Origin of the sequence: Oxalicibacterium sp. (assembly GCF_035565035.1) — a bacterium.
Taxonomy (GTDB): Bacteria; Pseudomonadota; Gammaproteobacteria; order Burkholderiales; family Burkholderiaceae_D; genus Oxalicibacterium.
This window is the reverse complement of sequence record NZ_DATMTD010000103.1, coordinates 1-57671: the sequence shown is the minus strand read 5'-3', so window position 1 is coordinate 57671 and position 57671 is coordinate 1. Positions and strand designations below refer to the sequence as shown.

At 57.5% G+C, this 57671-nt stretch carries 52 protein-coding genes (1 of these 52 running past the window's edge); 29 read left to right on the top strand and 23 right to left on the bottom strand.

What is annotated here, in order from left to right:
- A protein-coding gene (locus VN114_RS10120; RefSeq protein ID WP_325514481.1) for an anhydro-N-acetylmuramic acid kinase crosses the window boundary here: on the bottom strand, nt 1-412 show its start. It extends 737 nt beyond the left edge of the window; the window shows 412 of its 1149 coding nt (coding positions 1-412); the start codon lies at nt 410-412; the stop codon falls past the left edge of the window.
- Between the two features lie 98 nt (nt 413-510).
- On the bottom strand, nt 511-1875 hold the full coding sequence (locus VN114_RS10115; RefSeq protein ID WP_325514479.1) for a M23 family metallopeptidase: 1365 nt from the start codon (nt 1873-1875) through the stop codon (nt 511-513).
- A 167-nt stretch (nt 1876-2042) separates the two neighbouring features.
- Here VN114_RS10115 and tyrS point away from each other — a divergent pair, with 167 nt between their 5' ends.
- From tyrS to VN114_RS10055, 12 genes are all read left to right on the top strand, one after another.
- Complete coding sequence (tyrS, locus tag VN114_RS10110) at nt 2043-3290, top strand: tyrosine--tRNA ligase (protein WP_325514477.1); 1248 nt, start codon at nt 2043-2045, stop codon at nt 3288-3290.
- A 67-nt stretch (nt 3291-3357) separates the two neighbouring features.
- Nucleotides 3358-3819: a D-aminoacyl-tRNA deacylase gene (gene dtd, locus VN114_RS10105; RefSeq protein WP_325514475.1), complete on the top strand. Its 462-nt coding sequence runs from the start codon at nt 3358-3360 to the stop codon at nt 3817-3819.
- A gap of 66 nt (nt 3820-3885) precedes the next feature.
- Entirely contained in the window at nt 3886-4539 is a 654-nt protein-coding gene (locus VN114_RS10100; RefSeq protein WP_325514473.1) for a YbhB/YbcL family Raf kinase inhibitor-like protein, read from the top strand.
- Nucleotides 4536-5186, top strand: coding sequence for a histidine phosphatase family protein (locus VN114_RS10095; RefSeq protein WP_325514471.1), 651 nt, complete (start codon nt 4536-4538; stop codon nt 5184-5186). The genes VN114_RS10100 and VN114_RS10095 overlap by 4 nt, the downstream gene beginning before the upstream one ends.
- 124 nt (nt 5187-5310) lie before the next feature.
- Complete coding sequence (gene dusB / locus VN114_RS10090) at nt 5311-6327, top strand: tRNA dihydrouridine synthase DusB (RefSeq protein ID WP_325514469.1); 1017 nt, start codon at nt 5311-5313, stop codon at nt 6325-6327.
- A gap of 83 nt (nt 6328-6410) precedes the next feature.
- Nucleotides 6411-6644 carry a helix-turn-helix domain-containing protein gene (locus VN114_RS10085; RefSeq protein WP_325514467.1) on the top strand — a complete coding sequence of 78 codons (234 nt, stop codon included), beginning with the start codon at nt 6411-6413 and terminating at the stop codon, nt 6642-6644.
- 144 nt (nt 6645-6788) lie between these two features.
- Nucleotides 6789-8366 carry a bifunctional phosphoribosylaminoimidazolecarboxamide formyltransferase/IMP cyclohydrolase gene (gene purH, locus VN114_RS10080; protein ID WP_325514466.1) on the top strand — a complete coding sequence of 526 codons (1578 nt, stop codon included), beginning with the start codon at nt 6789-6791 and terminating at the stop codon, nt 8364-8366.
- Between the two features lie 72 nt (nt 8367-8438).
- Entirely contained in the window at nt 8439-8981 is a 543-nt protein-coding gene (ruvC, locus tag VN114_RS10075; protein ID WP_325514464.1) for a crossover junction endodeoxyribonuclease RuvC, read from the top strand.
- A gap of 66 nt (nt 8982-9047) precedes the next feature.
- On the top strand, nt 9048-9623 hold the full coding sequence (gene ruvA / locus VN114_RS10070) for a Holliday junction branch migration protein RuvA (RefSeq protein ID WP_325514462.1): 576 nt from the start codon (nt 9048-9050) through the stop codon (nt 9621-9623).
- A gap of 55 nt (nt 9624-9678) precedes the next feature.
- A complete protein-coding gene (gene ruvB / locus VN114_RS10065; protein ID WP_325514460.1) occupies nt 9679-10737 on the top strand; it encodes a Holliday junction branch migration DNA helicase RuvB in 1059 nt (352 codons plus the stop codon).
- Between the two features lie 37 nt (nt 10738-10774).
- Entirely contained in the window at nt 10775-11227 is a 453-nt protein-coding gene (locus tag VN114_RS10060) for a YaiI/YqxD family protein (RefSeq protein WP_325514458.1), read from the top strand.
- 178 nt (nt 11228-11405) lie between these two features.
- Nucleotides 11406-12248, top strand: a complete 843-nt coding sequence (locus tag VN114_RS10055) for a 4-oxalocrotonate decarboxylase (protein WP_325514456.1) — start codon at nt 11406-11408, stop codon at nt 12246-12248.
- Between the two features lie 99 nt (nt 12249-12347).
- Here the strand turns inward: VN114_RS10055 and VN114_RS10050 are convergent, their stop codons facing one another.
- Nucleotides 12348-13982 carry a methyl-accepting chemotaxis protein gene (locus VN114_RS10050; RefSeq protein ID WP_325514455.1) on the bottom strand — a complete coding sequence of 545 codons (1635 nt, stop codon included), beginning with the start codon at nt 13980-13982 and terminating at the stop codon, nt 12348-12350.
- A gap of 294 nt (nt 13983-14276) precedes the next feature.
- Here VN114_RS10050 and VN114_RS10045 point away from each other — a divergent pair, with 294 nt between their 5' ends.
- Nucleotides 14277-15020, top strand: coding sequence for an endonuclease/exonuclease/phosphatase family protein (locus VN114_RS10045; protein ID WP_325514453.1), 744 nt, complete (start codon nt 14277-14279; stop codon nt 15018-15020).
- 76 nt (nt 15021-15096) lie between these two features.
- On the opposite strand, the gene VN114_RS10040 is transcribed toward VN114_RS10045, so the two are convergent.
- The gene (locus VN114_RS10040; RefSeq protein WP_325514451.1) at nt 15097-17997 is read right to left on the bottom strand and encodes a valine--tRNA ligase; all 2901 of its coding nucleotides are present in this window, start codon (nt 17995-17997) and stop codon (nt 15097-15099) included.
- A gap of 156 nt (nt 17998-18153) precedes the next feature.
- On the opposite strand from VN114_RS10040, the gene VN114_RS10035 reads away from it, so the two are divergent.
- Nucleotides 18154-20436: a UvrD-helicase domain-containing protein gene (locus VN114_RS10035; protein WP_325514449.1), complete on the top strand. Its 2283-nt coding sequence runs from the start codon at nt 18154-18156 to the stop codon at nt 20434-20436.
- A gap of 52 nt (nt 20437-20488) precedes the next feature.
- Here the strand turns inward: VN114_RS10035 and VN114_RS10030 are convergent, their stop codons facing one another.
- The 3 genes from VN114_RS10030 to VN114_RS10020 form a co-directional block, all read right to left on the bottom strand.
- The gene (locus tag VN114_RS10030) at nt 20489-21262 is read right to left on the bottom strand and encodes a BPSS1780 family membrane protein (RefSeq protein ID WP_325514447.1); all 774 of its coding nucleotides are present in this window, start codon (nt 21260-21262) and stop codon (nt 20489-20491) included.
- On the bottom strand, nt 21262-22230 hold the full coding sequence (locus VN114_RS10025; RefSeq protein WP_325514445.1) for a homoserine kinase: 969 nt from the start codon (nt 22228-22230) through the stop codon (nt 21262-21264). The genes VN114_RS10030 and VN114_RS10025 overlap by 1 nt, the downstream gene beginning before the upstream one ends.
- A 79-nt stretch (nt 22231-22309) precedes the next feature.
- Nucleotides 22310-22726 carry a DUF2782 domain-containing protein gene (locus VN114_RS10020; protein WP_325514443.1) on the bottom strand — a complete coding sequence of 139 codons (417 nt, stop codon included), beginning with the start codon at nt 22724-22726 and terminating at the stop codon, nt 22310-22312.
- A 276-nt stretch (nt 22727-23002) separates the two neighbouring features.
- Between VN114_RS10020 and polA the strand changes: the two genes are divergently transcribed.
- From polA to VN114_RS10005, 3 genes are all read left to right on the top strand, one after another.
- The gene (gene polA / locus VN114_RS10015; protein WP_325514441.1) at nt 23003-25765 is read left to right on the top strand and encodes a DNA polymerase I; all 2763 of its coding nucleotides are present in this window, start codon (nt 23003-23005) and stop codon (nt 25763-25765) included.
- Between the two features lie 157 nt (nt 25766-25922).
- Complete coding sequence (locus tag VN114_RS10010) at nt 25923-26807, top strand: dienelactone hydrolase family protein (RefSeq protein WP_325514439.1); 885 nt, start codon at nt 25923-25925, stop codon at nt 26805-26807.
- Between the two features lie 201 nt (nt 26808-27008).
- Complete coding sequence (locus tag VN114_RS10005) at nt 27009-27737, top strand: ZIP family metal transporter (protein WP_414694214.1); 729 nt, start codon at nt 27009-27011, stop codon at nt 27735-27737.
- A 13-nt stretch (nt 27738-27750) separates the two neighbouring features.
- Here VN114_RS10005 and VN114_RS10000 read toward each other — a convergent pair whose 3' ends face one another.
- The 3 genes from VN114_RS10000 to VN114_RS09990 all read right to left on the bottom strand — a co-directional run bounded on the left by VN114_RS10000 (nt 27751) and on the right by VN114_RS09990 (nt 30764).
- On the bottom strand, nt 27751-28602 hold the full coding sequence (locus tag VN114_RS10000) for a sulfurtransferase (RefSeq protein WP_325514438.1): 852 nt from the start codon (nt 28600-28602) through the stop codon (nt 27751-27753).
- A gap of 21 nt (nt 28603-28623) precedes the next feature.
- The gene (locus VN114_RS09995) at nt 28624-29553 is read right to left on the bottom strand and encodes a DMT family transporter (RefSeq protein WP_325514436.1); all 930 of its coding nucleotides are present in this window, start codon (nt 29551-29553) and stop codon (nt 28624-28626) included.
- A 110-nt stretch (nt 29554-29663) separates the two neighbouring features.
- Nucleotides 29664-30764 carry an aromatic ring-hydroxylating dioxygenase subunit alpha gene (locus tag VN114_RS09990; protein ID WP_325514435.1) on the bottom strand — a complete coding sequence of 367 codons (1101 nt, stop codon included), beginning with the start codon at nt 30762-30764 and terminating at the stop codon, nt 29664-29666.
- A 364-nt stretch (nt 30765-31128) separates the two neighbouring features.
- On the opposite strand from VN114_RS09990, the gene VN114_RS09985 reads away from it, so the two are divergent.
- Genes VN114_RS09985 through folE2 form a run of 4 tightly spaced genes read left to right on the top strand, consistent with a single transcriptional unit; the run spans nt 31129 to nt 35010 of the window.
- Nucleotides 31129-31383: an exodeoxyribonuclease VII small subunit gene (locus VN114_RS09985; protein ID WP_325514434.1), complete on the top strand. Its 255-nt coding sequence runs from the start codon at nt 31129-31131 to the stop codon at nt 31381-31383.
- Nucleotides 31384-31388: 5 nt separating this feature from the next.
- Entirely contained in the window at nt 31389-32273 is an 885-nt protein-coding gene (locus tag VN114_RS09980; protein WP_325514500.1) for a farnesyl diphosphate synthase, read from the top strand.
- A 2-nt stretch (nt 32274-32275) separates the two neighbouring features.
- The gene (gene dxs, locus VN114_RS09975) at nt 32276-34147 is read left to right on the top strand and encodes a 1-deoxy-D-xylulose-5-phosphate synthase (RefSeq protein WP_325514432.1); all 1872 of its coding nucleotides are present in this window, start codon (nt 32276-32278) and stop codon (nt 34145-34147) included.
- 56 nt (nt 34148-34203) lie between these two features.
- Nucleotides 34204-35010: a GTP cyclohydrolase FolE2 gene (folE2, locus tag VN114_RS09970; RefSeq protein ID WP_325514430.1), complete on the top strand. Its 807-nt coding sequence runs from the start codon at nt 34204-34206 to the stop codon at nt 35008-35010.
- Between the two features lie 82 nt (nt 35011-35092).
- Here the strand turns inward: folE2 and glcF are convergent, their stop codons facing one another.
- From glcF to VN114_RS09950, 4 genes are all read right to left on the bottom strand, one after another.
- Nucleotides 35093-36322: a glycolate oxidase subunit GlcF gene (gene glcF, locus VN114_RS09965; protein WP_325514428.1), complete on the bottom strand. Its 1230-nt coding sequence runs from the start codon at nt 36320-36322 to the stop codon at nt 35093-35095.
- A 4-nt stretch (nt 36323-36326) separates the two neighbouring features.
- Nucleotides 36327-37412: a glycolate oxidase subunit GlcE gene (glcE, locus tag VN114_RS09960; protein ID WP_325514426.1), complete on the bottom strand. Its 1086-nt coding sequence runs from the start codon at nt 37410-37412 to the stop codon at nt 36327-36329.
- Between the two features lie 21 nt (nt 37413-37433).
- Nucleotides 37434-38921, bottom strand: a complete 1488-nt coding sequence (locus VN114_RS09955; protein WP_325514425.1) for an FAD-linked oxidase C-terminal domain-containing protein — start codon at nt 38919-38921, stop codon at nt 37434-37436.
- Between the two features lie 196 nt (nt 38922-39117).
- On the bottom strand, nt 39118-40014 hold the full coding sequence (locus VN114_RS09950) for a LysR substrate-binding domain-containing protein (RefSeq protein WP_325514423.1): 897 nt from the start codon (nt 40012-40014) through the stop codon (nt 39118-39120).
- A 227-nt stretch (nt 40015-40241) separates the two neighbouring features.
- On the opposite strand from VN114_RS09950, the gene VN114_RS09945 reads away from it, so the two are divergent.
- Complete coding sequence (locus VN114_RS09945; protein ID WP_325514421.1) at nt 40242-40808, top strand: cob(I)yrinic acid a,c-diamide adenosyltransferase; 567 nt, start codon at nt 40242-40244, stop codon at nt 40806-40808.
- 18 nt (nt 40809-40826) lie between these two features.
- Here VN114_RS09945 and VN114_RS09940 read toward each other — a convergent pair whose 3' ends face one another.
- The 3 genes from VN114_RS09940 to VN114_RS09930 form a co-directional block, all read right to left on the bottom strand.
- Complete coding sequence (locus VN114_RS09940) at nt 40827-41324, bottom strand: glutathione peroxidase (protein WP_325514419.1); 498 nt, start codon at nt 41322-41324, stop codon at nt 40827-40829.
- An 8-nt stretch (nt 41325-41332) separates the two neighbouring features.
- Nucleotides 41333-42469, bottom strand: a complete 1137-nt coding sequence (locus VN114_RS09935) for a PilT/PilU family type 4a pilus ATPase (RefSeq protein WP_325514418.1) — start codon at nt 42467-42469, stop codon at nt 41333-41335.
- A gap of 155 nt (nt 42470-42624) precedes the next feature.
- Nucleotides 42625-43668, bottom strand: coding sequence for a type IV pilus twitching motility protein PilT (locus VN114_RS09930; protein WP_325514416.1), 1044 nt, complete (start codon nt 43666-43668; stop codon nt 42625-42627).
- 99 nt (nt 43669-43767) lie between these two features.
- On the opposite strand from VN114_RS09930, the gene VN114_RS09925 reads away from it, so the two are divergent.
- Both VN114_RS09925 and proC read left to right on the top strand, forming a co-directional pair.
- Nucleotides 43768-44475 (top strand): YggS family pyridoxal phosphate-dependent enzyme, encoded by a 708-nt coding sequence (locus VN114_RS09925; RefSeq protein WP_325514414.1) that lies wholly within the window; start codon nt 43768-43770, stop codon nt 44473-44475.
- Nucleotides 44462-45289, top strand: a complete 828-nt coding sequence (gene proC / locus VN114_RS09920; protein ID WP_325514412.1) for a pyrroline-5-carboxylate reductase — start codon at nt 44462-44464, stop codon at nt 45287-45289. The genes VN114_RS09925 and proC overlap by 14 nt, the downstream gene beginning before the upstream one ends.
- Before the next feature lie 73 nt (nt 45290-45362).
- Here proC and VN114_RS09915 read toward each other — a convergent pair whose 3' ends face one another.
- The 6 genes from VN114_RS09915 to recG form a co-directional block, all read right to left on the bottom strand.
- Nucleotides 45363-45755 carry an RcnB family protein gene (locus VN114_RS09915; protein ID WP_325514410.1) on the bottom strand — a complete coding sequence of 131 codons (393 nt, stop codon included), beginning with the start codon at nt 45753-45755 and terminating at the stop codon, nt 45363-45365.
- 138 nt (nt 45756-45893) lie between these two features.
- A complete protein-coding gene (locus VN114_RS09910) occupies nt 45894-47315 on the bottom strand; it encodes a DHA2 family efflux MFS transporter permease subunit (protein ID WP_325514408.1) in 1422 nt (473 codons plus the stop codon).
- A gap of 5 nt (nt 47316-47320) precedes the next feature.
- Complete coding sequence (locus VN114_RS09905) at nt 47321-47734, bottom strand: VOC family protein (protein ID WP_325514406.1); 414 nt, start codon at nt 47732-47734, stop codon at nt 47321-47323.
- 108 nt (nt 47735-47842) lie between these two features.
- Nucleotides 47843-48697 (bottom strand): 4-hydroxybenzoate octaprenyltransferase, encoded by an 855-nt coding sequence (gene ubiA, locus VN114_RS09900; protein ID WP_325514404.1) that lies wholly within the window; start codon nt 48695-48697, stop codon nt 47843-47845.
- 5 nt (nt 48698-48702) lie between these two features.
- Nucleotides 48703-49650, bottom strand: a complete 948-nt coding sequence (locus VN114_RS09895) for a hydrogen peroxide-inducible genes activator (RefSeq protein ID WP_325514401.1) — start codon at nt 49648-49650, stop codon at nt 48703-48705.
- Between the two features lie 33 nt (nt 49651-49683).
- Complete coding sequence (gene recG / locus VN114_RS09890) at nt 49684-51789, bottom strand: ATP-dependent DNA helicase RecG (protein ID WP_325514399.1); 2106 nt, start codon at nt 51787-51789, stop codon at nt 49684-49686.
- 180 nt (nt 51790-51969) lie between these two features.
- Here recG and queA point away from each other — a divergent pair, with 180 nt between their 5' ends.
- The 5 genes from queA (at nt 51970) to secF (ending at nt 57549) form a co-directional block, all read left to right on the top strand.
- A complete protein-coding gene (queA, locus tag VN114_RS09885; protein ID WP_325514397.1) occupies nt 51970-52995 on the top strand; it encodes a tRNA preQ1(34) S-adenosylmethionine ribosyltransferase-isomerase QueA in 1026 nt (341 codons plus the stop codon).
- A complete protein-coding gene (gene tgt, locus VN114_RS09880) occupies nt 52989-54119 on the top strand; it encodes a tRNA guanosine(34) transglycosylase Tgt (protein ID WP_325514395.1) in 1131 nt (376 codons plus the stop codon). Before queA ends, tgt begins: the two co-directional genes overlap by 7 nt.
- 90 nt (nt 54120-54209) lie before the next feature.
- Nucleotides 54210-54539, top strand: a complete 330-nt coding sequence (yajC, locus tag VN114_RS09875; RefSeq protein WP_325514393.1) for a preprotein translocase subunit YajC — start codon at nt 54210-54212, stop codon at nt 54537-54539.
- Nucleotides 54540-54624: 85 nt separating this feature from the next.
- Nucleotides 54625-56487, top strand: a complete 1863-nt coding sequence (secD, locus tag VN114_RS09870) for a protein translocase subunit SecD (RefSeq protein WP_325514391.1) — start codon at nt 54625-54627, stop codon at nt 56485-56487.
- A gap of 117 nt (nt 56488-56604) precedes the next feature.
- Nucleotides 56605-57549, top strand: a complete 945-nt coding sequence (secF, locus tag VN114_RS09865) for a protein translocase subunit SecF (protein WP_325514389.1) — start codon at nt 56605-56607, stop codon at nt 57547-57549.
- Nucleotides 57550-57671: the final 122 nt, after the last annotated feature.

The following is a 57671-nucleotide window of genomic DNA, read 5'->3' as shown; positions in this document are numbered from 1 at the left end:
TCACGTCGATGCCGGTACGTTCTGCCAGCAATGCCGGATTATTGGTCTGGCGTGTGTAGCCGGCTTCCGGTCGATGACGAATCGTCTGGCCGTGCACGCCGATTGCTTCGATCTGTTCGACAGGAACGCCGGATTGTTGCAGTAACGCAGCGACGCACTCCGCGTAATGTTCCGCCAGTTGGTTGGCGGCTTGCGCTTCGCGGTGGATTTCATCCGGACCGCTGGTTTGCAGTGCCATCAGTTCAGCGCGTAACGCAGCAGGAAAAGGGACATAGGCTGCCGCCAGTGTTTCACGCAGTACGCCTTCTTCGTTGGTGAACGATGCCAGTACGCCGTCGACGCCGTCGAGGCTGGTGCCGGACATCAGGCCGATATAGAGGGAAGTTGCCGTATCAGTTGGATTGGAAGCCATAAAAAAACCGTTCGTCAGAGTTGAATGGATTGTAAGCCATCAATCATGAACGAACGGTTTTCATCGTCCGAATGTCTTCGGCCGTTAAGAACTCTTTGTTATTTTGCAGCCATGCGAATGGCCGAATTTTCCGGAGCCAGCAGCGCAAACCGATGCGACATGTCCGATGCAACAGCGCGGAAATTCTGCATCTGTGCAGCAGCCAGCGGCTGCGCATTCGGGATGTTGATCTTCAGCGGATCGCGCGGCACGTTATCGACACGGAACTCATAATGCAGATGCGGACCGGTTGCCCAGCCGGTGCTGCCGACGTACCCGATCAACTGTCCCTGGCTGACTTTCGCGCCTTGACGCAAGTTCGATGCGAAACGACTCATGTGTCCGTACACGGTCGAATAATTTGCCCAATGCTTGATCATGATCACGTTGCCGTAACCGCGTTGCTGGCCGACGAAGGTCACCGTGCCATCACCTGCTGCGCGGATCGGCGTGCCGGTTGCCGCCGCAAAGTCCACGCCCTTGTGCGCCTTCCACAAGCCGGAAATCGGATGTCGGCGCATCGAGAAACCGGACGAAATACGGGTAAATTCGAGCGGCGATTTCAGGAATGCTTTTTTCAGCGATTTGCCGTCGAAGCTGTAATAGCCACCGTTTTTTCCCGATTCGTTGAACCACACCGCCTGGTACGTCGCCGGGCCATTCATGAATTCGCCGGCCAGTACGCGGCCGGAATAGACGTATTCGCCATTCATCCAGAAGGTTTCATAGACGACGTTGAAGCGATCGCCGCGACGCAGGTCCGAACCGAAATCGATATCGGTGGAGAACATGTCGACAATCTGCATGGCGACATTGTCCGGAATCTGCGCGACGTCGGTGGCGGCAAACAAGGAAGAGCGGATCACGCCGGTGCGCATTTCGACACGACGCTCCAGCATGCCCGGCGTTTCGGTTGCCTTGAACTTGTCACCGTCACGGGAGATGACGATGTTCTTGACCGATTCATTGCGGCCTTCGACGACCATGCTGCTCAGTTGCGTCAGTTCGCCGTTTTCGTTCGTCTGTGCCTGCACGCGTTTGCCGGCTTTCAACTGCATGATGTTGCGTGCAATCGGGTCCGACTTGATGAAGGTCGCTGCGGCATCATCCTCCACGCCGAGGCGGTCGAGCAAGGTGCCCAGCGTATCGCCGGAGCGCACGCGTTCTTCGTGGATGAAATGCTGATTGGCGGTATCGAGTGCGGCGATCTGTTCGGACAGATGGGGCAACGCCAATTCTGCGGTGATGGAACGGATCGGCAGATCGTCTGCGTCGGGCGCCATCGGCGCGACGCCGGCTGCGCCGAAAGCACAGAGAGCCAGTAGTAATGCGGAAGCGGAAACAATGCGGGTTTTACGCGAAGTACCGAGGAGAAGCTTTTTACCAACTGAGCCTGCGCTCAGGAATCTATTTAATGTGAACATGCAATAAGTTAAAATCAGCCGCTTGTTCGGTTTCTCTATCTTGTTGCTTTTATCAGTTTCGGAACGGCAAGGTTAAATAAAAAAAGCGCTGCAAAATCAAGCGGGTATTGTACCGACTTCTGCTTTTCCGACACGCCATTTTTCCCTTTTCTTACAATTTTCTCGACATGGACGTTTCCTCTCAAACAACGGCAGTACCTTCGCTGCCTCTTTCCGATGCTGTACAGGAGGCTATGTCGGTCGCGAAACGCGGCGCGGAAGAGTTGCTGATCGAATCAGAATTTGCCCAAAAGCTGGCGCGTGCCGAAAAGAACGGCAAGCCGCTGCGCATCAAGCTCGGACTGGACCCGACCGCGCCCGATCTGCATCTTGGCCACACCGTCGTGCTGAACAAGATGCGTCAGTTGCAGGATCTCGGTCACAACGTGATTTTCCTGATCGGCGATTTCACGTCGATGATCGGCGATCCGTCTGGACGCAATGCAACACGCCCGCCATTGACGAAAGAACAAATCGAGGAAAACGCGAAGACCTATTTCGCGCAGGCCAGTCTTGTGCTGGATCCGCAACGGACCGAAATTCGTTACAACTCGGAATGGTGCGATCCGCTCGGCGCGCGCGGCATGATCGAGTTGTCGGCGAAATATACGGTGGCACGCATTCTGGAGCGCGAGGATTTCACCAAGCGTTTCAAATCCAACACGCCGATTTCGTTGCATGAATTCCTGTACCCGTTGATGCAGGGTTACGATTCGGTTGCACTGAAATCGGATCTGGAACTCGGCGGCACCGACCAGAAATTCAACCTGCTGGTCGGACGTGAATTGCAGAAAAGCTACGGCCAGGAACAGCAGTGCATTTTGACGATGCCATTGCTGGAAGGCCTGGATGGTGTCGAGAAGATGTCGAAGTCGAAGAACAACTATATCGGCATCACCGAGCCGGCCAATACGATGTTTGCCAAGGTGATGAGCATCTCCGACGTGATGATGTGGCGCTACTACGAGCTGTTGTCGTTCCGTTCGCTGAACGAGATTGCGCAGTTCAGGAAGGATGTCGAAGGCGGCCGCAATCCGCGCGACATCAAGGTGCTCCTTGCGCAGGAAATCGTTGCGCGATTCCATTCGGTGCAGGCGGGCGAGGATGCGCTGGCTGATTTCGTCAATCGCTCGAAGGGCGGCATTCCGGACGATATTCCCGATGTCGCATTGAGCGGCGCGCCGCTCGGTATCGGCCAGTTGCTGAAGCAGGCGAACCTGTGCGCGTCGACATCGGAAGCATTGCGCATGGTTGAGCAGGGCGGCGTGCGCATCGACGGCACCGCGATCAGCGACAAGTCATTGAAGGTCGACGCCGGCACCATCGTCGTGCAGGTCGGCAAGCGCAAGTTCGCGCGTGTAACGTTGTCGGCATAACCTTGTCTCGATTGTTGCTTCGACCAGTGTTGCGATTCGCTGTTTCGATTCCGATCGGACGAATGCAATGATCGCGTTGCTGCAGCGGGTATCGCACGCGAGCGTCGCGGTCGACGGCGCAGTCGTCGGCGCGATTGATACCGGTTTGATGGTACTGGTATGCGCGGAGCGAGATGACTCCGCCAAGGAATCCGACGCGTTGTTGACGAAGTTGTTGTCGTATCGCGTGTTCGCGGACGATGCGGGAAAGATGAACCGCAGTGTGACCGATATTGCCGGCGGCTTGCTGCTGGTGCCGCAGTTTACACTGGCGGCCGATACGCGTTCAGGAACGCGACCTTCCTTCACGCCGGCCGCAGCGCCGGATGTCGCACGCACACTGTTCGATCATTTTGCCGCACAGGCGAGAAGCAGGCACACGCAGGTTGCGACGGGCCTGTTTGGCGCGGACATGAAGGTATCATTGACCAACGACGGGCCGGTGACTTTCTGGCTGCAGATCAAACCGGCGCAAGCCGATCGAGCATGACCTCGGAAGATGCGTCCGGCCCAATCCCGCTAAAATGCAGCATCAACGAATGAACGCGAGGGCACGATGAAATTGTGGAGCGACTCCTTCAAGGACGGCGAGGCGATCCCCGACGAATTCGCTTTTTGCGTGGCCGATTCGGCAGCGCATGTTGCCATGTCGAGCAACCGGAATCCGCATCTGGCGTGGAGCGATGTGCCGCCCGGTACGCAATCGCTGGCGCTGGTCGTTCACGATCCCGATGTGCCGTCGCGCGGCGACGATGTCAATCAGGAAGGACGTATTGTCCCGGTCGATCTGCCGCGCGTGGACTTCTATCACTGGACGCTGGTGGATATTCCTGCGACGGTTAATCAGATTGCTGCAGCATCGTTTTCCGACGGCATCACGCCACGCGGAAAATCTGGTCCCGCCATTGCGAATGCACCGATTGCCGGCGCACGTCATGGCGTCAATGATTACACCGGCTGGTTTTCGCAGGACAAGGATATGTCGGGCGATTATTTCGGCTACGACGGCCCGTGTCCACCGTGGAACGACGCCATCGCGCATCGCTATATTTTCACGTTGTATGCGCTCGATATTGCCGGCGTCCCGGTGCACGGGCGATTCACTGGCGCGCAGGTCCGCGCGGCAATCGCCGGTCATGTTCTGGCCGAGGCGTCGCTGAGCGGCGGTTATTCACTCAATCCTGCCGTTCCGGCCGTGGGGAAAGCGTGATCGAACTCTTGCTGATTCGCCATGGCGAAACCGAATGGAATGTCGAGAAGCGTCTGCAGGGGCATCGCGATATCAAGCTCAATCGCGAAGGCCTGCGCCAATCGCTGGCGCTCGGTCGGCGTTTGATTGACGAACCGCTGGATGCTATTTATTCAAGTGACTTGCTGCGTGCCCTGCACACGGCGCAGGCGATTGCCACCCCGCGCGGCATGAATGTGCAACTGGAAAAGGGTTTGCGTGAGCGTTGCTTCGGCGCGTTCGAAGGAATGATTCACCCGGAAATCGATGCGCGCTATCCGGAGGATTACGCGGCCTGGCAGCGTCGCGATATCGATGCGCGCTATCCGAGCGGCGAGTTTCATGCGGAAACGCTGCGAGAATTTGCCGCCCGTACGCTGGAATGCGTCGAGCGCCTCGCAAACCACGCCGGGCATCGGCGTATTGCCCTCGTCACGCATGGCGGAGTACTCGATACCGTTTATCGTCGCGCGACCGGCATGGGTTTTGAGTTGCCGCGCAATTTCGATGTGCTGAATGCGAGTATCAATCGTGTGACATGGGATGGTAGTAATTTTGCTATCGTCAAATGGGCCGATGTGTCGCATCTTGCTCACGCCTCTCTCGACGAAATCGACCATCTTCAGTAAATCCGAATAAACCTTCCACAATAGTTGTAGACGAGGCAACGTTTGCCTGTTTTTTATGCAGATGCTTCATCGGTAACAGGCGGATACGGATAAAATACCGCTTTTCCTTCAAGCCGCCTGCACCGTGAAGATCGGTCCCTATTCCCTTGTGAATAATGTCTTTGTCGCCCCGATGGCCGGGGTGACCGATCGGCCTTTCCGTCAATTGTGCAAACAACTCGGCGCCGGTTATGCAGTGTCTGAAATGGCGGCGTCCAATTCGCGCCTGTGGACCTCCGAGAAATCGTCGCGCCGCACGAATCACGAAGGCGAGATGGAGCCGAAGGCAGTGCAAATCGCCGGCGCGGATCCGGTGATGCTGGCGGAATGTGCCAAATACAACGTCGATCGTGGTGCGCAGATCATCGACATCAACATGGGTTGTCCGGTCAAGAAAGTCTGCAATGCCTGGTGCGGTTCCGCACTGCTGCAGCATGAGACATTGGTGGCACAGATTCTGGAAGCGGTCGTCGCCGCTGTCGATGTGCCGGTCACGCTGAAATTCCGCACCGGATGGGATCGCAATCACAAGAATGCATTGAACATCGCGCGCATTGCCGAGCAAAGCGGCATCGCGATGCTCACCCTGCATGGACGCACGCGTGCCGACGGTTACAGCGGTGATGCCGAATACGAAACGATTGCTGCGGTGAAGTCCGCGGTCTCGATTCCGCTGGTCGCCAATGGCGATATCGCGACGCCGGAGAAAGCAAAACACGTGTTGCAGGTCACTGGTGCCGACGCGATCATGATTGGTCGTGCGGCGCAGGGGCGGCCATGGATATTCCGCGAGATCGACCATTACCTACGTACCGGCACCTATCTGCCGTCACCGATGATTGCCGAAGTCAGCGCATTGATGAACGAGCATCTGCGCGCGCATTACGCGTTCTACGGCGAGTATCTCGGCGTACGCACCGCACGCAAGCACATCGGCTGGTATGTGCGCGACCTCGCGGGGGGCGAGGCGTTTCGCCGGCAGATGAACCGGATCGAGGATTGCGATGAACAGCTTGCTGCTGTCGACGCATTTTTTGAGTTGCAGTTGGCACATGGCGAGCGGTTACAATATCGTCCCGCCGAAGAAAGGCTGGCTGCCTGATTGCAGGGTTCAAATGCAGGGCCTGACCGTTGTACAGATTCCGGCCCTTCGGGCATCAATAAAAAGCGCGAGCAACCGATCACATGAGCAAAGACAATATCCAGGACGTCGTCAAGAAAAGCCTTGAAAAGTATTTCAAGGATCTCGGTGAGCAAACACCGTCGAACGTCTATGAAATGGTGGTGTTCACCGTCGAGCGTCCGATTCTTGAGGCCGTGATGGCACGAGCCGAAGGCAACCAGTCGCACGCTGCCGACATGCTGGGCATCAATCGCAACACCTTGCGCAAAAAACTGCAGCAGCACGACATGCTGTGATGCGCGCGCATTTGCTGAATCCGTTTTTTCTTCGATCCTCTGCGGGAAGCGAATAACGCCAGGATCTCGGCACGCGGCGACTGTCGCACCGTTTGACCTGGGCATTTATTTTTCCCCGCATTTTCATTACTCGATATCTTCATCATGATCAAACAAGCGCTAATTTCCGTATCCGATAAAACCGGCGTGCTCGACTTTGCGCGTGCGTTGTCCGACATGAGCGTCAATATTCTGTCGACCGGCGGCACCGCCAAACTGCTGTCAGACAACGGCATCAAGGTGACCGAAGTTGCCGACTACACCGGCTTTCCCGAAATGCTCGACGGCCGCGTCAAGACGCTGCATCCGAAAGTGCACGGCGGCATTCTGGCGCGCCGTGATTTTCCGGAGCACGTTGCCGCCTTGCAGACGCATGGCATCCCGACCATCGACATGGTCGTCGTGAATCTGTATCCATTCCAGCAGACGATCGCGCGCGAACATTGTTCGCTGGAAGATGCGATCGAAAACATCGACATCGGCGGCCCGGCCATGCTGCGTTCGTCCGCGAAGAATCACAAGGATGTAACCGTCATCTGTGATCCGAGCGATTACGCACAGGTTCTGTCCGAGATGAAGGCGCACAACGGCGACGTCACGTTCGAAACCAAGTTCACGCTGGCCAAAAAAGTGTTCGCGCACACCGCGCAATATGATGGCGCGATCACCAACTATTTCACGTCGCTCGGAGCGGACAAGCAGCATGCGACGCGCAGTTCGTATCCGGCCACATTGAATCTGCACTTCGACAAGGTGCAGGAAATGCGCTACGGCGAAAACCCGCATCAGTCTGCTGCATTCTACCGCGAGGTCAATCCGCAAGCCGGCGCATTGGCCAACTACACGCAATTGCAGGGCAAGGAACTGTCGTACAACAACATCGCTGATGCTGACGCGGCATGGGAGTGCGTAAAGACCTTCGACGAGGCCGCTTGCGTGATCATCAAGCATGCCAATCCGTGCGGCGTTGCCGTCGGCATCACGCCGTTCGAGGCTTACAGCAAGGCATTGCAGACCGACCCGACCTCGGCCTTCGGCGGCATCATCGCGTTCAACCGCGAGCTCGACGGCAATGCGGCGGAAGCAGTCGTCAAGCAATTCGTCGAAGTCTTGATCGCACCGTCGTTCAGCGAACAGGCGAAAAAAGTTTTCTCGACCAAACAGAATGTGCGCCTGCTCGAAATTCCGCTCGCGAGTGCGGGTAATGCGGCGGTCAACAACCACGACTTCAAGCGTGTCGGCGGCGGCTTGCTGGTGCAATCACCTGACGCGAAGAACGTTGCGTTGGCGGAATTGAAAGTCGTCAGCAAGAAGCAACCGACACCGCAGCAGTTGCAGGATCTGATGTTCGCCTGGCGCGTCGCCAAGTTCGTCAAGTCGAATGCGATCGTGTTCTGTGCTAATGGCATGACCATGGGTGTCGGCGCCGGTCAGATGAGTCGCATCGATTCCGCCCGCATCGCATCGATCAAGGCGTTGAATGCCGGTTTGTCGCTGGTTGGTACTGCGGTTGCGTCGGATGCGTTCTTCCCGTTCCGCGACGGCCTCGACGTCGTGGTCGATGCAGGTGCGACCTCGGTCATCCATCCGGGCGGTTCGATGCGCGATCAGGAGGTCATTGATGCTGCCGACGAACACGGCATCGTGATGATGCTGACCGGCACGCGTCATTTCCGTCACTAATTACGCCGAAAGCGAGAACGTGGCTATGATGGGAACGTTCTCCTTTTTGCGTCATCCGACGCGCGTTTCTTCATGAAAATTCTCGGCATCGATCCCGGCTTGCGTACGACCGGTTTCGGCGTGATTCACAAGCAGGGCAACAAGCTCACCTACATCGCGTCGGGCACGATCAAGACGCCGGATGCCGACTTGCCGCAGCGCCTGAAAACGATTCTCGGCAGCGTGTCCGAAATCATCGCGACCTATCGACCTGATTGCGCGGCGATCGAAAAAGTCTTCGTCAACGTCAATCCGCAATCGACACTGTTGCTGGGTCAGGCGCGCGGTGCCGCCATTTGTGCGCTGGTCGGCGCGGATTTGCTGGTGTCTGAATACACGGCATTGCAAGTCAAGCAGGCCGTTGTCGGTCATGGCAAGGCGCAGAAGACACAAGTGCAGGACATGGTGCAACGTTTGCTGCACTTATCCGGCATGCCGGGTACCGATGCCGCCGATGCGCTCGGCGTGGCGATCTGTCATGCACATAGCGGCGAAGCGCTGGCCGCACTGGGTGCACTGGCACCCGAACTGGTCAAGAAAGGCATGCGCGTGCGCGGTGGTCGTCTGATCGGGTGAATGCGTGATCGTTCAGCATCGTCATTGCAGTCTTTTCATTTCAACATTCACTTTTGGATCATCACGATGATTGGTCGTCTTTCCGGAATTCTGCTCGAAAAAAATCCGCCGCAATTGCTGGTCGATTGCAACGGCGTCGGTTATGAAGTCAATGTGCCGATGAGCACCTTCTACAACCTGCCGGGCCTGAATGAAAAAGTGACGCTGCTGACGCACCTTACCGTGCGCGAAGATGCACACATCCTGTTCGGCTTCGGAACGAACGAAGAGCGCAACACGTTCAAGGAACTGGTCAAGATCAGCGGCATCGGCGCGCGCACGGCGCTGTCGATCCTGTCCGGCATGTCGGTGCACGATCTGGCGCAGGCGATCACGATGCAGGAAGCCGGACGCCTGACCAAGGTGCCGGGTATCGGCAAGAAAACCGCCGAACGCCTGCTGCTGGAATTGAAGGGCAAGCTCGGTGCCGATATCGGTGCCGGCGCGACCGCAGTCGGCGACGTATCGTCCGATGTGCTGAACGCATTGCTGGCGCTCGGCTATTCCGACAAGGAGGCGATGCTGGCGATGAAGCAGGTGCCGGCCGGCAGTACCGTGTCGGACGGCATCAAGCTTGCGCTGAAGGCGCTGTCAAAGGCGTAATCGCAACCAGACCAGACACTGATTCGATCCCGAGCCATCAGGCTACAATGCAGCCATGACCATCCAAACCGACGATTTCAGCGAACAACGCATCATTGCCGCCACGCCAGCCTCCGCCAACGAGGAGGCAATCGAGCGCGCACTGCGTCCCAAACAACTGGACGAATATGTCGGCCAGGAAAAAATCCGCGGTCAGCTGGAAATCTTCATCACCGCCGCACGACAACGGCGTGAAGCGCTCGATCACACCTTATTGTTCGGTCCTCCGGGTCTGGGCAAGACCACGCTGGCGCACATCATCGCGCGCGAAATGGGCGTCAATCTGCGTCAGACTTCCGGCCCGGTGCTGGAACGCGCCGGCGATCTGGCCGCGCTGCTGACCAATCTCGAAGCGAACGACGTGTTGTTCATCGACGAAATCCATCGCCTGTCGCCAGTGGTTGAAGAAATCCTGTATCCGGCGCTGGAGGACTACCAGATCGACATCATGATCGGAGAAGGTCCGGCGGCACGTTCGGTGCGTCTCGACCTGCAACCTTTCACGCTGGTCGGTGCCACCACGCGTGCCGGCATGCTGACCAATCCGCTGCGCGACCGCTTCGGTATCGTTGCGCGTCTGGAGTTCTATACACCGACCGAACTGGCAAAAATCGTCACGCGCAGTTCTTCATTGCTGAACGCACCGATCGACGACGAAGGCGCATTCGAAATCGCCAAGCGCAGTCGCGGCACGCCGCGTATTGCCAATCGCCTGTTGCGCCGCGTACGCGATTACGCGGAAGTCAAAGGCAATGGCAAGATCACCAAGGCGATGGCCGACGCAGCGCTGGTGATGCTGGATGTCGATCCGGTCGGGTTCGACCTGATGGATCGCAAGCTGCTGGAAGCGGTGCTCTTCAAATTCAACGGCGGCCCTGTCGGTCTCGACAATCTGGCTGCAGCCATCGGCGAAGAACGCGACACGATCGAAGACGTGCTGGAGCCTTACTTGATCCAGCAAGGTTTTCTGCAGCGCACGCCGCGCGGACGCGTCGCAACACCGGTCGCCTATCAACACTTCGGCATTACTGCGCCGCAGACCAACCCAAGCGGCGAACTGTGGAACGGGCAATGACCGTTTCGGTGGCACCTCGCTGCTTCTTCAATTGATCATGCAAATCTGGGTCGATGCCGACGCCTGTCCTTCCGTGATCAAGGACATCCTGTTTCGTGTCGCCGACCGTCTGCAGATTCAGGTCACGCTGGTCGCCAACAAGCTATTGCGTACGCCGCCATCGCGGTTCATCAAGGCGATCCAGGTTCCGGCCGGGTTTGATGTGGCCGACAATGAAATCGTGCGATTGGTGCAGGAAGGCGATCTGGTCGTGACCGGCGACATTCCGCTGGCGTCCGACGTCCTGGACAAAAATGCATTTGCGTTGAATCCGCGTGGCGAGTTTTACACCAGGGACAACATCCAGCAGTTTCTGACCATGCGCAGCTTCATGGACGAACTGCGTAGCAGCGGTGTGGAAACCGGCGGTCCCGCGCCATTCAGTCAGGCCGACACACGCAACTTTGCGAATCAGTTGGATCGTCACCTGGCGAAGAATTTCAATCGATAGCAGTCTGTTGGTAACAAAACAACTGTGCCGGACGTCATAGCCAGTTGCCACATTGAATTTATTTCATCTGCTAGCCTGATTTTTGCGAACGTTGCGTCTTTGCAGCATTCAAACCTTGTGCAAAAATGTTGCGTCGAAGACAATCAAATTCCATCTTTATCCTCCTTGCGAGCCAACCATGCTGATGTCCACCCAAGCCAATCGATATGCGCATCAGTTGTTGACTGCGCGAGCGAATGCGCAGCAGATCCCTTGTCTGACAAAGGATGCAGAACTGTCGATCGCCGATGGCTATGACATCGCCAAGCGGATCGCCGACATCCGGATCGCGCAGGGAGAAATGCCGGTCGGCCGAAAAATCGCCTTTGCCAATCGCACGACGTCGGCCAATTATGGTGCGCGCGAACCGATCAATGCGCCGGTCTGGGCCTACATTTATGACGACACCGTGCGTTACGCCGACAACAATCACGGCCTGCAAAGTTTGAAAGGTGCCGTGCAACCGCGCATCGCACCGGAAATTGTCTTCAAGCTCGGCAGCGCGCCGAAAGCGAATGCCACCGTGGAAGATATTGCGGAGTGCATTGAATGGATGACACATGGCTTCGAGCTGGCCGTTTGTCCTTTTCCCGGCTGGAAGTTCGAGGCTGCCGATGCGGTCGCCGCATTCGGCCTGCACGGTTCGCTGGTGCTGGGCGAGCCGCACGTGCTGTCGGAAGGAACGCGCCGCCATCTCGGCGATATCCTGACCAACGTCAGCGTGTCGCTTTCGTACAGCGAAGGGACGGAATACACATTGCATAGTGCAGGTTTTGGAAGCAACGTGCTGGACAGTCCGGTGCACGCAGTCTGGCATCTGCATCAAATGCTGAAGGAACAGCCGCAGTTTGCGCCACTCGCTGCCGGCGAGCTGATTGCAACCGGCACGCTGACCGATGCCTATCCGATCAAGGCAGGGCAGACATGGTCGACGGCGTTCTCCGGCGTTGCGCTGCCGGGTTTGACGCTGTCTTTCGTGTGATGACGCAAACAAGGCTCGGCATACCGTGCCGGCAATGAAAAAAGGGCGACTGATCAGTCGCCCTTTTTTATCGGTGCAATGCACCGTTTCTCTAAAGTATCAGGCGGCCTTGTAATTGATCGCAGGATGCGATGCGGAATGATCGGACAGCGCTGCGTGTTTGGTCGTGCTCGATACCACTGCGTTGTCATCGATCTTGAACACGCTGACAACCTGTGCCAGCTTGTCGGCCTGATCGCGCAACGACTGCGATGCAGCGGCGGCTTCCTCGACCAGCGCAGCATTCTGTTGCGTGACCTGGTCCATCTGGCCGATCGCGGTGTTGACCTGCTCGATGCCGGAACTCTGTTCCTGACTGGCAGCCATGATCTCGTTCATGATATCGGTTACGTGGCGAATGCTGCTGACGACATCGTCCATCGTCCTGCCTGCTTCCGTGACAAGCTTGCTGCCGGCATCGACGTTGTTGACCGAATCGTCGATCAGACCCTTGATCTCTTTCGCCGCGCCGGCCGAGCGTTGTGCAAGGCTGCGTACTTCTGCCGCGACGACGGCAAAGCCGCGTCCCTGTTCGCCGGCACGTGCTGCTTCCACCGCAGCGTTCAACGCAAGGATGTTGGTCTGGAACGCGATACCGTCGATGACGCCGATGATATCGACGATCTTGCGTGACGAACCGTCGATCGCACCCATCGTGTCGATCATTTCCTTGACGACGGCGCCACCCTTGGCGGCAACCGTGGATGCGGAAACGGCCAGCTGATTCGCCTGCTGCGCGTTCTCTGCATTCTGCTTGACGGTGGACGTGAGTTCTTCCATCGACGAGGCGGTTTCTTCCAGCGAGGCAGCCTGCTGCTCGGTGCGCGACGACAGGTCCAGATTGCCGCTGGCAATTTCTGCCGATGCGTTGTTGATGAAGTCGGTGCCGGACTTGACGTCCATGACGATTTTCTTCAAGCCGCTGTTCATGCTTTCCAGTGCACGCATCAAGTCGCCGATTTCATCTTTCGACGTCTTGCTGATTTCCGAGGTCAGATCGCCGTCCGCGGCGCGGCTGGCGACATCGATCGCTGTTTTCAGCGGGCGTGTGATGCTGCGTGTGATCAGGAATGCGCAGGTGGCGCCGAGCAGCAGCATCAACACGCCGAGGGCAACCATCAGGTTCCAGCTGCGTTGATGCGCTGCGGCGATATCAATCGAAATGTTATCGATTTCCTTTCGCTGGAACGACAGGAATTCCTTCACCTTTTCCTGATAGGCCTTGGCGGCTGGCATGAAGACTTCATTGAAAACGCGTTCCCCTTCAGCCTTGTTGCCGGAAGATTTCGCTGACATGACATCTTCCTTCGCCTTTTGATAAACCTTGCGCAGCGCGATCGATGCATCGAGCAGCTTGCGCTCTTCATCGTTGGCAATCAACGGCTCCAGGCTTTTCAACAGTCCAGAGCCCTGCTTTGTGCTGTCTGCGATGACGTCGGCAAAGACTTCGGACAGTTTGTCGTCACTGCTGCGCGCGATCATCGCCGTACGTGCAATGGCAGAGTAAATGAAGACGTACCAGTCGGATGTGATGCGCTCCTTGGTCAGTGGCTCTTCCATCATCAAGCGAGTCGCTTCGGCATTCTGTCGGGCATGAATCAGCGCGATCGCAGTGGAAGCAACAGACAGGGCGATGACCATCGTGAAGCCGATGGCAAGGCGTGTGCCGATTCTGAAATTCGATAGAAAGCTCATGGATTCGTCTCTTTGAATAATTGTTCTGAAGGAGATTTGAAAATTTATTTCTGCATGGCAAGTCTAAGATAAACCTCTTTTGCTGAGCAAAATTTGTCATGCAATGTGGCGGGAATGCGTCATTTATTGTGACGATGGCATTGATCGTTTCGCATGTTTTTCCGCATTGTTAAATAAACGTTACGCTCGGATGTCGTCGGGAACCTTCGTATGGTGACGGCATCCCATAAACAAGGTAGCTGCAACGCGGTCGCATTCATCGCGCAGCGTAAAACGAAAAAAGGCGGGGGGGACATGAACGACCGGGCAACCAAACTCGATATCCATTGTGCGACTGCACCTGACACCGATCCGTGGCCACTGACGGTTGCGACATACAACATTCATAGTGCGATCGGCACTGATGGAAAGTTTGCGCCGCAACGCATTGCCGATGTCTTGCGTGAAATTGATGCAGACGTCATTGCGCTGCAAGAGGTGCCGCTCGGCGGCAGCCGGCGCGGCAACATCCTGCCGATTCTGCAGGAGGCGACGGGCTTTCATGCGGTCGAGGGCGCGGTGCAGGACACGCCGCGCAGTCGATATGGCAATGCCGTGCTGAGTCGTTATCCCGTTATTGCGACGCGGCAGCTCGATCTTTCATTCGGAAGTCGCGAACCGCGTGGTGCGCTCGATGCGGATATCGATGTATGCGGCAATCCTCTTCGCATCGTCGCCACACACCTGGGATTGCGGCCGGCCGAGCGCTGCGATCAGATCGGACGATTGCTGAAAGTGTTTGATACGAATCGCATGCCGGTCATCTTGATGGGCGACCTCAACGAATGGTTTGTCTGGGGCCGCTGTTTGCGTCGGCTTGTCACGCATTTCGAGGCAGTGCCGGAGATGCGGACGTTTCCATCGCGCTGGCCGATCTTTGCGCTGGATCGTATCTGGATCAGTCCTCGTCATCGCCTGTTGCGCATTGAGGTACATGCGACGCCGCTGGCGAAACGTGCATCCGATCATTTGCCGTTGATTGCGCACATTGACGGATGATCGGTCTGTCATTACACAAATAAAAAGCGCAGCCTTGGCTGCGCTTTTTTGTGGACAGGATTTGATGCTGCTGCGCTTATTTCAGCTTTGCAAACTGCTCTCGCAACTTGTCCAGCGTGGCCGAGAAGTTGGCGACGCGTTCCTTCTCTTGCGCGACGACTTGTGCCGGTGCGCGTGCGACAAAACTTTCGTTGCCCAGCTTCGCATTCGCTTTCGTGATCTCGCCATCGAGACGCGTGATCTCTTTGGTCAGACGCTCGCGTTCTGCGGCGACATCGATTTCCACTTTCAGCATCAGCTTGGTGGTGCCGACGATCGATACGGGCGCAGGGGATTCCGGCAGCTTGTCGACGACTTGCACTTCGGAGAGCTTGGCCAGCGATTGCAGATACGGTGCGAACGATTGCAGACGTGTGCTTTGCTCCGCGTTGCCCGCTTCCATGATCAATGGCACGCGCAGTGCTGGCGATAATTGCATTTCACCGCGCAGGTTGCGGCAGGCATCCGTCAGCGACTTCAGTTCCGTCATCCATTGTTCTGCGGCTTCGTCGATCTTGCCCGGCTGCGATTCCGGATACTTTTGCAACATGATCGTGTCGCCAGCCGGGTTCAGCTTGATGCCGGTCAGCGGTGCGACGGTTTGCCACAGTTGTTCGGTGATGAACGGAATGACCGGATGCGCGAGACGCAGGATTGTTTCGAGCACGCGCAACAAGGTGCGACGCGTGGCGCGTTGCTGTGCTTCAGTGCCGATCTGGATCTGGACTTTGGCGACTTCCAGATACCAGTCGCAATATTCATCCCAGATGAACTGGTAGATCGACGACGCGATGTTGTCGAAACGATAGTCGGCAAAGCCCTTGGCAATGTCGGCTTCCACGCGCTGCAGCAGTGACACGATCCAGCGATCTGCCTGAGAAAAATCGGTGTAGCCACCTGGGTCGCAATCTCCGGCCGCGCACGGCGCATCGCGGAAACCGCAATCGTGGCCTTCGCAATTCATCAGCACAAAGCGCGTCGCGTTCCACAGTTTGTTGCAGAAGTTGCGATAGCCTTCGGCGCGGCCGAGGTCGAAGTTGATGTTGCGGCCGAGCGATGCGTAGCTCGCCATCGTGAAGCGCAATGTGTCGGTGCCGTAGGCATTGATACCGGTCGCGAATTCCTTGCGGGTGGCCTTGTCGATGCTGGCAGCTTGCTTCGGATTCATCAAACCGGCGGTGCGTTTGGCCGCGAGATCGTCGACGCTGATGCCGTCGATCAAATCGATCGGATCGAGCGTGTTGCCTTTGGACTTCGACATCTTCTGGCCGCTGGAATCGCGCACCAGACCGTGCACGTACACGGTGTGGAACGGCACCTTGCCGGTGAAGTGCGACGTCATCATGACCATGCGCGCGACCCAGAAGAAGATGATATCGAAACCGGTGACGAGTACCGACGATGGCAGGAATGCCTTGTAGTCCGGCGTTTCTTCCGGCCAGCCGAGTGTCGAGAACGGCACCAGCGCCGATGAGAACCAGGTATCAAGTACATCGTCGTCGCGCTTCAGGTTACCGGTGTAGCCGGCTGCAGCGGCCTTGGCTTTCGCTTCGGCTTCGTCATGCGCGACGTAGTATGTGCCGTCGTCGCCGTACCACGCCGGGATCTGATGACCCCACCAAAGTTGACGCGAAATGCACCAGTCCTGAATGTTGTTGAGCCACTGGTTGTAGGTCGTGCTCCAGTTTTCCGGCACGAACTTGATCTCGCCGCTGGATACTTTTTCCAGTGCGACTTCGGCAATCGACTTGCCCGGATTGAACGTGCCTTCCGGTGCCGGTTTGCTCATCGCGACGAACCATTGATCGGTCAGCATCGGTTCGATGACGACGTTGGTGCGATCGCCGCGCGGCACCATCAGCTTGTGCGGCTTGACCAGTTCGAGCAGGCCTTGCGCGTCGAGATCGGCGACGATCTGTTTGCGCGCGACGTAACGGTCCATGCCTTGATAGGCGGCCGGCGCGTTGTCGTTGATCTTTGCGTCGAGCGTCAGGATGCTGATCTTGTCGAGGTTGTGACGCTGACCGACCGCGTAATCGTTGAAGTCATGCGCAGGTGTGATCTTGACGCAGCCGGTGCCGAACGCCTTGTCGACGTATTCGTCTGCGATCAGTGGAATTTCGCGATCGCACAACGGCAGCTTCAACATCTTGCCGACCAGTTGCTGATAACGCGTGTCGGTCGCATCGACCGCTACCGCAACGTCGCCTAGCATGGTTTCTGGACGCGTGGTGGCGACGACGATGAAATCGCGTTCTTCCCATTCGGAGGCGTTGCCTTCTTCATCGAAAGCGATCGGGAATTGGTATTTGGAACCGTCCGCCAGCGGGTAGCGGATGTTCCACATATGGCCGTCTTCTTCTTCGGACACGACTTCCAGATCCGATACCGCGGTGCCCAGTACCGGATCCCAGTTGACCAGACGCTTGCCGCGATAGATCAGGCCTTGCTCGACCAGTTTGACGAACACGTCGGTGACGATTTTCGAGCGCGGCTCGTCCATCGTGAAGTATTCGCGGCTCCAGTCGGCCGACGCGCCGATGCGGCGCATCTGGCCGGTGATAGTAGAGCCGGATTTTTCCTTCCACTCCCAGACTTTTTCGAGGAATTTTTCACGGCCCAGATCGTGACGCGAAATTTTTTGCGCATCGAGTTGGCGTTCGACCACGATCTGCGTCGCGATACCGGCGTGATCGGTGCCGGGAATCCACGCGGTGTTGTGGCCGCGCATGCGGTAATAGCGCGTCAGGCCATCCATGATGGTCTGGTTGAACGCGTGGCCCATGTGCAGCGTGCCGGTCACGTTCGGTGGCGGCAACTGGATGCTGAACGACGGTTTGGCTGGATCGACGTGCGCGGTGAAATATCCGCGCTTTTCCCATTCGGCGCGCCAGAAGGCTTCAATGTCGGCGGGCTCGAAAGACTTGGCTAATTCCATGATTTTGCAGTGAATTGAATCGAATCGAGCATTATAAGTGACTGCGCAGGTCGGAGGCAGGTCGGCGAATCATTGAATCGCTGCTCAGGTACGGGAAAACGTTTTGAATACTGTTGATGCATCCAGTAACGCAGGCGCGACCGGTATAATCGCCGGATGCAAAATCTTCTTCACAACCTTAATCCCGAGCAACTCGCCGCCGTCACGCTTCCCGCACAACCTGCATTGATCCTGGCCGGTGCCGGATCGGGCAAGACGCGCGTATTGACCACGCGTATTGCGTGGCTGATCCAGACCGGCCAGGTATCGCCGGGCGGCATTCTCGCGGTGACGTTCACCAACAAGGCTGCGAAGGAGATGATGACGCGCTTGTCGGCGATGATGCCGATCAATACGCGCGGCATGTGGATCGGAACGTTCCACGGTTTGTGCAATCGGCTTTTGCGCGCGCATTATCGCGATGCTGCGTTGCCGCAGACCTTCCAGATTCTGGATTCGCAGGATCAACTGTCGATGATCAAGCGCCTGTTGAAGGCGAATAATGTCGACGACGAGAAATACCCGCCGCGCAATCTGATGTATTTCATCAACGGCGCGAAAGACAACGGCCTGCGCGCGAAGGATGTCGAAGCGTTCGACGATTACAACCGCAGGATGGTCGAGCTATACGAACTGTACGACCAGCAATGCCAGCGCGAAGGCGTGGTCGATTTTGCCGAACTGCTGTTGCGGACGTATGAACTGCTGAGTCGCAATCAGCCGTTGCGAGAACATTATCAATCGCGCTTCAAGCACGTGCTGGTCGACGAATTCCAGGATACGAACAACCTGCAATACAACTGGCTGAAGCTGATGGCGGGCACGCAAGGGGCGGTGTTTGCGGTCGGTGATGACGATCAGAGTATTTATGCTTTCCGTGGCGCCAATGTCGGCAACATGAGTGCATTCGAGCGCGAGTTCAAGGTCGAGAACCTGATCAAGCTGGAGCAGAACTATCGCTCGCACGGTCACATTCTCGACACGGCGAATACGCTGATCGCCAACAATACCAAACGTCTTGGCAAGAACCTGCATACCGACGCCGGTCACGGCGAACTGGTGCGCATCTACGAAGCGACCAGTGATCTGCAGGAAGCACAGTGGATCATCGAGGAAGCAAAAAGCCTGATCGCCGAAGGCAGCACGCGTAACGAGATCGCGATTCTGTATCGTTCGAACGCGCAGTCGCGGGTGATCGAGCATGCGTTGTTCTCGGCTGGCATTCCCTATCGCGTATACGGCGGCCAGCGCTTCTTCGAACGTGCCGAAATCAAACATGCGATTGCGTATCTTCAGCTGATGGACAATCCGCATAACGATTCGGCATTCCTGCGCGTAGTGAATTTTCCGACGCGCGGCATCGGTGCGCGCTCGATCGAGCAACTGCAGGATGCGGCGCGGCAGTACAACATTTCGCTATATGCAGCGGTGCCGTATATCGCCGGCAAGGCAGGCACGTCACTGGGCGCGTTCGTCAAGCTGATCGAAGGCGCGCGTTTCGAAACACAACGTTTGCCATTGCCGGAAATGGTGCAGGTCGTGCTGGATGCGAGTGGTTTGATCACGCACTATCAGAATGAGAAGGAAGGTGCGGATCGCATCGAGAATCTGGAACAGTTGGTCAGTGCAGCAACGCTGTTCGTTTCCGAAGAAGGTTTCGGCCACGACGCGCCGGCTTTGCTCGGTCCGCAAAGCCAGGCGAGTGCGGGCCCTGCAATCGTGACGGAAGACGGCATTGAAGTGCTGGATGCGGATGCACCCTTGGTGACGGTGATGTCGCCGTTGTCTGCCTTCCTGTCGCATGCATCGCTGGAAGCGGGTGACAATCAGGCGCAGGCCGGGCAGGATGCGTTGCAATTGATGACCGTGCATTCGGCCAAAGGGCTGGAGTTCGACGCGGTTTTCATCACCGGGCTGGAAGAAGGCTTGTTCCCGCATGAAAATTCGCAGAAGGAAGAAGGCGGCGTCGAGGAAGAACGGCGCTTGATGTATGTCGCGATCACACGCGCCAAACGTCGTCTCTACATCAGTTTTTCGCAGACCCGCATGTTGCACGGTCAGACCCGCTACAACATGCGGTCGCGCTTCTTCGACGAGATGCCGGAAGATTCCCTGAAGTGGCTGTCACCGAAAGTGCAGCAACATCACTGGTTCGCCAATCAGAAATCGGCATGGGACGACGCGCCGGAATCCGGTGTCAATCAGATTGCGCAAGGCATGGGGAAAAGGGATATCGGCTGGCGCATCGGCGAATCGGTTGCGCATGCCAAGTTCGGCGAGGGCGTGATCGTCAATATCGAAGGCAGCGGCAGCAGTGCCCGTGCACATATCAACTTCGGCAGGCACGGAATGAAACTGCTCGATCTGAGTGTGGCCAAGCTGGACAGAATCGCTGGCTAAAACGGAATGCACGCTGCGGCAGAAAACCGCAGCGTCGAATTACTGCGTGTTATCAGGACGGCAGAGGTTCCGGCGGCTCGCCGAACATTTGCGTATAGGTCGGATAGAACGAGCAGTACATGATGACTGTCAGCACCATCGACATCGGCAGCATAATGAACACCGATGCGCTGGGTGAGTTCAACAGGGCACCGACCAGCGAGCTTGCGATCACCGGCAGGACGATGCCGATATTGATCCATGCGAAGCCGTAGACAAGAAACGCCTTGCCGGCACGGCGTACGGCGAAGAAGCTGTAGAAGATTGCCTTTCCCACACCCATGCCTTGCCAGCCGATCAGCGGTGCGGCATACCAGAATGCCATCGCTGCGGGTGTGTAGAGCATGGCGGCGAACAGCATTGCCATCGTCATGTTGGATTCACGCACGATATCGGCGTCGATCGCGATCTGGCCGGTAATCGCCTGGAAGAAAACGCCGCCGTCAATCAGGCTGGACGCACCGATTGCAATGATCGCTGCGAGCAGATACAGCATGCCAAGCTTGATCAGCGTACGTACTGCGGGCGAACGAAATCCCGTCAAAAGCAGGTTCGGATAAACGCGCTTGTTCTGCTTGACGTGAACACATGCGTGCATGAACGTCATCGAAAACAACGGCACCAGCACCAGCGGCATCAATTGCCCGATAACGGGCACGATGCCAACCAGCAGCATCAGGAACAGGTAGCCGAAGAACAGTGTCGTCAATTCAGCCGGACGCTTGCTGAAAATCTCGAAACCTTCCTTAACCCAGAGCAGGCCGGTTTTTGCAGGTAATTTATCCATCATCCGTTCGTGGTGAAAAGAGGCGGCGCGGTTTCGGTAATGCGCAAGCGCAGAATCCGTTCGAAATGGCCCGGATCGTGCGGCGTCAGCATTTCCGCTTCGCGCGGCATATGGAAATCATACAACCGCGACAGCCAGAAACGCAGGGCACTGCCGCGCAACATGGTTTGCCAGGCAGATTGTTCGGCGGCAGTGAATGGCCGTTCGCGATGGTATGCATCCAGAATGGCGCGCACACGCGCGGTATCGAGCACGCCGCTATCGAGGTCGATACACCAGTCGTTGACGGTGACGGCAACATCGAACAGCCAGGTATCGCAACCGGCGAAATAGAAATCGAAGAAGCCGCTCAACTGTTCGCCGTCGAACATCACATTGTTGCGGAACAGGTCGGCGTGAATCGGGCCGCTCTGCAATTGCCGGAAAGTATCCGATGCGGCAAAGGCGTTCTGGAATGCCATTTCAGTCGTCAGCAATTGCCTGTCGCTGTCGGACAGGTATTGCATCACGAGCGGTGTCGTTTCGTTCCACCAATCGATGCCACGCAGATTCGGCTGGCGAATCGGGAAATCCTGCGCGGCCACATGCATGCGTGCCAGCATCGCACCGACAGCCGCACAATGGACAGGTTGCGGCGCCAGCTGGCAGTCGCCATGCAACTTGGTCACGATGGCCGCAGGTTTGCCGTGCAGCGCAGTAACGATGGCGCCATCGCGATTGGCGATCGGTGCCGGCACCGATACACCGCGTTCGGCCAGATGGCGCATCAGGTTCAGGTAGAAAGGCAATTGCTCGAACGTCAGTTTTTCGAAAACGGTCAGCACGTACTCGCCGCTGTCGGTCGTGATGAAGAAGTTTGTGTTTTCGATGCCGGACGAAATGCCCTTGATTGCATGCGCGCGGCCGAGATCGAATTGTACGATCCAGCTTGCGAGTTCGTCGAGGCTGACCGAAGTAAATACTGCCATGGATAAATCCGAAAGGACGTTTGATTCGTGAACAAAAAATAACGCACTTGCGTGCGTTATTTGAATGGGACCGCGATGATTACCTGGCGGGTGGCGCCGGGGCAGGTGCCAATGTGTCTACCGGTTCCGATGCCTGAGGTTTGTCGTACGGTGGACCGAAACGGCCGATTTCAAACTGGACCGGTTGCGTGATCGTGCTTTGTGCATCGCCGCTCATCGTGCCCGGTGCATCGTTCGGATGCGCGTAATAGGTGGTGCGACCGGTCTGCACCTTGACTTCGGTCACGCGGCCCTGCGATTTCTTTTCGGTGATTTTCTTCTGCGTATCGGGCGGATTGATCGTCACCGCTGGTGCCTGGCCTTCTTCCAGCGTCATGGTTTGTGGCGGTGGCGGCGCGCTTGGAGCAGCCGGCACGTTCGATTGTGCACTGGCGATTGGTGCGGCAAGAATCGCAGCGGCGAGCGTGACGAGAGACCAGAATCCGGATGTGCGCATGATATAGGGATGAATCGTAATTGTTGGGAATGAATCTATGGGTTCATTGTAGCAAACCGTGTCGTTGCTGCTGAAAATAGTTCTTTTTTGTGACGCAGTTCATACGCACGCTTTGCGCTGCGACAAGTTTTACTGTTCGTCTGACAGCGCGACCGGGCCGGATGGCAAACTCTGCCATAATCGTAGCCGTTTGCCATCCGGCGCTTCGGCTTTCAACACGCATCCAATCGCACGATGGATGCTTCCTGACTGCCGCCATTTCCCCAATCGAACTATATGGACAAGACCCTCTTACTCGTCGATGGCTCCAGCTATCTGTATCGCGCCTTTCATGCGCTGCCCGACCTGCGCAATGCGGAAGGCGCGCCGACCGGTGCCATCTACGGCATGATCAACATGATGCGCCGCCTGCGCAAGGATTATCCGGCGGCGTACATCGCCTGCGTATTCGATGCCAAGGGCAAGACCTTCCGCGACGATCTGTATCCGCAGTACAAGGCGCAACGTGCATCGATGCCGGAGGATTTGACGAAACAGATCGAGCCGATTCACGAAGCGGTGCGTGCGATGGGCTGGCCGATCCTGATGGTCGATGGGATCGAGGCCGACGACGTCATCGGGACGCTGGCGATCGAGGCAGTCAAGCACGGCATGGAAGCGGTCGTATCGACCGGTGACAAGGATCTGGCGCAACTGGTCAATCCGCATGTCACACTGATCAATACGATGAGTAACGAGAAGCTCGATATCGACGGCGTCGTCGCCAAGTTCGGCGTGCCGCCGGAACGTATTGTCGATTACCTGACGCTGGTCGGCGATACCGTCGACAACGTTCCCGGCGTCGACAAGGTTGGTCCGAAGACCGCCGTCAAATGGCTGACGCAATACGGCACGCTGGATGGCGTGATCGAACATGCGGCAGAAATCAAGGGAGCGGTCGGCGAAAACCTGCGACGCGCCCTCGACTGGCTGCCCCAGGCGAAGACGCTGGTCACGGTCAAGACCGATTGCGACCTGTCGCAACACATGACCTCGATTGTCGAATCACTGGTGCAAAAGCCGGAAGACAAGGAGGCAATGGTCGCCTTCTTCAAACGTAACGGATTCAAGACATGGTTGCGCGAATTGACGGAAGACGCGGACAAGGCATCAACGCAGCAGGCACCATCTGCGCCACAGGGCTCACTGTTCGCCGGCGACGCCGATGGCGATTCGCCAGCGATTGCGGAAATCGAAAAGCACTACGAAACGGTGCTGACCGAAGCCGATCTCGATCGCTGGATAGAAAAAATCCACGCAGCCGAACTGACATCGGTCGATACCGAAACGACGTCGCTTGATCAGATGCAGGCGGAACTGGTCGGCATCTCGTTGTGCTGCGAGCCCGGTGTCGCCTGCTACATTCCGGTCGCGCATCGTTATCAGGATGCGCCGCAACAACTCGATCGTAATCTTGTGTTGAACAAATTGCGTACCTGGCTGGAAGACGACAAGCAGGCGAAGGTCGGCCAGCACCTTAAATACGACAGCCACATCTTCGCCAATTACGGCATTGCATTGCGCGGCATCAAACACGACACGATGCTGGAATCGTATGTGTTTGAATCGCATCGCAATCACGATATGGACAGTCTGGCGTTGCGTCACCTGAATCGCAAGACCATCACGTTCCAGGACGTGTGCGGCAAGGGCGCGTCGCAATTGTGTTTCGACCAGGTCGAGATTGCACGCGCGACCGAATATGCGGCCGAAGATGCCGACATCACGATGCAACTGCATCAGACGATGTTGCCGCATGTCGCCGCTGACGAAGGATTGACCTATATCTACGAGCAGATCGAACTGCCGACGGCCGTCGTGCTGCAGAAGATGGAGCGCAATGGTGTGTTGATCGATGCCGGCTTGCTGAATACGCAATCGAATGATCTCGGCAAACGCATGCTTGAAATCGAAAAGAGCGCATACGAACTGGCGGGCCAGCCGTTCAATCTCAATTCGCCGAAACAGATCGGTGAAATCTTCTTTGAAAAACTGCAGCTGCCGGTCGTCAAGAAAACGCCGTCCGGTTCACCATCGACCGATGAAGAAGTGCTGCAGAAGCTCGCCGAGGATTATCCGTTGCCGAAGGTGCTGCTCGAATATCGCAGCCTCTCGAAACTTAAATCGACCTATACCGACAAGCTGCCGAAGATGATCAATCCGCACACCGGCCGCGTGCACACCAATTACGGTCAGGCGATCGCGATCACCGGCCGTCTCTCTTCCAACGATCCGAATCTGCAGAACATTCCGATTCGCACAGCGGAAGGTCGCCGCATTCGCGAAGCGTTTATTGCCGCACCGGGCAGCGTGATCGTTTCCGCCGACTATTCGCAGATCGAGTTACGCATCATGGCGCACATCTCCGGCGACGAAAACATGTTGCGGGCCTTTGCCGAAGGCGAAGACATTCATCGTGCGACTGCGGCGGAAATTTTCGGCATCGAACGTACCGCAGTTGAAAGCGAACAGCGGCGTTATGCCAAGGTCATCAACTTCGGTTTGATCTACGGGATGAGTGCATTCGGGCTGGCCGGCAATCTCGGCATCGAACGCTCGGCGGCGCAAAGCTACATCGAAAAATATTTCTACCGTTTTGCCGGCGTCAAACGCTATATGGATGAAACACGACTGGAAGCCAAGGCGCGTGGGTACGTGCAAACGGTATTCGGACGACGCCTGTGGCTGCCGGAGATCAATTCACCGAACGGCCCGCGCCGTCAGGGCGCCGAACGCGCGGCGATCAACGCGCCGATGCAGGGGACGGCGGCTGATCTGATCAAGTTGTCGATGATCGCCGTCCAGGATTGGCTGGAACATGAAAAACTGCAGTCGAAGATGGTGATGCAGGTGCACGATGAACTGGTGCTGGAAGTGCCGGAAACCGAGCTCGATCTGATCAGGGAAAAGTTACCGCAACTGATGGCCGGTGTTGCGCAGTTGAAGGTGCCGTTGATTGCCGAAGTCGGTGTCGGCAAGAACTGGGATGAAGCACATTGATTGCGTGAACCTTGCGTTTTTTCATGCCGAGCTGGAAGAGAATTCAAGGAACCAAATCGCGCCGCCTCAGCCTTATACAGATTGATTTTCGTGCGTTGCCGTTCTTGCAGCGATGCAGGTATGACAACGATCTTGAGCAAAATGTCTGGAGGTATTCATGAACGACCTGAAAGATGACTTTGACAGCCTGGTGGCAAAAACGCCGTTGTCGGATGGCGTTGATCGTCGCGATTTTCTGAAAACTGCACTCGGTACCGGGTTTGCCGCCGCCGTGCTGCCGGTTAGCGCGCAAAGCGTGATCAAGACCGATGCGACCGGTCTTTCTGTCGGCCAGTTCAATGTCAGCGTGAACGGTCAGGACGTGCCGGTTTACCGTGCACAGCCGGAAGGAAAAACCGACCTGCCGGTGATTCTGGTGATCTCCGAGATTTTCGGCGTGCATGAATACATTGCCGATGTCACCCGCCGGTTTGCAAAACTCGGTTATCTGGCGCTGGCGCCGAACCTGTTCGTGCGACAAGGCGATCCCGGCAAGTATCAATCGATTGCCGAGCTGCAGAAGGAATTGATTTCCAAGGTGCCGGATACGCAGGTCATGGACGATATCGATGCCGTGGTCGCATGGGCAAAAGGCCACGGAGGCAATACAGAAAAGCTTGGCATCACGGGCTTTTGCTGGGGTGGTCGCATCACATGGCTGTATGCCGCGCACAACCCGAAGGTCAAGGCCGGCGTCGCCTGGTACGGTCGACTGGTCGGTACCAACACGCCGCTGACACCGCATCATCCGATCGACATCGCGGCCGGACTCAAAACGCCGATCCTCGGGTTGTATGGTGCACAGGATGCAGGCATTCCTGTCGGTACGATCGAGCAAATGAAGGAAGTGTTGGCGAAAGGCAGCAGCAAGTCGGAATTTGTCGTTTTTCAGAATTCCGGCCATGCATTCCATGCGGACTATCGTCCGAGTTATGTCGAGGCGGATGCGAAGGACGGCTGGAAGCGTTGCGTGGAATGGTTCAAGACGCACGGCGTCGGCTGATGCGATCTTGATGTCGAGTTGATACGGATACAAAGCTGTCCGAATCCTGCAAAAAACGCGGCTATCCGGCCGCGTTTTTCATTTTCCCTTTGCTCTGGCGTGCCGGATATGCTTTAATTTGCAACGCTGTTGCATTTCAATCCGGAGCAAAAAATTACACCCACGCTCGTTTCCATTCTTCTGACCACTGCGATTTCCGGCGTGTTCAGCATTTCCGCCGCCGCGTTGTTCTCGTTCGCATTGCTGTCGAAACTGGTCGAGCGCATGGTCAGCCTGTCGGTCGGCATCCTGCTGGCGACGTCGCTGTTGCACGCGTTGCCGGAAGCGTTCGAATCAAAGGCGGACACGCATGTGCTGTTTGCGATTCTGCTGGCGGGTTTGCTCGGGTTCTTCCTTCTGGAAAAATTCGCGATCCTGCGCCACTCGCATCATCATGAAGACGACGGTCACGGTCATGCGCATGGTCACGATGCAAAGGAGGCCGGCGCGGCTGGTTGGATGATTCTGGTCGGTGATGGCTTGCATAATTTCACCGACGGCATCTTGATTGCCGCGGCTTTCCTGGCCGATCCGCATCTCGGCATCCTGACCGGTCTGGCGATCATTGCACACGAAATCCCGCAGGAAATCGGCGACTTCATCGTGTTGTTGAACGCAGGATTCTCGCGTCGCCGTGCCTATGCATACAACATCATCTGCGGCCTGATGGCCGTCGTTGGCGGCTTCTTCGGCTATGTCATGCTGGATCGTTCGCAGGAATGGATTCCCTACGTGCTGGTATTTGCATCGTCTGGATTCATCTACATCGCCGTCAGCGACCTGATGCCGCAGATGCAGCGTCGCGCGACGATGCGCGAAACGATTCCACAGATTGCCTTGATCGGGCTGGGCGTGGCGATCGTGCTGTTCCTGACGCGCCACGCGCACTGATTTCGGATTCTTTTCAGCCCTTTGCGACCGGGCGCGACGGATCGCTGCACCATTCGCTCCATGAGCCCGGATACAACGCGGCGCCTTTCAATCCAGCGATTTCCATCGCCAGCAGGTTGTGACATGCGGTGACGCCCGAGCCGCATTGCATGATTGCGTCTGCCGGTGCATCGATCAATTGCTTGAAGGCAGAACGCAGTTCCTCCGCCGGTTTGAATCGGCCGTCCGTCTGCAGGTTATCCTTGAAGAAGCGATTCTTCGCATTCGGAATATGGCCGCCGACCGGATCCAGCGTCTCGTTCTCGCCGCGGAAACGATCCGGTGCGCGAGCATCGATGACGGTGCGTTTGCCATCCGTCAGATTTTGCAGCACATCGTTTGCATTGACTGACGCGACCAGCGAAGGGTTGTCGGTCAACGTGCCGAGTGGACGTGGTGACGGTTCGGTCGACAGAAACATGCCGTGCGCCAGCCATGCCGGCAGGCCGCCATCGAGTACCGCCACTGCTTCGTGTCCGACCCAGCGCAGCATCCACCACAGTCGTGCAGCGAACATGCCGCCTTGCGCATCGTAGACCACGACTTGTGTGTTGTCGTTGATGCCGAAGCGACGCAAGGTATCGATGAACGCTGCGCGATCCGGCAACGGATGGCGGCCGCGGAACGTGCCGTCTGCGGCTTTCTTTTCACCGCCGGCGTCGCTGTCGAGATGCACGAACTGCGCATTCGGAAGATGGCCTTCAGCATAGGCGTTGCGCCCGAAGTCAGGATTGGTCAGATCGTGTCGGCAATCGAGCACGACCCAATTTGGTTCAAAAACATGTTCGGCCAATTCAGCCGCGGAAATCAGTGTGGTGTATGTCATGTGCAGTCCTCGGTGGTCGCATCAGAGTTCGGTTGCAATCGGATCGGCCGGCGGCAATTTCTTGCCTGCCGCGGTATTGCGAATATTGTAAAACGTGGCCACGATGCCGCTGGCAAGGATGATCGCAATGCCGAGCCAGCCGGTCAGCCCCAGTGCATCGCTCCAGATCAGAATGCCCCACAGGCTGGAAAACACGATACCCGTATATTGCAGGTTCGCGGTGACCAGGGTGTTGCCAAGACGATAGGCACGCGTCATCGCCATTTGCGCAATCGCGGCCAGCACGCCGATGCTGATCAACAGGAACAGACCGTAGCTTGTATGTTCACGCAACAGATGAATCGGTTCGTCCTGCAAGCCGGTGCCAAACAGGCAGCCAAGCAGGCCGGCGATGAAACCAGTCAGCGAAAAATAAAAGACGACGCGCGATTCGGGTTCGCCGAGCTGGCCGAGTTTGCGCACCTGCAGATAGGCGAGGGCGGACAATGCACCCGAGCAGACGCCGACAAATCCTCCCAGCCACTGATCCTGATGAATCGACGGCCGCAGCAACAGCGTTACGCCGATGAAGCTGGCGACGATTGCAGTGACCAAACCCCATTCGAAACGATGCTTGCCGCCATGCCATGCGGCGACAAAAAGAACGCCCGAAATCCAGATCGGCGCCATGTAATTGAGCGTCATTGCCGTTGCCAGCGGCAGCAGTCCGATGGCAATGAACCACAGCCACAATGCCGTGGTGCCGACAACGCAGCGCCACAGGTGTTGCCAGACCAGATGCGTTTTCAGCGTGCCGCGTTGCTGGCGCATCAGGAAGTAGATGAAGACGACGCCGATCATGCCGCGATAGAGAATGATTTCGGCGACAGAATAGGTGGTGGATGCCAGTTTGACGCAGACGCCCATGATGGAGAAGGCGAAGGTGGCGAACAGCATCCAGAGTGATTGCATGAGACGAAGAAGAAAAGAAGCTGCGAAAAAATGCGGAAAAAATGAATGACGGAAAACGCAAGGCTGCAAAATAAAACCGGCTGAATTATCAGCCGGTTTTGGTGAAGAGATTACACGTCGATATGGCGGCGATACCATTCGTGAAAATGCTGCATGCCGTCTTCCATCGGCGACTGGTACGGCCCGACTTCGTTGACGCCACGATCGAGCAGGATCTTGCGGCCGGCATCCATGCGCAACGCGATTTCATCGTCTTCTTCGCAGGTTTCCATATAGGCGGCGCGTTCGGCCTCGACGAATTCGCGTTCGAACAAGACGATTTCTTCCGGATAGTAGAACTCGACGACGTTGCGCGTTTTCTGCGGGCCGTTCGGCCACAGCGTCGACACCACCAGCACGTGCGGATACCACTCGACCATGATGTTCGGATACAGCGTCAGCCAGATCGCGCCGTACGGCGGTGCTTCGCCGCCACGGAATTGCAGAATCTGTTCCTGCCATTTGCGATATTTCGGCGAGCCGTGCTTGGCCAGCGCGTGATGCACACCGACAGTCTGCACACTGTATTGCTCGCCGAATTCCCATTTCAGGTCGTCGCAGCTGACAAAGCTGCCGAGGCCCGGATGGAACGGTTCGACGTGATAGTCCTCGAGATAAACCTCGATGAAGGTCTTCCAGTTGTAATCGCAGTCGTGCACTTCGACGTGATCCAGCATGTACCCGCTGAAGTCGAGATCCTTGGTGACGCCCAGCTTGCCGAGAATCTGTGCGACGTTGACGTTGTTGTTCTCGAACAGCAGGCCGTTCCAGCTTTGCAGCGGCGTTTTCGACAGATTGAGGCACGGCGTTTCGCCGAAATGCGGCGCGCCGATCAATTCGCCTTTCAGATCGTAGGTCCAGCGATGCAGCGGACACACCAGCGTATTCGCGTTGCCGCGGCCATTGAACATTTTCGCCTGGCGATGACGGCAGACGTTGGACAGCAGTTCGATGCCATGCTGGTTGCGTACCAGCATGCGGCCTTCGTTTTCCCACGCGAGCGTGGCGAAGTCGCCGACGTTCGGCACCATCAACTCATGGCCGGCGTAGCGCGGTCCGTTCAAGAACAGCTGTTGAGTTTCGCGCTTCAAAAGCGCTTCGTCAAAATAGACACTGACAGGAAGTTGCGCGTTGGAGCGCGCGAGTTTGGCGAGACTAGCCAGATCGGACATTCCCCTACCCCCAAATTAATTTGCACCAACCTAAGAGAGAAAGAATCCGCAAAAACCTTTGTTCAACGAGAGATGCAGAGGCAATTTTGGACAGAACCGCAGATTATAGCCGAACGCGTTTCCCGGGGCTACCCTGCGCCAATGTTGGGCAAGGGAAACTTGTTGAAATTGTCAAAAACAAAATATCGGCAGGTCCGCAAGAGGACGTTGTGCGTTCATTTCCGGATTTGCCGTCGTCAGAGACAACGATTTCATTTTTTCTGGTCACTCGACAACCTTGGGGAAACCGGTCGGGTAAGGGTGTTTACGCACCGGAAGGGATGGATTGCACTAAAATAACGGGCTAAACCTTTTTCCAGTCGTCATGTCAAAAAAACTACCCGCTGCAGCGCTGCCGTCATCGTTTGAAGAAGCGATGGCAGAACTCGAACAACTGGTCGCGCGCATGGAAGCGGGCGAACTGCCGCTGGAAGCGGCCGTTGCGGCTTACAAGCGCGGTTCGGAACTGGTCAAGTATTGCGCAGCGCAACTCGAAAAAGTCGACAGTCAGGTCAAGGTGCTGGAAGGCGACATGCTGAAACCGTTCAACGCCGACTCCGCAAGCGGAGAGGATGAATGACGGCGATGCAATCGTTTGACGTCTGGATGAAATCCACGCAGGCGGAAATGGAAGCCGCCTTGTTGCGGCATCTGCCGCCGGCGGATCGAGTTCCGGCCCGCCTGCATGAAGCAATGCAGTATGCCGTGCTCGATGGCGGCAAGCGCGTGCGTCCGTTGTTGGTACATGCGGCCGGTGCACTGTTCGATGCCGACGCTGCGGAACTCGCGCGCGCGGCAGCAGCGGTGGAAATGATTCATACCTATTCGCTGGTGCACGACGACATGCCGTGCATGGACGACGATGCGCTGCGTCGCGGCAAGCCGACCGTGCATGTGAAATACGACGAAGCGTGCGCATTGCTGGTAGGTGACGCGTTGCAGTCGCAGGCATTCGAGATTCTGTCGTCGGGCAATCTGGCTGCCGAACGGCAGTTGGCAATGGTGCGTTTGCTGGCGCAGGCGTCCGGTTCGTACGGCATGTGCGGCGGACAGGCGATCGATCTGGCGAGCGTGGGGCTGCAGTTGTCGCTGGAAGAACTCGAACAGATGCATCGTCTCAAAACAGGCGCGTTGTTACGTGCATCTGTTTTGCTCGGCGCACTTGCCGGCAAGGCGCTGAACGAAGACGAAACGGCGGCGCTGGACGCGTATGCAGCAGCAATCGGTCTGGCATTCCAGGTGGTGGACGATGTGCTCGATGCGACGGCCGATTCGGCCACGCTGGGCAAAACGGCCGGCAAGGATGCGGCGGACAACAAGCCGACCTATGTATCGATTCTGGGGCTGGAACAATCGCGGGCCCTGGCGGAAAAATTGCGTGCCGATGCGCATCGCGCGTTGCAGGCATTCGGAGACAAGGCACAACGTCTGCGCGAAATCGCAGACCTGATCGTGCAGCGGAAGGCATAAGTATGGATTTGCTTCAAACAATCAACGACCCGGCCGAGATCCGGCACCTGTCGCGCCCGCAACTGAAACAGCTGGCCGACGAGTTGCGCGCCTATGTGCTGGAATCGGTTTCGCAAACCGGCGGTCACCTCTCGTCCAATCTGGGCACGGTCGAACTGACGATTGCGCTGCACGCGATTTTCAACACGCCGGAAGATCGCATCGTGTGGGACGTCGGCCATCAAACCTATCCGCACAAGATCCTGACCGGTCGTCGCGACCAGATGCATACGCTGCGTCAGCTCGACGGCATTTCCGGTTTTCCGCGTCGCGACGAAAGTCCGTACGACACCTTCGGCACCGCACATTCGTCGACCTCGATTTCTGCGGCACTCGGCATGGCGCTCGCCGCAAAAACCAAGGGCGAAAATCGTCACGCGATTGCCGTGATCGGCGACGGTGCGATGACTGCCGGCATGGCGTTCGAGGCGATGAACAATGCCGGCATTCATGACGACATCAACCTGCTGGTTGTGCTGAACGATAACGACATGTCGATTTCGCCGCCGGTCGGCGCATTGAACCGTTATCTGGCGCGCCTGATGTCGGGCCAGTTTTACGCAGCCGCGAAAAATGTCGGCAAGAGCGTGTTGCCGGGGCCTGTGCGCGAACTGGCAAAGCGTCTGGAAGAACATGCAAAAGGCATGGTCGTGCCGGCCACGATGTTCGAGGAATTCGGCTTCAACTACATCGGCCCGATCGACGGTCACGATCTCGATTCGCTGATTCCGACGCTGCAGAATCTGAAGCATCTGAAAGGCCCGCAGTTCCTGCATGTGGTGACGCGCAAGGGGCAAGGCTACAAGCTGGCGGAAGCGGACCCGGTGTTGTATCACGGTCCGGGCAAGTTCGACCCGGCCGAAGGCATCAAGCCGGCCACGGCGAAAAAAGTGACCTATACCAGCGTCTTCGGCGACTGGCTGTGCGACATGGCGACAGCTGACGAACGACTGGTCGGCATCACGCCGGCGATGCGCGAAGGCTCCGGCATGGTCGAGTTCGAACGTCGCTTCCCTGGGCGTTATTACGACGTCGGCATTGCGGAACAGCATGCGGTGACATTTGCTGCGGGTATGGCGACGGAAGGATTGAAGCCGGTCGTGGCAATTTATTCGACCTTCCTGCAACGCGGTTACGATCAGTTGATCCATGATGTTGCCTTGCAGAATCTCGATGTGACGTTTGCTCTGGATCGCTCCGGTCTGGTCGGAGCGGATGGCGCGACACATGCAGGCAACTACGATATTGCCTATCTTCGTTGCATTCCAAACATGGTTGTCATGGCGGCATCGGATGAAAACGAGTGTCGTCAGATGCTGTCGACGGCTTTCCAATACAATGGACCCGCGTCGGTGCGGTATCCGCGCGGTGGCGGCATCGGCGCCACGGTGAGCAAAGATCTCGACACAATTCCGCTCGGTACCGGCGAGATCAGGCGCGAGGGTAAAGGCGTCGCGATTCTGGCATTTGGCACGATGGTGGCACCGAGTCTGAAAGCCGGCGACGAGCTGGATGCGACAGTCGCCAACATGCGTTTCATCAAGCCGCTTGATATCGAACTGATCAAGCGACTGGCAGCGACACACGATGCATTGGTCACGGTCGAAGAAGGAGCGGTCATGGGCGGTGCCGGCGCAGCGGTTGCGGAAGCGCTGGCGGCGGAGGGAATCGTCAAGCCGCTATTGATTTTGGGCTTGCCGGATCAATTTATTGATCATGGTGACGCCGGCCAGTTGCTGGCCGCATGCGGTCTGGATGCAAAAGGAATTGCCGCCTCGATCCGGCAACGTTTTTCCAAAGGCGAACCAAGACTGGTCGTCAACAACAAGCAGTAATTTAGTATTCAACGCAGCACTTATTTCGGCTTCGCGCCGACAGGACAGGTTTCACCATGAATACTCGCGATCTCACCCTGAGCGCCATGCCTGACGTGCAGGCCACGCCGGACACCCGGCACATTGTCATCCAGCGCGTCGGCGTCAAGGGTGTGCGCTATCCGGTGACGATCAAGACGTCCGCCGGTACACAACCGTCGGTCGGCACATGGAACATGTACGTTCATCTGGCGGAAGAACAAAAAGGCACGCACATGTCGCGCTTCATTGCGCTGCTGGAAGACCTGAAAGGCCCGCTCGATGTTGCTGCGTTCAGCAAGCTGATGCACGACATGCTGGCTTTGCTGGAAGCGAACGCCGGCCGCATCGAGGTTTCATTCCCGTATTTCATCAACAAGACTGCGCCGGTTTCCGGCGTGCAGAGCCTGATGGATTACGAAGTCGGCCTGACCGGCGAGATCAAGAATGGCGCGCTGGAAATCACACTGAAAGTTTTGGTGCCGGTCACCAGCTTGTGCCCATGCTCGAAGAAGATTTCAGCGTACGGCGCGCACAACCAGCGCTCGCACATCACCGTGCATGCGGTGATGAACGGCGATTTCGTCGTCGAGGATCTGATTTCGAAGATCGAGGCGCAGGCGTCGTGCGAACTGTACGGTTTGCTGAAGCGTCCGGATGAAAAATACGTGACTGAACGCGCCTACGACAATCCGAAGTTCGTCGAGGATCTGGTGCGCGACGTGGCGGTAATGCTGAACAATGAAGAACGCGTTTTGGCTTACACGCTGGAAGCGGAAAATTTCGAGTCGATCCACAATCACTCGGCGTACGCGCTGATCGAGAAAGACAAGCGCTTGAAATGACCTTTGCGTGATGCGCGGTTCTCTGCATGAAAAAAGCCATTCGATCGAATGGCTTTTTTATTGATGTTTGCTGAATAGTCAATCAGGTTCCGGACAACGCGCGGTCAATCAATTCGATCCAGTGTTCAACCGGCATATCGGTCCCCGATTGCAAGTGCGTCAGGCAGCCGATGTTGGCGGAAACGATTCTCTCCGCGCCGGTTGCTTCCAGATTGGCGACCTTGCGATCGCGCAGCTGATATGACAGGTCGGGATGCAACACAGAATACGTGCCGGCAGAACCACAGCACAGATGACTGTCGGCGCACAGTTGCACATCGATGCCGACTGCACGCAATAACTGCTCGACCTTGCCGCGTATCTGTTGCCCATGTTGCAGCGTGCATGGCGGATGCCAGGCGACGCGTTGGTTCATTTTTCCTGCGAGTCGGCTTGCCAGTTCGTTTTCGAATTCCGGCAGGATCTCGCTGAGATCTTTTGTCATGGCGGAAATGCGTCGCGCTTTTTCTGCATAAGCCGCATCATCGATCAACAGATGGCCGTAATCCTTGACCATCACGCCGCAGCCGGATGCCGTCATCACGATCGCTTCTGCGCCGTCTTCCACCAGCGGCCACCACGCATCGATATTGCGGCGCATGTCGTCGAGCGCGCCGTCCTGATCGTTCAGGTGATGGCGGATGGCACCGCAGCAGCCGGCTTTCGGCGCGACTTGCAACTGCACGCCGAGTGCGTCGAAGACGCGTGCCGTTGCGGCATTGATGTTCGGCGCCATCGCCGGTTGTACGCAACCGTCCAGCAGAAGCATCTTGCGTGCATGTGCACGTGCCGGCCACGCCCCCGCTGGTTGCGCGCGCGGCACCTTGTTCTTCAACGATTTCGGCAACAATGGCCGGAACAGTTGTCCGGTCTTCATCGCCGGCGTGAAAAGCCATTTGCGCGGCAGGAATTCCTTCAGCAATGTGCGCTTCCATTGTTGCGACAACGGGTAGGCAACGCGTTCCGCTACGACCTTGCGGCCGATGTCGACCAGGCGTCCGTATTGCACGCCGGACGGGCAGGTCGTTTCGCAATTGCGACAAGTCAGGCAACGATCAAGATGCAGTTGCGTCTTGGCCGTTGGTTCCTTGCCTTCCAGTACCTGCTTGATCAGATAAATGCGGCCGCGCGGGCCATCGAGTTCATCGCCCAGCAACTGATAGGTGGGACAGGTCGCCGTGCAGAAACCGCAATGCACGCAATTGCGCAGAATCGTGTCCGCTTCCTGGCCTTCGCGCGTGTCTTTGATGAAATCGGCTAGATTGGTTTGCATGTCTCTATGCCGCCTGATGCGAAGGGTGCGATGCATACATGCGACCCGGATTGAAAATGGCATGCGGATCGAACGCGTGCTGCAGGTTTTGCTGGATGCGCGCAACAGCAGCTGGCAGCGGATGAAACACACCGACGTCCTTGTCGCCGCCACGGAATAATGTCGCATGACCGCCGACCGTCGCCGCGGCCGCGCGAATTGCATCGGCCGATCTTGACGAAATGTCGTTCGTTCGCAACCAGCGTTGCGCGCCGCCCCATTCGATCAATTGTGTGCCCTCGAGGGCAAGCGGTGTCGCTACCGACGGCAGCGACAGACGCCACAGAACATTCGATTGTTCGAAGAAATCATTGCTCTGCTCGCGCATCGCCAGCCAGAAATTGTCGGCATCCGCCATCTCGTCGCCACCGATCAGTTTGCGTGCCGCCGTGATCGCCGCCTGCGCACCGGAAAGCCGCACCGCCAGCGTGCCGTCATACCAGGCACTGGCGGAAATCGGCAGGGACTTTCCGCCCCATTCGTTGAGACGGCGAACCGCTTCCTGCTCCGTCATGGCGAGACGCAAGGTGGTTTCCGCAAACGGTTTCGGCAATACCTTCAGCGAGACTTCAAGGATCAATCCCAACGTACCGAGCGAACCGGCCAGCAAGCGCGAGACGTCGTAGCCCGCGACATTCTTCATCACCTGTCCGCCGAAATGCAGGATCTCGCCCTTGCCATTCATCAGCGCTGCGCCCAGCACGAAGTCGCGCACTGCACCCACAGCGACACGACGCGGGCCGGACAGGCCGCTGGCAACCATGCCGCCGACTGTCGCATCGTTGCCAAAGTGCGGCGGTTCGAAAGCGAGCATCTGATTGTGCTGCGCGAGCGCGGTTTCCACTTCCGTCAACGGTGTGCCGCTGCGTACCGTGATGACCAGTTCGGTCGGATCGTAGGACACGATGCCGGAATAGGCGCGCGTATTCACAATGTCGCCGACCGGCTCGCGACCGTACCAATCCTTGCTGCCGCTACCGCGGATGCACAACGGCTGGTTGCGGCTGGACGCCAGGATCTGGTCACGAAATTGTGCGAGTTGCTGTTCCATTGATGGCTGACTAGAAGCGGGCTAAAAGCGCGGCAGATCTGGGAACTTCAGCATGCCGCGACGTACGTGCATCTTGCCGTATTCGGCACAGCGCTGAAGTGTTGGAATGGCCTTGTTCGGATTGAGCAGCATTGGCGGATCGAAGGCTGCCTTGACGCCGAAAAAGGCATCGATTTCTGCACGCGAAAACTGCACGCACATCTGATTGATTTTTTCCAGCCCGACGCCGTGTTCGCCTGTGATCGTGCCGCCTACGGCGACGCACATTTCCAGAATCTCTGCACCGAACAATTCGGCGCGATGGAATTCATCGGCAAGGTTGGCGTCGAACAGGATCAGCGGATGCAGATTGCCGTCACCGGCGTGAAAAACATTCGCGCAACGCAAGCCGTATTTCAATTCCATCTTCGAGATGCCGAGCAGCACATCGGCCAGACTGCGACGCGGAATGGTGCCGTCGATACAATAGTAATCAGGAGAGATGCGCCCCGCTGCAGGGAACGCATTCTTGCGACCCGACCAGAACTTCAGGCGTTCCGCTTCATCGCGCGAAACGGAAATGGCCGTCGCACCGGAATCCTTCAGCACATCGATCATGCGCGCGATTTCCTCGTCGACTTCTTCCGGAATGCCGTCCGATTCGCATAGCAGCAATGCTTCCGCATCGATGTCGTAACCCGCCTTGACGAAAGGTTCGACCATGCGCGTCGATGTCTTGTCCATCATTTCCAGGCCGGCCGGAATGATGCCGGCCGCGATCACGTTCGCGACTGCATCGCCACCCTTGGTAACGTCGTCGAACGACGCCAGGATCACGCGCGCCTGTTGCGGTTTCGGAATCAGGCGCACGGTCACTTCCGTTACGACGCCGAGCATGCCTTCCGAACCGATGAAAACAGCGAGTAAATCGAGGCCGGGCGCATCGAGCGCGGTGCCGCCGAGTTCGACGATGTCGCCTTCGATCGTCACCATGCGCACGCGCATCACGTTGTGTACGGTCAGGCCGTATTTCAGGCAATGCACACCGCCGGAATTTTCTGCCACGTTGCCGCCGATCGTGCAGGCAATCTGCGATGACGGATCGGGCGCGTAATACAGCCCGAGTGGCGCTACCGCTTCCGATATGGCCAGATTGCGTACGCCTGGTTGCACGACTGCCGTGCGTGAATACGCATCGACGTTGACGATGCGGTTCATGCGCGCAGTCGACAGCACGACGCCGTCGGCAATCGGCATCGCGCCGCCGGACAGTCCGGTTCCTGCACCACGCGGCACGATTTTTACTTTGAGCGCATGGCAGATTTTCAGAACCGCGACGACCTGTTCCTCGTTGTCGGGCAAGGCCACGACCATCGGCAATTGTGCGTAGGCAGCGAGTCCGTCGCATTCATACGGGCGTGTGTCTTCGTCGTTGAACAGCACGCTGCGTTCCGGCAGCACGGCACGCAACGCATTGACGACCGTGCGCTGATGTTCTGCCGTGAAGGGTGCTGCGGAAGTGGTATGCATTGCGATCCGGTCGATGTCCTGTTGCCGCCGGTGCGCAATCGTGCGCACTGTTCTGTTTCAGCGGAACTAGAGTGTAGCGAATCGTCCTGTCGTGCGAGGGTGAAAAATATTCAACTGATTACGATGATGTCCGATGAGCATGAACGGTTGGGAATGCAATGCGTTCGGCTACATCGGCATCAAGGTCTGATTCGGATCACATCAGTCGTTGTGATTTGAAGCGTGACTTCATCCATTCCAACAATGCGGCAACCTCCGGCCGGTCGCGCGCGTTGCGTTCGTACACCAGATAGTAGGCGTGTTGCGGCGTTGCCAGTTTGATGTCGAACAGCGGAACCATCTCGCCCTTCTTGATCATTTCGCTGGCAAAGTGTCCGCGTGCGAGTGCGATGCCGTAACCGTGACGCACCGCTTCCAGCAGCAAGCCGAGATCGTCGAAGCGCAATCCGGTGGAAGGTTCCGGCCAATCCAGTCCTGCCGCCTCGAACCACGATTGCCAGGGCTCCAGCGCAGAGCGCAGTAATTGCGCTTTCTTCAGATCCGCGGGTTTGTCGATGCCACCGATCTTTTTCAGATAGGCCGGGCTCGCCACCGGGAACACCGGTTCCTCGAACAATTTTTCCGTCACCAGATCCGGATACTTGCCGGCACCGAAGCGGACTTCGACATCAGTTTCCGACAGGCTCATGTCGTACAGCGGAACCGACAGATAGGTTTCGATCGTGACGTCCGGCTGCAGTGCCATGAACTCGTGCAGATGCGGCAGGAACAAATAGCGTGCGAATGTGGGCGGCACCGTGACCTTGAGTCGCGGTTGTGCCTGTGTGTGCTTGTAGGGCAGCGGAAAATCCGCCAGCGAGCGTAATGCGTCGCGTACAACGTCCAGATAGCGGCGACCGAATTCGGTCAGGCTGACGCTGCGGCCATCGCGTACGAACAAGCGTTCGCCGACAAATTCTTCGAGCAGACGGATGCGATGGGAAAAGGCTGATGGAGTAATGCACAACTCTTCCGCGGCGATGGCAAATGAACCGTGGCGCGCGGCTGCTTCAAAAGCGGACAAGGCATGTACGGGTGGAAGTCTGATGGCCATTGCATCCATTCATATTTTTGGGTCAATAGGGGATTTTACCGGTTCGGCAGGTTTGTCTGCATGTGTATCGCACCCCTTGGTTAAATATTTACCCGGATAGCGTGAGTCTGGTTCCCGGTTGTGCTCTGCCATCACCCGCCAGTCTTTATCGATTTCATTCCCAAAGAAAGGACGCGCCCCGGCTTTTCCCGTATTCTCGAGAATTCTTTTTTACGTTTTTCGACATCATGGGTAATCGACTTTCAAAAATCGCGACACGTACCGGCGACAACGGCACGACTGGATTGGGCGATGGCAGCCGCGTCGACAAGGATGCGCTGCGTGTGCAGGCGATGGGCGATGTGGATGAGCTGAACTCGCATATCGGATTGCTGCTGTGCGAGGAGTTGCCCGCCGTATTGCGCGAAGAACTCATTTCCATTCAGCACGATCTGTTCGATATGGGCGGCGAACTCTGCATTCCCGGTTACACGCTGATCCACGACGCGCAGATCGCACGGCTCGATACCCTGCTGGCAAAGTACAACGCAGACCTGCCGGCGTTGCAGGAATTCATCCTGCCGGCCGGATCGCGTGCTGCGGCGCAGTCACATGTCTGCCGTACCGTTTGCCGTCGTGCAGAGCGCACCATTGTCAGCCTGGGAAAGACGGAGAACATCAACGACAATCCGCGCCGATACGCCAATCGCCTGTCGGATCTGCTGTTTGTGCTGTCGCGCGTGCTGAACCGGTTTGCGGGTGGCGGCGATGTGTTGTGGGAGAAGGATCGCATGCGGGAAATCGACGCAAAATAATTCGATGCCGGTGATGCGTTATCTTGCCAGCAACATTTCGATATCGGCAATTAGTTCTTCCGGTTTTGTTTGCGGCGCATAACGCCTGAAAACCTTGCCATCCTTGCCGACCAGGAACTTGGTGAAATTCCATTTGATGGCTTCGCTGCCCAGCAGGCCAGGCGCTGCGTGTTTCAGATGCTTGAACAGCGGTTCAGCATCGCTACCGTTGACGTCGATCTTTTCAAACAGTTGAAACGTCACGCCGTAATTCTTTTCGCAGAACGCGCCGATTTCATCCGCATTGCCCGGTTCCTGGCTGCCGAACTGGTTGCACGGAAATCCGAGCACTTCCACACCCTTGTCCTTGAACTGTTGATACACCGCTTCCAGACCCTTGTACTGTGGCGTGAAGCCGCATTTGCTGGCGGTGTTGACGATCAGCAGGATCTTGCCGCGATACTGCGCCAGATCGACCGGAGCGCCGGTCAATGCAGTGACAGTAAAGTCGTGAACGGAATGTGCGCTATTGCTCATGTCGTTGCTCACACGATCCCGAGATGTTCGGTGCCCTTGGTCAGATCGCGACCATGCGCTTCCTTGCCGTGGAGTTTGATCGACAGGCGCAGATCGTTGACCGAATCGGCATTGCGCAGTGCATCTTCGTAACTGATCTTGCCGGCTTCGTACAGATCGAATAGTGCCTGATCAAAGGTTTGCATGCCGAGTTCGCGTGACTTCTTCATGATCTCCTTGATCTCATGCACTTCGCCCTTGAAGATCAGGTCGGAAATCAGCGGCGAATTCAGCATGATCTCGACAGCCACGCAGCGGCCTTTCGTATCCTTCAACGGAATCAGGCGTTGCGACAGCATCGCTTTCAGGTTCAGCGACAAATCCATCAGCAGCTGCTGACGCCGTTCTTCAGGGAAGAAGTTGATGATGCGATCCAGCGCCTGATTCGAACTGTTGGCGTGCATCGTTGCCAGGCAAAGGTGGCCGGTTTCTGCAAAGGCGATCGCGTAGTCCATCGTCTCGCGATCACGAATCTCGCCAATGAAAATGACGTCCGGCGCCTGCCGCAGCGTGTTCTTCAGTGCGACACCCCAGTCTTCGGTATCGACACCGATTTCGCGTTGGGTGATGACGCAGTTCCTGTGCGGGTGCACGTATTCGACCGGGTCCTCGATCGTGATGATGTGACCGTAGCTGTTTTCATTGCGATAGCCGAGCATGCCGGCCAGCGTCGTTGACTTGCCGGACCCAGTCGCGCCGACCATGATGACGAGGCCGCGCTTGGTCATCACGACATCTTTCAGTGTATCCGGCACGCCGAGGTCTTCCAGCTTGGGGATCGAGGTGGTGATGGTTCGCAGCACCATGCCGACCTTGCCCTGTTGCACGAAAGCGGAGACGCGGAAGCGACCGATGCCGCCGGGGCTGATTGCGAAGTTGCATTCCTTGCTTGCCTCGAATTCGGCGGCCTGCTTGTCGCTCATGATCGCGCGCGCCAGTTCGACCGTGTGTTGCGGTGTCAGCGGCTGGTTCGATACCTGGGTCATCTTGCCGTCGATCTTGAACGCCGGCGGAAACTCTGCCGTGATGAAAAGATCGGAGCCGTTCTTGCTGAGCATCAGGCGCAGCAAGTCGTACATGAATTTGGTGGCTTGATCGCGTTCCATGCTGCTGCTCCTTCGTTATTCGATTCGTTCAGCCGTGTGGCCGGTACGTGTTGTCTGCCTGTGCGTCGATTCTGCAGCGGACAGGTTGACCTGGATGCTCACCCCACCTCGCGTCTTGCAAGCCGTTCGGATTCGTACCTCGCGAATTCACGCACTTATCCCGGGAAATTTTCCGGCGTCTTGGCTGCCGCGCGCGCGGTCGAGGCGGAAATCACATTGCGGCGCACCAGATCGGTCAGATTGCTGTCCAGCGTCTGCATGCCGACGTTGGAGCCGGTCTGGATCGCCGAATACATCTGTGCGATCTTCGCTTCGCGAATCAGGTTGCGGATCGCCGGCGTACCGAGCATGATTTCATGCGCAGCGACGCGGCCGCTGCCATCCTTCGTTCTCAGCAGCGTTTGTGAGATGACGGCCTGCAGCGATTCGGACAGCATCGCGCGCACCATTTCCTTCTCTTCGCCGGGGAAGACGTCGATGATACGGTCAACGGTTTTTGCCGCGGACGAGGTGTGCAATGTACCGAACACAAGGTGGCCGGTTTCCGCCGCGGTCAGCGCGAGGCGGATGGTTTCCAGATCGCGCAATTCGCCGACGAGGACGATGTCCGGATCTTCACGCAGCGCCGAGCGTAGCGCGTTCTCGAATGAATGCGTGTGCGGTCCGACTTCGCGCTGGTTAATAAGGCATTTCTTCGGATCGTGCACGAATTCGATCGGGTCCTCGATCGTCAGGATGTGCGCGTATTCGTTTTCGTTGATGTGATTGACCATCGCCGCCAGCGTTGTCGATTTTCCGGAACCGGTCGGGCCGGTCACGAGCACGAGGCCGCGCGGTTTCAGTGCCAGGTCGGCAAAGATTTTTGGTGCGTGCAGATCTTCCAGGGTCAGAATCTTGGATGGAATCGTTCGCAGGACGGCAGCAGCGCCGCGTTCCTGGTTGAATGCGTTGACACGAAAGCGCGACAGGCCGGGAATTTCGAACGAAAAGTCGACTTCCAAACGGTCTTCATAGACCTTGCGCTGGCCATCGTTCATGATGTCGTACACCATCGCGTGCACGTCTTTATGTTCGAGCGGCGGCAGGTTGATACGGCGTACGTCGCCGTGTACGCGGATCATCGGCGGCAGGCCCGATGAAAGATGCAAGTCGGACGCCTTGTTCTTGACCGAGAACGCGAGTAGTTCGGAAATGTCCATTTATAATCCCTGAGCCTGCCTGTTGGGTGAAGCGCGCGGCTATTGGCGGCGCGACCAATTGCAAAATCCTGCGAATAATTGCCTTAAAGAACTTTGATTATGTCTGCAATACGTCAGAACTTGCAAGCCGTGCGTCAACGGATTACCGAAGCTGCGGACAATGCGCAACGCGACGTGCACGGTATTGAGCTGCTGGCCGTTTCCAAGACCTTTGGTGCGGACGCGGTAATCGATGCGGCCAGTGCCGGCCAGCTCGCGTTCGGCGAGAACTATCTGCAGGAAGCGCTGGATAAAATGGCAACAATCCGGCAAGCGCGTCCCGATCTGCAACTGGAATGGCATTTCATCGGGCCGATCCAGAGCAACAAGACACGGCCGATTGCCGAATATTTCGACTGGGTGCATTCGGTCGATCGCGAAAAAATTGCACAGCGATTGTCCGATCAGCGTCCCGATCATTTGCCGCCACTGAATATCTGCCTGCAGGTCAATATCAGCGGAGAGGCGAGCAAGAGCGGTGTGATGCCTGATGAAACTCTGGAGACGGCACAAGCAATCGCTGCGTTGCCGCGTATTCGGTTACGTGGCTTGATGGCAATACCGGAACCGGAAGGCGATATGGCACAGCAGCGTGAACCGTTTCATCGAATGAACGAATTATTCAACCAGTTGCGTGCGAGCGGCCTGCAGCTGGACACCTTGTCGATGGGCATGTCGGCCGACATGCCTGCGGCGATTGCCGAAGGTGCGACGATTGTGCGCATCGGCTCTGCCATTTTTGGAACCCGGGACTATGCAAAAAAATAAGTTGAAAATCACCTTCATTGGCGGCGGCAACATGGCCGCTGCGCTGATTGGCGGCCTGGCCGGCAAGCTAACTGCCGCAGAGAATATCCATGTCGTTGACCTCAATGCCGACGCGCTTGACAGGCTGCAGACGCAGTTCGGTGTACGTACATCGCCGGCAATCGACGCCGCAGTCGCCGACAGCGATGTCGTCGTGCTGGCGGTCAAGCCGCAGCAGATGAAGGATGTGGTGGCACAACTCGCACCGCATATCGGTTCGCAATTGATTTTGTCGATTGCGGCCGGCATCCGCGCCGTTGATCTATCGCGCTGGCTGGGCGGGCACAACGCGATCGTGCGCACGATGCCGAACACGCCGGCATTGATCGGCAAGGGTGTCACCGGTCTGGTGGCGACGTCGGGTGTCAGCACGGAACAGCGTGCCGCCGCCGATGCCGTCCTGCATGCAGTCGGCGAAACGGTCTGGCTGGAGGATGAGGAGTTGATCGATTCGGTGACCGCGGTTTCCGGCAGCGGTCCTGCCTACGTTTTCTATTTCATCGAAGCCATGCAGCAGGCCGCGCAGGAGATGGGATTGACGTCGGCGCAGGGCAACGCGCTGGCGATTTCCACCTTCGTCGGCGCGGCGCAACTGGCGGCGCAGTCGAGCGATCCGGTGTCGGTGTTGCGCGAGCGTGTCACCTCAAAGGGGGGAACGACGTATGCCGCTTTGACCAGCATGGAGCAAAGCGGAGTCAAGGCAGCAATCGTCAAGGCCATGAAAGCTGCCGCAGCGCGCGGCAAGGAGCTTGGCGAAGAATTCGGTCGTGATTGAATCTGTATAAAAAGCCAAAAAAGCCGGGTATCCAATTTGGATATCCGGCTTTTTTAACGACAGTCGCAGAGTTTTAATTGCTCAAAACGATTTGCGCAATGATGCCGGTTGTGATGGCGACCAGTACGTAATCCGGACCGGTCTGTACCCAGTGATAACCGCGTGGCGGTGCCTTCAGATGATGACCGCGCCAGTTGTCGACGACATATTCATGGCGACGGTATTCCGGCGCCAGACGCTGGCCGCGGTAGAAGTCGTGACGAGGACCAGCGCCGCGGCCATCATGACGGTAATCGTGGCGAAAATCATGACGAGAATCATGACGAGAAGCATGATGGTAATCGCGATGATGGCGGTTGTCGTGATGCGGGCCGCGATGGTCGTGATCATGATCGTCGGCAAAGGCCGATCCCTGCGCGGCAAAAGCGGCAGCGATGATCGCTGCGGCAATGAGTTTGTTTTTCATGCGTTTCCTTTTTGTTGTGATCGGTCAGCAGCGTCGTTCGTGCGGGCGCCTGCAGATGACAACGCAATTAAAGACGTTTTGGTTGTCACGTTCCAGACCGATTTCGGTAAGCGCTGTTACAGAATGTATCCGCCTCGATCAGGAAACCGTGACTTGCCCGCGACTGACACTGTCACCATCGTTCGGACGCAGAACCCAGAACGACAGAGACGACAACACTGTCAGTACGCCCAGTGTCAGGAACGCATGATGCAGCGCGCCCATGACTGCCGTGTGATCGGTTTGCGGCAGGCCGCCGAGATACCACGCGGCCACGATGGATCCGAAGGCGAGACCGAAGCTCATCGACATCTGCTGCATCGAACTGGCAATCGTGCTGGCCATGCTGGAATCCTCGACCTGGATGTCGGCATACGCCATCGAATTCATGCTCGAGAACTGCAGTGAATTGAAGAAGCCCTGCGTCAAGCCGAGCATCACGATCAGTGCGATCGGTGTGGCGGACGTGATCTGCGAAAACAGGCAGAGCGTCAATCCGATCATCACTGTATTGACGATCAACACCTTGCGATAGCCGAAGCGTCGCAGCACGCGTACCGAGATCAGTTTCATTCCCATTGCCGCTACCGCAGCCGGCATCATCAGCAGGCCTGACTGCCATGCTGGCAAGCCAAGACCGATCTGATACAGCAGCGGCAGCAGGAACGGCATGCCACCCAGGCCGAGTCGCGTGATGAAACCGCCGACGACCGAAACACGGAAGGTGCGCGTGCGGAACAGCGAAAGATTCAACAACGGGTGCAATGCATTGCGCGCGTGCAGTACATAGGCCGCGAGCAGGCAAATCGACAGCAGGAAAAGAATGCCCGCGGAGGTCGCATCGAGATAATGCTCGCCGAAGATTTCCAGCAGCCATGACAGCAACGCAATACCGGAGCCGAATAGCACGAGGCCGATGATGTCGAGTGGACGCGTTGCCTCGGTGCGGTAATCCGGCATATGGCGGCGGATCATCCACAACGCAACAACACCGACCGGCACGTTGACGAAAAAGATCGCCTGCCATGGCAGCCAGTGCACGATCAGGCCGCCGATCGTCGGTCCCAGTAGCGGCCCGATCAGTGCCGGGATGATGACGAAATTCATCGCCGTCAGTAATTCCGATTTGGGAAAGGTCCGGATGATCGCCAGTCGCCCAACCGGCAACATCATCGCCGCACTGATGCCCTGCAGAATGCGCGCTGCCACCAGCATCGGCACATTGACCGACAGGCCGCACAGGATAGAGGAGAGCGTGAACAGCGTCACCGCAATGCTGAATACGCGGCGCGTACCGAAGCGATCCGCCATCCAGCCGCTGACCGGAATGCAGACAGCCAGGCTCAGGATGTAGCTGCTGACGACTGCCTTCAGGCTGAGCGGCGTCACGTGCAGACTCGCCGCCATCGACGGGACTGCCGTGTTGATGATGGTCGAATCGAGCTGTTCCATGAACAATGCAATGGCCACCACCCAGGGCAGGTAGCGTTTGACGTTCGGATTGTCGGTTGTGTTATCCATGCGCCTTATTTTTCGGTGTATGCAGTGATTGCGTCATAACCCTGTTCGGAAAATTGCACGAAACAGAATCCGTGGCCGAAGGGATCGGCCATCAACGCCAGTTTGCCCCATGCATGCGAGCTGATCGGCTCTTCCAGTACGGCACCTGCGGCCACGGCTTTCTGCACGGCCGGTTCGATCACCTCGACGATCAGATCCAGATGCAACGGCGTCCAGTGACGCGTGTAACGACGGGACTCGGTCACATTGCACGCAGCAGTGCCGGCGGCTTTTTCCAGCAGATAGATTGGCGCCGGACCACCGAGCATTTCAATACAGGAATTGTCCAGCCTGCGGCCTCTGTGCAATCCAAAGGCCGCGCTGTAGAACTGCACGGCCTTTTCCAGATTGTCGACATCGAGATTGACAAGGAATTGCATGGTATTGCCTCCATGACGTTGTACGCGAAGTCATGCGTCGATCCGGTTGGATAAGGCAACTGCAGGAAAATTCCGCTGCGCGTCAAAGTCACAGCATGATTGAAGCGTTCAGCGCAGCAGGTAATCGAACGCCACGCCGGCGAAGATGAAGCCGCCCAGCAAGTTGTTGTGACGAAATGCGAGGAAGCACGCGGCACGTTCGCGTGTACGAATCAGCGTGTAGTGATAGAGCGCACAGGCGACGGCGAGCAACATGCCGGCGGCGAACCACCAGCGCAGGCCGAACTGCCAGCCGATGACGGAAATCAGGCCGAGCGTGATCGCATAGCAGATCATGATGGCGGCCACATCGAAGCGGCCAAAGGTGATGGCGGATGTCTTCATGCCGATCTTCAGATCGTCCTCGCGATCGACCATCGCGTAAGCGGTATCGTAAGCGACCGACCAGAAGATGTTGGCGAACAGCAGCCACCATGCAGCGGCAGGCACGGTGTTTTGCACGGCGGCGAACGCCATCGGAATGCCGAAGCCGAACGCGATGCCGAGATAGGCTTGCGGAATCGCGAAAAAGCGTTTGAAGTACGGATAGCTGGCAGCAATGACGACGGCCGCGATCGACAATTGCTTGGTCAGCGTGTTGAGCGGAATGATGAGTGCGAATGCCAGCAGCGACAGCACCGCCGCGACGTACAGCGCTTCGCGCGGACGGATCTTGCCGCTGGTGATGGGACGATCGACGGTGCGTTGCACATGCCTGTCGAAATCGCGGTCCGCATAATCGTTGATCGCGCAACCGGCCGAACGCATCAGCACCGTGCCGAGAATGAAGATCGTCGCCAGCATCCAGCCCGGTTTGCCGTCGGACGCCATCCACAGTCCCCATAACGTCGGCCACAGTACCAGTCCGATCCCGACCGGTTTGTCGAGACGGATGAGTCGAAAATACAGTTGAAGACGATGCACGGCGATCAGGTTTCCAGCGGTGGTTCGTCGGGCAGCATCGTCACGTTCGGCAGATCGCAGGACAGCAGCGCCTGACGCACCGCTTCGATTGCCGCACCGCGCGTGAAGCTCTTGCGCCATGCGATGACGACACGACGCGACGGCGTCTGGCCCGAAAACGGCACGTAGCGCAGCATGCCTTCCTTCGTGTTCAGGTCCGGCACCGATCCTTCCGGCAGCACCGTGATGCCAATGCCGGACGCGACCATGTGACGGATCGTTTCCAGCGACGAGCCTTCGAAGGTGCGCGCGATGCCGTCACCGGACGTCGAGAAGCGCGACATTTCCGGGCAGACTTCCAGCACCTGATCGCGGAAGCAGTGGCCGTTGCCAAGCAACAGCATGGTTTCCGATTTGAGATCGTCGCTGGAAATGCTTTGACGCTTGGCCCACGCATGATCCTTCGGCACGGCGACGACGAACGGTTCGTCATAGACCGGCTGTACCATCAAGCCCTGATCGGGAAACGGCAGCGCGACGATGACGGCATCGAGTTCGCCCTGACGCAACAGTTCCAGCAATTTGGTGGTGAAATTTTCCTGCAGGACCAGCGGCATTTGCGGCACGCGGTCGATGATGGTCTTTACCAGCGACGGCAGCAGGTACGGTGCGATCGTGTAGATGATGCCGAGACGGAACGGACCGACCAGTGGGTCCTTGTTCTGCTTGGCGAGTTCCTTGATGGCGGCGGTCTGTTCCAGCACGCGTTCGGCTTGCGCGACGATCTGCACGCCGAGCGGCGTCATCGAAATTTCGCTGCCGCCGCGTTCAAACAGCGTGACGCCCAGTTCGTCTTCCAGTTTCTTGATGGCGACCGACAGCGTAGGCTGCGCGACGAAACAGGCTTCAGCGGCGTGGCCGAAGTGCTTTTCGCGCGCAACGGCGACGATGTATTTGAGTTCGGTAAGTGTCATGGTGTGGCTGGAAGGTACGCGAAGGCGTTTATTCTATACCTTCAGGAAATCTTCACGCGAGCCCAGCCAGCGCGCCAGATGCGCTTCGACGGTCACCGGATCGTCGCGCAGCAATTGTTGTGCGACATCGCGTGCGCGCTCGACCAGCCACTGGTCGGTTTCCAGATCGGCGAAGCGCAGCATCGCCTGTCCGGACTGGCGCGCACCGAGGAATTCGCCGGGGCCGCGCAGCTCCAGATCCTTGCGTGCAATCTCGAAGCCGTCGGTCGATTCGCGCATGATGCGCAGTCGTTCCTTGGCGATCGGGCCCAGCGGCGACTGATACAGCAGCAAACACACGCTGGCCGCCGAGCCGCGCCCGACACGGCCGCGCAATTGATGCAGCTGCGACAGGCCGAAACGCTCGGCATGTTCGATCACCATCAGCGATGCGTTCGGTACGTCGACGCCGACTTCGATCACGGTCGTCGCGACCAGCACGTGCACGTCGCCACGTGTAAAGGCATCCATCACCTCCTGCTTTTCCGCCGGCCTCATGCGGCCGTGTACGAGGCCGACGCGCAGATCGGGCAATGCTTCGGCGAGTGTCATGTAGGTATCGGTGGCGGTCTGCAGTTGCAAGGCTTCCGATTCTTCGATCAGCGGACAAACCCAGTACGCCTGCCGGCCTTCCTGCGCCGCTGCATGCACGCGTTCGATCACTTCATCGCGGCGGTTCTGGTCGATCACGCGCGTGACGATCGGCGTGCGACCCGGCGGCAGTTCATCGATGACAGAGACTTCGAGATCGGCGTAATACGTCATCGCCAGCGTGCGCGGAATCGGCGTGGCCGACATCATGAGTTGATGCGGAACAGTCTTGCTGTCGTCGCCCGATCCCTTGTTACGCAGCGTCAGGCGCTGACCGACGCCGAAGCGATGCTGTTCGTCGACGATCGCCAAGCCAAGTTTTGGAATCTGCACATCGTCCTGAATCACCGCGTGCGTACCGATGATCAATTGTGCTTCGCCGGATTCGATGCGTGCCTTGGCTTCAGTCTTTTCCTTTTTCTTCAGACTGCCGGTCAGCCACACGACACGCACGCCGAGCGGTTCCATCCAGCCGGCGATCTTGCGAAAATGCTGGTCGGCGAGAATCTCGGTCGGCGCCATCAGCACGGCCTGATAACCGCTGTCGATCGCCTGCGCGGCAGCGAGCGCCGCGACCACGGTCTTGCCGCTGCCGACGTCGCCTTGCAGCAGACGCTGCATCGGAAACGCCTGTTTCAGATCGACGCGGATTTCATCCAGCACGCGCTGCTGCGCACGCGTCAGCTTGAACGGCAGTTGCTGCAGAAATGCTTTCGACAACGTGCCAGCCTTGTTCAAGGTTGCTGCACCTTTTGCACGACGCGCTTCCTGCGCGCGCTTCATCGACAGTTGCTGTGCCAGCAGTTCGTCAAACTTCATGCGCACCCATGCCGCATGCGAACGGTCGGCCAATGCACTTTCGTCGATATCGGGCGGCGGATTGTGCAGCAGTCGCACCGCCGATTCGAACGGCATGAGGTCGTGTGCAGCGCGTAGCCGATCTGGCAAGGTGTCGTGCCAGTCGACGCGCGTCATCGCATCGACGACGGCCTTGCGCAAAATCGTTTGCGACACCCCTTCGCCGGACGGATACACCGGCGTCAGGCCGACCGGCAACGGCGCACCCTGATTGACCATCTTGTACGAAGGATGGACCATTTCGGCGCCGAAAAAGCCGTGGCGGATTTCGCCGCGCGCGCGGACGCGATTGCCTTCCGCCAGTTGTTTGGTTTGGCTGCCGTAAAAATTCAGAAAACGCATCGTCAGCTGCGCGCTGTCGTCGGCGATCGTCACGACCAGTTGCCGGCGGGGGCGGAAGGCGACCTCGCACGCAGTCACCACGCCTTCGACCTGCACCGGGTGGCCGAACACGCGGGCAGCCCCTTCGATCGTCTTGACCTGCGTTTCGTCCTCATAACGCAACGGCAGATGCAACACTTTGTCGATGTCCGTGCGCAGGCCAAGTCGCGCCAGTTTGTCGGCGATCTTGCTGGCAGCGGACGCGGTAGCCGGAGCGGCGCGCTTGGCTGCGGTTTTCTTTGCGACAGGCGTTTTTTTCGGTGCGGGCATAGTGGGCCGGGACGATGGGCCTGAAATGGGCGGCAGGGCGTAAAATAGCGGGTTTTGCACAATCCGGCGCGAATGAACTTTACGTTCGATGCCATCCGGACAAGATTGCAACCTTAGCAGTTCTGCCGCGCGATTGCACCGGTGATTTTCCGGACCGCGGCCTTCAAGATGACTCGACGCATGTACAGCCTTTCCGATTTTGATTTCGACCTGCCGCAGGAATTGATCGCGCAAACACCGTTGACCGAGCGCAGCGCATCGCGTCTGCTGCATGTCGACGGCGAACGGCCGATTGATCGCTCCTTTGCCGAACTCGTCGATCTGCTGACGCCCGGCGATCTGCTGGTGTTCAACGATACACGCGTGTTGAAGGCGCGCTTCTTCGGTGTAAAGGAAACCGGCGGCAAGGTCGAGGTGCTGGTCGAACGCGTGATCGATAACCGCAACGTGCACGCGCAAATTCGTGCGTCGAAATCTCCTGCGTCCGGTATGAAAATCAAGTTGGCCGATGCGTTCGATGTGATCGTCGGCGAGCGCGCCGGTGAATTCTACGAACTGCAATTTCCCGGAGATGTGTTCGAACTGATCGAAGCGCACGGCCGTCTGCCGTTGCCGCCGTATATCGAACACGACGCCGACGCATTCGACGAAACGCGCTATCAAACCGTGTATGCGAAAACGCCGGGTGCGGTTGCCGCACCGACTGCCGGCTTGCATTTCGATGAAGCGTTGCTGGCGAAACTGAAAGCGAAGGGCGTCAACTTTGCCTATGTCACATTGCACGTCGGCGCCGGCACATTCCAGCCGGTACGCAATGAAAACCTCGCCGAACACAACATGCACAGCGAGTGGTACACGATCGAACAGCAAACGGTCGATGCAGTACGCGCTGCGCAAGCTGCCGGACGCGACGTGATCGCAGTCGGTACCACCAGTCTGCGCGCGCTCGAATCGGCGTCGCAAAGCGGCGCGCTGCAAGCCGGCAGCGCCGACACGCGTTTGTTCATTACGCCGGGCTACACCTTCAAGACGGTGACGCGCCTGATCACCAATTTCCATTTGCCGAAATCGACGTTGCTGATGCTGGTGTCCGCGCTGGCCGGTTACGACACGATTCGCGCCGCTTATGCGCATGCGATTGCACAACGTTACCGTTTCTTCAGTTACGGCGATGCGATGTTTTTAACGACGAAACGACCATGCTGAATTTCAAATTACTCAAGACCGACGGCAACGCACGACGCGGCCAACTGACGGTCAATCACGGCGTGATCGAAACGCCGATCTTCATGCCGGTCGGCACTTACGGTTCTGTCAAGGCGATGTCGCCGCTGGAACTGAACGAGATCGACGCGCAGATCATTCTCGGCAACACGTTTCATCTATGGCTGCGGCCGGGCAACGACATTATTGCCAAGTTCGGCGGCCTGCATGAATTCATGGGTTGGGACAAACCGATCCTGACCGATTCAGGCGGCTTTCAGGTGTTTTCTCTGGGCGACATGCGCAAGATCACCGAAGAAGGCGTGCATTTCAATTCGCCAATCAACGGCGATAAATTGTTTTTGTCGCCGGAAGTGTCGATGCAGATTCAGCGTGTGCTGAACTCCGACATCGTGATGCAGTTCGACGAATGCACGCCATATGAAATTGACGGTCGCGCTGCGACCGCGGACGAAGCGGCCAAGTCGATGCGCATGTCGCTGCGTTGGGCCAGGCGCTCGCTGGATGAATTCAACCGTGAAGAAAATCCGAACGCGCTGTTCGGCATCGTGCAGGGCGGCATGTTCGAATCGCTGCGTGACGAATCGCTGGCGGGCCTGGAAGAACTGAATTTTCACGGTGTGGCAATCGGCGGCCTGTCGGTCGGCGAACCGAAGGAAGACATGATGCGCGTGCTGCAACACGTCGGTCCGCGCCTGCCGGCCAATAAGCCGCACTACCTGATGGGCGTCGGCACGCCGGAAGATCTGGTCGCCGGCGTATCGAACGGCATCGACATGTTCGACTGCGTGATGCCGACGCGCAACGCGCGCAACGGCTGGCTGTTTGCGCGTTTCGGTGACATCAAGATCAAGAATGCGCGTTACAAGGATGACAAGAAACCGCTGGATGAAACCTGCGGTTGCTATGCCTGCCGCAATTTTTCGCGCGCGTATCTGCACCATCTGCACCGCACCGGCGAAATCCTCGGTGCACGGCTTAATACGATCCACAATCTGCACTATTACCTGGACCTGATGAAACAGATGCGCGAGGCGATCGGCGAAGGGCGTTTTGCGCTGTTTGTCCGGCAATTCCATGACGACCGCGCACGCGGCGCCGGCTAGTTTTTCCGGTAAAAGCCGGAGGGTGCTGGAAAGGAATTTTCCAGTGCTAAAATAACCGACCATTTTTATTACTACAACCTGGAGCAACTCGTGTTTATTTCCAACGCATACGCAGCATCAGCCGCAGCCAGCGGCGGCATTCTGGGTAGTCTGACCCAGTTCGCGCCTATCGTCCTGATGTTCGTCGCGCTCTACTTCCTGATGATTCGCCCGCAAATGAAGCGTCAGAAAGAACACAAGGCGATGGTCGAAGCGGTCGCCAAGGGCGATGAAGTCGTGACAGCCGGCGGTGTTCTCGGCAAGGTCACCAAGGTTTCCGATGTCTACCTGTCGATCGAAGTGCAGGACGGTACCGAGCTCATCATCCAGAAAAGCGCCGTATCGACGCTGCTGCCAAAAGGCACGATCAAGTCGCTGTAATGAATGCAAACCCCACCTCCGGTGGCCGGACGTGGGGTTTGATTTTCTTCCGAGCATTATCTGAAGTACTACCACCGAATCAACTATGAATCGCTATCCCCTCTGGAAGTACATTACGATCGCCGTCGCGCTCGTGCTGGGCGTGCTGTACACGATCCCGAACTTTTTCGGCGAATCGCCTGCAGTGCAGATCAGCAGCGGCAAGGCGACCGTCAAGATAGACAGTTCGCTGATGACACAAGTCGAGGCTGTCCTGAAAAGGAACAATCTTGAGGCGGATGGCGTTTATTACGAAACGATCGGTACCCAGGGAACGGTGCGCGTACGCTTCCACAATACGGATGAACAGTTCAAGGCCAAGGGCGCGCTGGAAAAAGAGCTGAACGCCGATCCTGCCGATCCGACATATCTGGTTGCATTCAACCTGCTGCCGAACACGCCGTCCTGGCTGCAGAGCCTGAACGCGCATCCGATGTTTCTCGGACTGGATCTGCGCGGCGGTGTGCACTTCCTGATGCAGGTCGATACCAAGGCCGTCATGAACAAGCGCATCACCGGCCTGCAAAGCAGTGTGCGCGCCGTATTGCGCGACAAGGATGTGCGCCACAGCGGCATCGAGCGCGACGGCGACAATATCAATATCGCGTTCCGCGATGCGGCGACGCGTGACAAGGCGCGCACCGCATTGACCAACGAATTGCGCGAACTGGCGCTGGTGGATGCCGGAACCGGCGACGATCTGAAGCTGGTCGCTTCCCTGCAGCCAACCGCTCTCAAGCAGACGATTGAAGACGCCGTCCAGCAAAACATCACGACGCTGTCCAATCGCGTCAACGAACTGGGCGTGACCGAACCGCTGATCCAGCGCGAAGGTGCGGATCGCATCGTGGTCCAGATGCCTGGTGTGCAGGACGTTTCCCGCGCAAAAGACATCATCGGCAAGACCGCCACGCTGGAAGTGCGCCTGGTCGATGAGACGGTCACGCGCGGCACCGAAGCGACCGCAGCCGTGCCGTTCGGCTCCGAGCTGTTCAAGGTCGGCAAGAATGCGCCGGTCGTGCTGTACAAGGATCCGATCATCACCGGCGAATACATTTCCAGCGCATCGGCCGCCTTCGACCAGAACCATCAGCCGGCAGTCGCGATCGACCTGAACGGCGACGGCGGTCGTCGCATGCGCGAAGCCACACGTACGCGCGTCGGCAAGGCCATGGCGATCGTGCTGTTCGAAAAGAACAAGGGTGAAGTGCTGACGGTGGCGACGATTCGTGACGAACTGGGTGCGCGCTTCCAGATTACCGGCATGGAATCTGCCGAAGCGGCCAGCGATCTGGCGTTGCTGTTGCGTGCAGGTTCGCTGGCGGCACCGATGGAAATCATCGAGGAACGCACGATCGGCCCGCAACTGGGTGCAGAAAACATCACGAAGGGTTTCGATTCGACGCTGTACGGTTTTATCTGCATCGCGATTTTCATGATTGTTTATTACCGCATGTTCGGCTTCTTCAGCGTGTTTGCGCTGGCGGTCAACGTGATGCTGCTGATCGCACTGCTGTCGCTGCTGCAGGCGACATTGACCCTGCCGGGTATTGCCGCTATTGCACTGACGCTCGGTATGGCGATCGACGCCAACGTGCTGATCAACGAGCGGATACGTGAGGAACTGCGAGCGGGGCATGCGCCGCAGACGGCGATTTCGATCGGTTTCGAACGCGCATGGGCGACGATTCTGGATTCCAACGTCACCACGCTGATCGCCGGTCTGGCATTGCTGATTTTCGGTTCCGGCGCGGTGCGCGGTTTTGCAGTCGTGCACTGCCTCGGTATCCTGACGTCGATTTTCTCGTCGGTCGTGGTATCGCGCGGTGCCGTCAACCTCTGGTACGGACGCAAGAAAAAACTGACGTCGGTATCGATCGGTCAGGTCTGGAAATCGAAAGAATCGTGATGATGAGCGGCGGGTGCGCAGCGTTGCGTACCTGTCGACATCGGTAGTGCGCCGACTGTTCGAAATGAATCAATGAAGTAACCCGCAACGAAGCATCGTTGCAATGAGAGGAATGTGATGGAGTTTTTCCGCATCAAGAAAGATATCCCGTTCATGCGTCATGCGTTGATTTTCAACGTGATTTCCGCATTGACGTTTGTCGCCGCCGTTTTTTTCCTGCTGCACCGCGGGCTGCATCTGTCGATCGAGTTTACCGGCGGCACGGTGATGGAGGTGGCGTACACGAAGCCGGCGAACATTGAAGGTGTACGTACAAAGATCGCCGAACTGGGCTACACCGACATGCAGGTGCAAAGCTTCGGTACGGCACAGGATGTACTGATTCGTCTGCCGGCGCAAAAGAATGTCGATTCTGGCCAGTTGAGCGAACGTGTGATCGGTGCACTGAAAGCACAGGACGAAACGGTGACCTTGAAACGCGTCGAATTCGTCGGTCCGCAGGTTGGTGACGAATTGACGCATGATGGCCTGATGGCGCTCGGCATGCTGGTGATCGGTATCGTGATCTATCTGGCATTCCGCTTTGAATGGAAGTATGCGGTGTCGGCCATTCTCGCGAACTTGCACGACGTGGTGATCATTCTCGGCTTCTTCGCATTTTTCCAGTGGGAATTCTCGCTGACGGTGCTGGCCGCAGTGCTTGCAGTGCTCGGTTATTCGGTGAATGAATCGGTGGTCGTATTCGATCGCGTGCGCGAAACCTTCCGCGATCGCAAGCATGGCAAGATGGCCGTGCCGGATGTGATGAACCATGCGATCACCAGCACAATGTCACGTACGGTGATCACGCACGGATCGACGCAACTGATGGTGCTGTCGATGCTGTTTCTCGGCGGTCCGACCTTGCACTATTTTGCGTTGGCATTGACGATCGGTATCTGCTTCGGCATTTATTCGTCGGTGTTCGTTGCGGCGGCGCTGGCGATGTGGCTGGGTGTGAAGCGGGAAGACATGATCAAGCCGGTCAAGGAAAAGGTCGAGAACGACGGCGCGGTTGTGTGACGCTGCGTTCCTTGCGAATGAAAAAAGCCGGTTGTTGCCGGCTTTTTTCATGTTGTTTTCGAGGGCGATATCAGGATTTGTCGTCGGACAGATGTGCGTACAACTTGCCCAGTTCTTTTTCC

What these genes read in the sequence shown, in the direction of transcription:
- glcE (WP_325514426.1), bottom strand. Translation starts at nt 37,412, where the DNA reads ATGGAACAGCAACTCGCACAATTTCGTGACCAGATCCTGGCGTCCAGC.
- VN114_RS09945 (WP_325514421.1), top strand. Translation starts at nt 40,242, where the DNA reads ATGGGTAATCGACTTTCAAAAATCGCGACACGTACCGGCGACAACGGC.
- VN114_RS09905 (WP_325514406.1), bottom strand. Translation starts at nt 47,734, where the DNA reads ATGCAATTCCTTGTCAATCTCGATGTCGACAATCTGGAAAAGGCCGTG.
- secF (WP_325514389.1), top strand. Translation starts at nt 56,605, where the DNA reads ATGGAGTTTTTCCGCATCAAGAAAGATATCCCGTTCATGCGTCATGCG.
- VN114_RS10045 (WP_325514453.1), top strand. Translation starts at nt 14,277, where the DNA reads ATGAACGACCGGGCAACCAAACTCGATATCCATTGTGCGACTGCACCT.
- ruvB (WP_325514460.1), top strand. Translation starts at nt 9,679, where the DNA reads ATGACCATCCAAACCGACGATTTCAGCGAACAACGCATCATTGCCGCC.
- VN114_RS10115 (WP_325514479.1), bottom strand. Translation starts at nt 1,875, where the DNA reads ATGTTCACATTAAATAGATTCCTGAGCGCAGGCTCAGTTGGTAAAAAG.
- glcF (WP_325514428.1), bottom strand. Translation starts at nt 36,322, where the DNA reads ATGCAAACCAATCTAGCCGATTTCATCAAAGACACGCGCGAAGGCCAG.
- secD (WP_325514391.1), top strand. Translation starts at nt 54,625, where the DNA reads ATGAATCGCTATCCCCTCTGGAAGTACATTACGATCGCCGTCGCGCTC.
- VN114_RS09955 (WP_325514425.1), bottom strand. Translation starts at nt 38,921, where the DNA reads ATGCATACCACTTCCGCAGCACCCTTCACGGCAGAACATCAGCGCACG.
- VN114_RS09980 (WP_325514500.1), top strand. Translation starts at nt 31,389, where the DNA reads ATGCAATCGTTTGACGTCTGGATGAAATCCACGCAGGCGGAAATGGAA.
- queA (WP_325514397.1), top strand. Translation starts at nt 51,970, where the DNA reads ATGTACAGCCTTTCCGATTTTGATTTCGACCTGCCGCAGGAATTGATC.
- VN114_RS10100 (WP_325514473.1), top strand. Translation starts at nt 3,886, where the DNA reads ATGAAATTGTGGAGCGACTCCTTCAAGGACGGCGAGGCGATCCCCGAC.
- VN114_RS09915 (WP_325514410.1), bottom strand. Translation starts at nt 45,755, where the DNA reads ATGAAAAACAAACTCATTGCCGCAGCGATCATCGCTGCCGCTTTTGCC.
- VN114_RS09985 (WP_325514434.1), top strand. Translation starts at nt 31,129, where the DNA reads ATGTCAAAAAAACTACCCGCTGCAGCGCTGCCGTCATCGTTTGAAGAA.
- VN114_RS10020 (WP_325514443.1), bottom strand. Translation starts at nt 22,726, where the DNA reads ATGCGCACATCCGGATTCTGGTCTCTCGTCACGCTCGCCGCTGCGATT.
- VN114_RS10010 (WP_325514439.1), top strand. Translation starts at nt 25,923, where the DNA reads ATGAACGACCTGAAAGATGACTTTGACAGCCTGGTGGCAAAAACGCCG.
- VN114_RS10060 (WP_325514458.1), top strand. Translation starts at nt 10,775, where the DNA reads ATGCAAATCTGGGTCGATGCCGACGCCTGTCCTTCCGTGATCAAGGAC.
- recG (WP_325514399.1), bottom strand. Translation starts at nt 51,789, where the DNA reads ATGCCCGCACCGAAAAAAACGCCTGTCGCAAAGAAAACCGCAGCCAAG.
- polA (WP_325514441.1), top strand. Translation starts at nt 23,003, where the DNA reads ATGGACAAGACCCTCTTACTCGTCGATGGCTCCAGCTATCTGTATCGC.
- VN114_RS10055 (WP_325514456.1), top strand. Translation starts at nt 11,406, where the DNA reads ATGCTGATGTCCACCCAAGCCAATCGATATGCGCATCAGTTGTTGACT.
- VN114_RS10050 (WP_325514455.1), bottom strand. Translation starts at nt 13,982, where the DNA reads ATGAGCTTTCTATCGAATTTCAGAATCGGCACACGCCTTGCCATCGGC.
- VN114_RS10040 (WP_325514451.1), bottom strand. Translation starts at nt 17,997, where the DNA reads ATGGAATTAGCCAAGTCTTTCGAGCCCGCCGACATTGAAGCCTTCTGG.
- tyrS (WP_325514477.1), top strand. Translation starts at nt 2,043, where the DNA reads ATGGACGTTTCCTCTCAAACAACGGCAGTACCTTCGCTGCCTCTTTCC.
- VN114_RS09990 (WP_325514435.1), bottom strand. Translation starts at nt 30,764, where the DNA reads ATGTCCGATCTGGCTAGTCTCGCCAAACTCGCGCGCTCCAACGCGCAA.
- proC (WP_325514412.1), top strand. Translation starts at nt 44,462, where the DNA reads ATGCAAAAAAATAAGTTGAAAATCACCTTCATTGGCGGCGGCAACATG.
- VN114_RS10025 (WP_325514445.1), bottom strand. Translation starts at nt 22,230, where the DNA reads ATGGCAGTATTTACTTCGGTCAGCCTCGACGAACTCGCAAGCTGGATC.
- ruvC (WP_325514464.1), top strand. Translation starts at nt 8,439, where the DNA reads ATGAAAATTCTCGGCATCGATCCCGGCTTGCGTACGACCGGTTTCGGC.
- VN114_RS09940 (WP_325514419.1), bottom strand. Translation starts at nt 41,324, where the DNA reads ATGAGCAATAGCGCACATTCCGTTCACGACTTTACTGTCACTGCATTG.
- VN114_RS09995 (WP_325514436.1), bottom strand. Translation starts at nt 29,553, where the DNA reads ATGCAATCACTCTGGATGCTGTTCGCCACCTTCGCCTTCTCCATCATG.
- VN114_RS09925 (WP_325514414.1), top strand. Translation starts at nt 43,768, where the DNA reads ATGTCTGCAATACGTCAGAACTTGCAAGCCGTGCGTCAACGGATTACC.
- VN114_RS10030 (WP_325514447.1), bottom strand. Translation starts at nt 21,262, where the DNA reads ATGGATAAATTACCTGCAAAAACCGGCCTGCTCTGGGTTAAGGAAGGT.
- VN114_RS09895 (WP_325514401.1), bottom strand. Translation starts at nt 49,650, where the DNA reads ATGACACTTACCGAACTCAAATACATCGTCGCCGTTGCGCGCGAAAAG.
- ruvA (WP_325514462.1), top strand. Translation starts at nt 9,048, where the DNA reads ATGATTGGTCGTCTTTCCGGAATTCTGCTCGAAAAAAATCCGCCGCAA.
- folE2 (WP_325514430.1), top strand. Translation starts at nt 34,204, where the DNA reads ATGAATACTCGCGATCTCACCCTGAGCGCCATGCCTGACGTGCAGGCC.
- dxs (WP_325514432.1), top strand. Translation starts at nt 32,276, where the DNA reads ATGGATTTGCTTCAAACAATCAACGACCCGGCCGAGATCCGGCACCTG.
- VN114_RS10035 (WP_325514449.1), top strand. Translation starts at nt 18,154, where the DNA reads ATGCAAAATCTTCTTCACAACCTTAATCCCGAGCAACTCGCCGCCGTC.
- VN114_RS09935 (WP_325514418.1), bottom strand. Translation starts at nt 42,469, where the DNA reads ATGGAACGCGATCAAGCCACCAAATTCATGTACGACTTGCTGCGCCTG.
- purH (WP_325514466.1), top strand. Translation starts at nt 6,789, where the DNA reads ATGATCAAACAAGCGCTAATTTCCGTATCCGATAAAACCGGCGTGCTC.
- VN114_RS09950 (WP_325514423.1), bottom strand. Translation starts at nt 40,014, where the DNA reads ATGGCCATCAGACTTCCACCCGTACATGCCTTGTCCGCTTTTGAAGCA.
- tgt (WP_325514395.1), top strand. Translation starts at nt 52,989, where the DNA reads ATGCTGAATTTCAAATTACTCAAGACCGACGGCAACGCACGACGCGGC.
- dtd (WP_325514475.1), top strand. Translation starts at nt 3,358, where the DNA reads ATGATCGCGTTGCTGCAGCGGGTATCGCACGCGAGCGTCGCGGTCGAC.
- VN114_RS09910 (WP_325514408.1), bottom strand. Translation starts at nt 47,315, where the DNA reads ATGGATAACACAACCGACAATCCGAACGTCAAACGCTACCTGCCCTGG.
- VN114_RS10000 (WP_325514438.1), bottom strand. Translation starts at nt 28,602, where the DNA reads ATGACATACACCACACTGATTTCCGCGGCTGAATTGGCCGAACATGTT.
- VN114_RS10085 (WP_325514467.1), top strand. Translation starts at nt 6,411, where the DNA reads ATGAGCAAAGACAATATCCAGGACGTCGTCAAGAAAAGCCTTGAAAAG.
- VN114_RS09930 (WP_325514416.1), bottom strand. Translation starts at nt 43,668, where the DNA reads ATGGACATTTCCGAACTACTCGCGTTCTCGGTCAAGAACAAGGCGTCC.